Source organism: Mycobacterium lehmannii (genome assembly GCF_002245535.1).
Taxonomy (GTDB): Bacteria; Actinomycetota; Actinomycetes; order Mycobacteriales; family Mycobacteriaceae; genus Mycobacterium; species Mycobacterium lehmannii.
Window position 1 is genome coordinate 56,142 of sequence record NZ_NKCN01000001.1, and the last position, 56,822, is coordinate 112,963.

A 56,822-nucleotide genomic window follows, 5' to 3' on the forward strand; every position below is an offset into this window, starting at 1 on the left:
CGTCACGCACCGGAGCCGAGACACTGGCCACACCCGGCTCGCGTTCGGCGGCGCTCTGCGCCCAGCCGCGCTTGCGTACCTCGGCCAGAGTGCGATCGGTGAACTTGGCGTTCGGGAGGACGGCCTGCTGGGTGGCCGCGTCGGCATACGCCAGCAGGACCTTGGCGCCCGAGCCCGCCGTCATCGGGAGCGTGCTGCCGACCGGCACGGTATCCCGCAGCCCGGCAGGCGGTTCCAGCGCCGCGATGCAGATCCGCGAGGTGCCTTCGAGGCGGTAGAGCTGCACGCTCTCGCCGGTGATCTCGCGCAACCGGGGCAGCACGACCGCTCCTGCGGCCACGAGCGGATCGTTGACCTGTCCGGCCAACTCGGTCAGGCCGGGACCGAGCCGCCAGCGGCCGTCGCCGTTGCGTGCCAGCAAGCGGTGGGTTTCCAAACCCGCGGCAAGGCGATGCGCTGTGGCACGCGGCAAGCCCGTGCGCTCGCACAGTTCGGCCAGCCCGCAGGGCGAATCGGCGACCGCGTGCAGCACACCCACGGCTTTGTCCAATACGCCGATGCCGCTATCCTGTCTCACAAGGAGATACTAACGTCCCAGATTGTGAGATAGTCAAGATGTCCACCGATGTTCCCAGTGCCGCCCGCGGCCGCGGTGACACACCGCGCACGTTGGCCGAAAAGGTGTGGGCCGACCACGTCGTTGTCGAAGGTGGCGGCGAGGGCGCTGCGCGCGAACCCGACCTGATCTACATCGACCTCCATCTCGTCCACGAAGTGACAAGCCCGCAAGCATTCGACGGGCTGCGGTTGGCGGGGCGTCCGGTACGCAGACCGGATCTGACCATCGCCACCGAGGACCACAACGTGCCGACGGTCGACATCGACAAGCCGATCGCCGACCCCGTGTCGCGCACACAAGTGGAGACCCTTCGGCGCAACTGCGAAGAGTTCGGTATCCGGCTTCATCCGATGGGTGATGCCGAGCAGGGCATCGTGCACATCATCGGACCGCAGCTCGGATTGACGCAGCCCGGGATGACCGTGGTCTGTGGCGACAGCCATACCTCCACGCACGGTGCGTTCGGCGCGCTGGCGATGGGAATCGGTACGTCGGAAGTCGAGCACGTACTCGCCACACAGACTCTTCCCTTGCGCCCGTTCAAGACCATGGCGGTCAACGTCGACGGTGAACTTCCCGACGGAGTGAGCGCCAAAGACATCATTCTCGCGGTGATCGCCAAGATCGGCACCGGCGGAGGACAAGGTCACGTCATCGAATACCGCGGCAGCGCCATCGAATCGCTGTCGATGGAGGGCCGGATGACGATCTGCAACATGAGCATCGAGGCGGGTGCGCGGGCCGGCATGGTGGCACCTGACGACACGACGTTCGAATTTCTGCGCGGGCGTCCGCACGCCCCACAGGGCCAGCAGTGGGACGAAGCAGTCGCCGCATGGCGCAACCTTCGCACCGACGAGGGTGCCGAATTCGACACCGAGGTCTACATCGACGCCTCGACCCTGAGCCCGTTCGTCACGTGGGGCACCAACCCGGGCCAGGGGGTGCCGCTGTCCGATTCGGTGCCCGACCCGGAATTGATGTTCGACGAGGGTCAGCGCCAAGCAGCCGAAAAGGCGTTGGCCTACATGGACCTTCGGCCCGGTACCGCGATGCGTGACATCACGGTCGACACCGTCTTCGTCGGTTCGTGCACCAACGGCCGCATCGAGGATCTGCGGGTGACCGCCGACGTGCTGCGTGGACGCAAGGTCGCTGACGGGGTGCGCATGCTGATCGTGCCCGGGTCCATGCGCGTGCGGATGCAGGCCGAATCCGAAGGGCTCGGAGAGATCTTCGCCGCTGCGGGAGCGGAGTGGCGTCAGGCGGGCTGCTCGATGTGTCTGGGCATGAATCCTGACCAGCTGTCACCGGGTCAACGTTGTGCGTCGACCTCTAACCGGAATTTCGAGGGCAGGCAAGGCAAGGGCGGCCGCACACATCTGGTGTCTCCCGCGGTCGCGGCGGCCACCGCGGTGCGTGGCACGTTGTCCTCGCCCGCAGACCTGACCGACTGATAGGAGCAGAACCCGTGCAGCCTTTCGATACCCACACCGGCATCGGCGTCCCCCTGCGTCGGTCGAATGTCGACACCGATCAGATCATCCCGGCGGTCTACCTGAAGCGAGTTACACGAACGGGTTTCGAGGACGGCTTGTTCGCCGCCTGGCGTAACGACCCGTCGTTCGTATTGAACTTGCCCCCGTTCGACAAAGGTTCGGTATTGGTCGCCGGCCCAGATTTCGGCACCGGTTCGTCACGCGAACATGCCGTGTGGGCGCTTATGGATTACGGCTTCCGGGTCGTCATCTCGTCCCGCTTCGCCGACATCTTTCGGGGCAATGCGGGCAAGGCCGGGCTCCTCGCGGCCGAAATTCCGCAAGATGATGTGGAAATTTTATGGAAGCTCATCGAGCAGCAGCCAGGCCTGGAAATCACTGTGAATCTTCAAGATCGAACCATCGCCGCAGGAACGGTCATGGTGCCGTTCAGAATTGACGACTATACGGCTTGGCGATTGCTCTCCGGACTCGACGATATAGGTCTTACGCTGCGCAAATGCGATGATATCGCGGCTTATGAATCGCGCAGGCCGGACTGGAAACCGCGGACTCTGCCGGCCAGATAACGGCCCCCGGTAAGCCGAAATCACCGTCACTGGACCCGGTTCTCCGGGCCCCCTCTGGAGGTCAAGGGGGGCAAGAAAGTTCGCTGGCTTCGCCTGAAACTGCGCGTGGCTCTTGGAAATCAATGGGGAATGGGTTTACCGTGTCCTCTAGTCGGTCCAAAGAGGACCACTGGTTTCCGGAGGTTATGCATGAACAAAGCAGAGCTCATCGACGTACTCACGGAGAAAATGGGCTCGGATCGTCGGTCGGCCACCGCAGCGGTGGAGAATGTCGTTGACACCATCGTGCGTGCGGTGCACAAGGGTGACAGCGTCACCATTACCGGCTTCGGCGTTTTCGAACAGCGCCGCCGCGCAGCACGCGTCGCGCGTAATCCGCGCACCGGCGAGACCGTCCGGGTGAAGCCCACCTCTGTGCCGGCATTCCGGCCCGGCGCTCAGTTCAAAGCCGTTGTCTCTGGGGCGCAGCGCCTCCCGGCGGAAGGACCAGCAGTGAAGAGAGGCGTTACGGCGGGGAGTGCCCGCAAGGCGGCCAAGAAGTCGCCGGCCAAGAAGAGTGCCGCCAAGAAGTCACCGGCCAAGAAGGCCGCGACGAAGCGGACGGCAGCCAAGAAGACCGCCGCCAAGAAGTCACCGGCCAAGAAGGCCGCGACGAAGCGGACGGCAGCCAAGAAGACCGCCGCCAAGAAGTCGCCGGCCAAGAAGTCGGCGGCCAAGAAGGCACCGGCCAAGAAGTCGGCCGCCAAGAAGGCACCGGCCAAGAAGTCGGCAGCCAAGAAGTCGGCCGCCAAGAAGGCACCGGCCAAGCGCGGGCGCAAGTAAGTTCAACCGGACACGCCGTGGGTCTGCGCGACCCACGGCGTGTTCGCGTTTCACGCCCACCAAAACATCTACGGCTCAATCTTTCCGAGCGGGAGTCCGCCGGAATTTGCATTCAACGTGTGGGCGTCATTTCACGGCCAGCGGGCTGCCCATGTGGTCCGCCGCAATCAACCGACCATTGTGAAGCGACATCACCCAGGTGCTGCCCTTGCGATTGCGCGACTTGTCGGGCCGCACGCCGTCGCGCTCGCACCACCATTCGATGAGGTCCGGAATGACCTTGCCCTGAGTGCAGATCACCGGGGTGCCAGCGGTGTCGGCGATCTCGAGGAAGCGCTGCCGGGCGGCCTTGCGGTTCTCCGCGTAAGCCTCCTCGGTCAGCAGCCCGTCACTTCGGATCGATGTCCCGAGTTCTTGTGCCAGTGGTTCCAATGTCGATACACAGCGCACTCGGTCCGCCGCGAACAGCCGGTCGGCACCGAAGGCGAGCAGCATCGCGACCAGTGACTCCGCCTGCGCGCGACCGTTCTTGTCCAAGGGCCGTTTGCGGTCGTCGCCCTTGAACCGGGACTTGCTGCCCGCGGTGGCGTGGCGGACGATCAGCACGGTCTTGGTGTCGGCCGGATACTTCGCGAAGCGGCGCAGCACCTTTCGGTCGTGCGGATAATCGAGCTGTTTGATCGCCGCCGGGACGGGTAGCCATTTGAGTTCGTCGACCTCGTCATTCGGGCGGAACTCCCCGCGGACCATGCGCGCCGCCCAGTAGCGCACCTTCTTCTTACCGCCCTCGACGGGATAGCTGACCGAACTGAGTCGCCGGCCCAGATATGCGGTGTACCCGGTTTCTTCGCATACCTCGCGGACGGCGGTCACCGGCTCGGTCTCGCCGGGGTCCACCTTGCCCTTGGGCAGCGACCAGTCGTCGTACCGAGGGCGGTGAATCAGCGCGACTTCCGGCGCATCGGGATTTCCGTGGGGCCGCCACAGCACCGCCCCGGCGGCCAGGATCGTCTCCGCATCGGAGCCGGTCTCGGATGTCCGCTTCGGCACCTCAACTCCTGCAGATCATTCTGGGCACTCGCGGCCCACGACGACAGTGCTGAAAGTCCCTGACGTTGAGGAGGCCCGTCATGGTTGCCGGTGGCGTTCCATCAACGAGACCTGGTGGTCGCGGACCGTGTGGCCCTCCTGCGGTGACGCCGTCCACTTACCGTCGACGCCCAACTCCCAACACCGGGTCGAGGGATCCATCGCCGATTCGAAGATGTCGTGCAGTTGCGCCTTGAGCCGCGGATCCTTGACTTCGGCCATCACTTCGACGCGCCGGTCCAGATTGCGGTGCATCATGTCGGCGCTGCCGATCCAGAACTCGTCGATCGCGCGGAAGTGAATGATCCGCGAGTGTTCGAGGAATCGGCCGAGGATCGAGCGGACGGCGATGTTGTCCGAATATCCAGGGGCATGGGGTCGTAGCGCGCAGATACCCCGGACCACCACCTCGACCCGCACACCGGCCTGCGACGCGCGGTACAGCGCATCGATGACCTGCTCGTCCACCAACGCGTTGGCTTTCAGCCTGATCCGCCCCTCGGCACCGTCGCGGGTGGCGACGATCTCCCGTTCGATGCGCTCGATGATGCCCCGGCGGACCCCCTGAGGGGCGACGAGAAGGTTGCGGTAGGAGTCCTTGCGCGAGTAGCCCGTCAGCGAGTTGAACAGATCGGTGAGATCCGCGCCGATGTCGGGCGCGGCCGTCAGCAGCCCGATGTCCTCATACAGCCGCGCGGTTTTGGGGTTGTAGTTGCCGGTGCCGATGTGGCAGTAGCGCCGGATCAGCGAGCCCTCCCTGCGCACCACCAGACACGTCTTGCAGTGAGTCTTGAGTCCGATGAGCCCGTACACGACGTGCACGCCCGCACGCTCGAGCGCACGTGCCCACTTGATGTTGGCCTGCTCGTCGAACCGGGCCTTGATCTCGACGAGCGCGACGACCTGCTTACCCGCAGCCGCAGCGTCGATGAGCGCGTTGACGATTGGCGAGTCGCCGGAGGTGCGGTACAGGGTCTGCTTGATCGCCAACACGTTGGGGTCTGCCGCGGCCTGTTCGATGAACCGCTGCACGGTGGTGGAGAAGGAGTCGTACGGGTGGTGCACCAGCACGTCGCCGTCGCGCAGCGTCGAGAAGATGCTCTTGGGAGTCTCGCGCTCGCCGAACGCCGGTGGGGTGGCAGGCACGAACGGCCGGTCTTTGAGTGCAGGGCGATCGAGGCCGTAGATCTGCCACAGCGAGGACAAATCGAGCAACCCGGGCACCTCGATGACATCTCCCGGCGCGACGTCGAGTTCGCGCAACAGCAACTCGAGCATGCTCTCGGTCATGTCGTCGGAGACTTCCAACCGGACCGGGGAACCGAATCGGCGCCGCGCAAGTTCCCGTTCGAGGGCCTGCAGCAGGTCCTCGTCGCGGTCCTCCTCGACCTCAAAATCGGCGTTGCGCGTGATGCGGAACGCGTGGTGCTCGACGATCTCCAGCCCGGGGAACAGGACATGAAGGAACGCCGCGATCAGTTCCTCCATCGGCAGGAAGCGAACGATGCTGGCATCGCTTTCGCGGGCGGCCAGTTCGACGAACCGTTCTACGTTGTCGGGCACTTTGACTCGGGCGAAGTGCTGCCCACCGTCGTCGGGATGTTTGACGGTGATCGCCAAGTTCAGGCTCAGGCCACTCACGAAAGGGAACGGGTGGGCCGGATCGACGGCGAGCGGCGTCAGCACCGGGAATACCTGCTCGTGGAAGTACGTGGACAACCGTGCGCGTTCGGCCTCGTCGAGTTCGGCCCACGTGACGATCACGATGCCTTCGTCGGCCAACGCGGGGCGCACCGAATCGAGGAACACGTGCGCGTGCCGGTCGGCGAGGTGCTGGGTTCGCTCGTTGATCCGACGCAACTGTTCACGTGGTGAGAGCCCGTCGGCGGAGCGCACCGACAGCCCCATTTCGTCGCGGCGTTTCAGTCCGGCGACGCGGACCATGTAGAACTCATCGAGATTCGAGGCGAAGATCGCAAGGAACTTCGCCCGTTCCAGCAGCGGTAGCGAGGTATCGGCGGCCAATGCCAGTACCCGGGAGTTGAAGTCGAGCCAACTGAGCTCGCGGTTCAGGTAGCGGTCTTCGGGCAGCGCGTTCTCGACGGTGGGGGCGGTCGCCGCGGGAGGGGCTTCGGGCGCCGAGTTACCGGAGTCCGACGGCAACGTTCGGATGCTCGGCGACGGCGGTTCGCCGTCGCTGTCGCGAACCTCGATCCCGGCTTTCGTCATGCCTGCGATGATCCCCTATCCAACGGTCTTCGTGCCAGCGCGCAGTTGAACGGTTCATCTCGGATCGGTGATGGCCGCCGTCGTCGCCGCGCCGACGCCGAGCCCACGCGCCACCAGCAGGTCGTCGGGTGTGTCGATGTCGCAGCGCAGTCCCGGCCACGCACCGGTGAGCTCGAGCGCGCCGGAACGCCGGTGGCGTTGAGCGGAGTCGGCGCCGAATTGCGGGTTCAAGGCGACCCCGAACGCGAACAACGCCGACGTACCGGTGCCGTGGCGGTCGCCGACGAAGCTGCGTGGGTGTTTTCGGGACGCTGCGACGGCCGCGGTCAGCTCATGGGCCTGCAATGCGGGCAGATCACCTTGCAACACAGCGACGTTCGGTGTCTCATGACGGACTTCGGCTTCGGCGGCGGCGATCGCGTTGTTCAGCGGGTCGGGGTGGTTGTCGGGGGTCGGGTCGGTGAGCACCCGCGCGCCGAGTCGACCCGCGGCCTCGGCGGCGACTTCGTCCGGTGTGACCACCGTGACCGAGCCGATGGCCGAAACCGCCGACGCGGCGGTGATCGTATCGATCAGCATCGCCAGTACGACCTTCTCGCGGGTGGTTGCGGAAAAGACGGGGGCCAACCGGGTCTTGGCCGCGGCCAGGCGCTTTACGGCGATCACCAATGCGATCTCGGCATCCGGTGACCCGCTCATGTGCGTCATCCTGCCAGCAGTCCGGTGGGGGTTACGCTGAAGGCGTGGTCGAGGCGGCGGTGATGGGGGCCGGTGCGTGGGGGAGCGCACTGGCGAAGGTCCTTGCCGATGCGGGCAACGAGGTGACGCTGTGGGCACGTCACCAAGAAGTCGCCGACGAGATCAACGACACCCGTCGCAACACCGGATATCTCGGTGACATCGAACTGCCCAAGACCATCAGGGCGACCAGCGATGCGGCCGAGGCGCTGAACGGCGCATGCACGGTGCTGTTCGCGGTGCCCGCACAGACACTTCGGGCCAATCTCGAACGGTGGTCGGGGCTGATCGACGACGAAGTGACGTTGGTGAGCCTGGCCAAGGGCATCGAACTCGACACGCTCATGCGCATGAGCCAGGTGATCATCCAGGTGACCGGTGCCGACCCGGCACGCGTGGCGGTGGTCTCCGGTCCGAACCTCGCCAGCGAGATCGCCGATGAGCAACCGGCGGCCACCGTGGTCGCCTGCAGTGACTCCGGAAGGGCCGTCGCATTGCAACGGGCGCTTTCGACGGCGTACTTCCGGCCTTACACCAATGCCGATGTCATCGGCGCCGAAGTCGGGGGTGCGTGCAAGAACGTCATCGCGCTCGCGTCCGGTATGGCGGCCGGGGTCGGGCTGGGGGAGAACACCGCCGCGGCGATCATCACCCGTGGGCTGGCCGAGATCATGCGGTTGGGAATCGCGTTGGGCGCCAAGCCCGCGACCCTCGCGGGCTTGGCCGGGGTCGGTGACCTCGTCGCGACGTGCACATCCGGGCAGTCGCGTAACCGCACGTTCGGGCTGCGCCTGGGCCAGGGCGGCACAATGGAATCGGCGATGCTCGCCACCGGTGGCCACGTCGCCGAAGGTGTCGCGTCGTGCCAATCGGTGCTGGCGCTGGCCGAGAGCTACGACGTCGAGATGCCGCTGACCGACGCCGTATTCCGGGTCTGCCACAGGGGTCTGTCGGTCGACGAGGCCGTCGTCCTGTTGCTCGGACGCAGCACGAAACCGGAGTGACCGGTGGACGGTCAGTACGGCGACTCCACTCGCAGCGTCAAATCCGTTGCCTCAGAAGCTGTTCCGGGGCAGGCCGTGGCGCCGTCACCGGTTCCGGCGTCCACCTTCCACCTGTCGTCCGATCCGTCGGACGTGCCGGACTCCTATGGGCGGAGCTCGAATCCGACCTGGCGCCACCTCGAGTCGGCGCTCGCGCAACTGGAGGGCGCCCCGTCCGCGCTGGCCTTCGGATCGGGGATGGCCGCGATCACGTCCGTCCTGCGGGTGCTCGCCAAGCCGGGACATAAGCTTGTCGTGCCCGCCGACGGCTACTATCAGGTCCGCCGGTACGCGTCCGAATACCTTGCCGAGCAAGGGGTTATGGTGGTCCAGGCCGCCACCGAAGAGATGTGTGCGGCATCGGCGGACGCGGACGTCGTGCTGGCCGAGAGCCCGGCCAATCCGGGCCTGGATGTGGTGGATCTGCACCGGCTCGCGCTGCAGTGCCGTAGCCGAGGCGCCACGCTCGTCGTCGACAACACCACCGCCACCCCCTTCGGTCAGCAACCGCTTTCGCTGGGCGCCGACGTGGTCGTCGCGAGTGCGACCAAGGCGTTGTCGGGCCACAGCGATCTGCTCGCCGGTTATGTCGCGAGCGCGCACACCGACCTGATGGCCGAGGTGGAGCGCGAACGACTCCACTCCGGTGCCATCCTCGGCGCCTTCGAAGCGTGGCTGCTGATGCGCAGCTTGGGCACCGCCGGCCTGCGCTTCGAACGGCAGTGCCACAACGCGGCGGCGCTCGCGGTGGCGCTGCACGCCCACCCCGCCGTCCGCGCCGTGCGCTATCCCGGTCTGCCCGATGATCCGTCGCACCGCATTGCGTGCGCGCAGATGAAACGGTTCGGCGGCCTGATCGCCGTGGAGTTGGCCGACGCTGAGGCTGTGCACAGCCTCGTCGAGCGCAGCGTGCTGCTGATCGCATCGACCAGTTTCGGCGGAATCCACACGTCGGTGGATCGCCGCGCCCGCTGGGGCGACGACGTCAGCGACGGGTTCGCGCGCATCTCGCTGGGGATCGAGGACACCGACGACCTGATCGCCGACATCGAGCAGGCGCTGGGCTGACACCGCCACCGGGGCATCGCCGGACGACCGGCCGCCGAAGCGGGCGGTAGCCTCTCTAGGTTGTGACTGCCCGCCATGAGTCCGGAGCCGCCCGGCCGGCGACATCGGACAGGAGCACCGGACGCGTCCGGGTTGCCGTCGTCTACGGCGGACGCAGCTCCGAGCACGCGATCTCCTGCGTATCCGCAGGCAGCATCCTGCGCAACCTCGATCCGCAGCGGTTCGAAGTCGTCGCCGTCGGCATCACCCCGGAAGGGGCCTGGATGTTGACCGACGCGCAGCCGGACAGTCTTGCGATCACCGACGGCCGACTTCCGGAGGTGACCGCCGCGTCGGGTACCGAATTGGCCCTGGCTGCCGATCCGGGCCGCGGCGGCCAACTGCTGTCGCTGGGTCAGGGGGCGGGGGAGATGCTGGCGGCGGTCGACGTGGTCTTCCCGGTTCTGCACGGTCCGTACGGCGAAGACGGCACGATTCAGGGGCTGCTCGAGTTGGCGGGGGTGCCCTATGTCGGAGCGGGTGTCCTGGCCAGTGCCGTGGGCATGGACAAGGAGTTCACCAAGAAGCTGCTGGGTGCCGCGGGCCTGCCGATCGGCGATCACGAAGTGCTGCGGCCCCGCCAGGACACCTTGGCTTTCGAGGCTCGCGAGCGGCTCGGCCTGCCCGTCTTCGTGAAGCCGGCGCGCGGGGGGTCGTCGATCGGCGTCAGCCGGGTTACGGCGTGGGATCAGCTGCCGTCGGCGATTGAACAGGCCCGCCGCCACGATCCGAAGGTGATCGTCGAAGCCGCGGTGCCCGGGCGCGAACTCGAGTGCGGCGTGCTCGAATTCCCCGACGGCCGGATCGAGGCAAGCGCGCTCGGCGAGATCCGGGTCGCAGGCGTACGCGGCCGCGAGGACGGCTTCTACGACTTCGCGACGAAATACCTCGAGGACGCCGCCGAACTGGATGTCCCCGCCAAAGTCGACGACGACGTTGCCGAGGCGGTGCGACGGCTCTCGATTCAGGCCTTCAACGCGATCGACTGTCAGGGGCTGGCCCGCGTCGACTTCTTCCTCACCGATGACGGGCCCGTGATCAACGAGCTCAACACCATGCCGGGGTTCACCACCATCTCGATGTACCCGCAGATGTGGGCGGCCAGCGGCGTCGACTACCCGACCCTGCTGGCCACGATGGTCGAAACCGCACTCAAACGCGGCACCGGTCTGCGCTGACGGGCGCTACCTGCGGCCCCAGCGCAGCATCAACGCACCGGCGCGGGAGCGACGGGCTTGGCCGGAAGCGCATCGGCGATGACCGTGGACAGCAGCTGAATCGGCGTCGGGCCGGTGCCCTGCGGCAGGGTCAGGGCGACGTACACGCCGCGGTCGACGGCGTACCACGTGCTGCGCGCCTGTTCGGCGCCCGCGTCATCGACGCCGGCCTCACCCACCCGGAACCACTGCACGTCGTCCACCACCTGCACCGGCGCACCGACGACGAATTCCGTGGGCCGTTCCACCCCGCAGCGCAGCACGATCGGTTCGCCCTGACCTGCGGCCCGCCACGCTGCCGCACCGGCGGGCGCGGGATCGGCCAACGGTGCGCGGGCGTGATCGCCGAGTTTGTCCGGCAGTCGGGCGATCAGGTCGGCGCATTCGGCGCTCGTGGCCTGCGGGGCGGGCACCGGCACCAACGGCACCGCCTGTTGCTCCTCGGGGTTCTGGCGCAGCGCGGCGATCACCAGAACCGCCACGACCGCCGCCACCGCCACTACCAGCGCGGCGATCAGCAGCGCCCGCGGCGGCCCGTCACCGGTCTGTGAAGCCACGGTCCAACTCTAGAGAGGCGCCCCGTTGGCGATCGGACAGGTCAGCGTGCGGGTGATACCGGTTACCTGTTGAACATTGGGAACCACGGTGGCTTTCAGATCGGCCAAGGTGTCGGCGCCCACGCGCACGACCACGTCGTACGGTCCCGTCACGTACTCGGCGGACACCACCCCGGGAAGCGCGGCGAGTTGTTTGGCGACGACCTCGGCGCGGCCCACCTCGGTCTGAATCAGCATGAAAGCCTCCACCACCCGCTGTTCCTCCCCATCGCTGCATAGACTCCACGCCGCAGGCGCTTAACGTACCGCAGGTGCGGCCGGTGTTCAGGCCGGCACGGAATGGACAAGGTGCGGCCGCGACGGGAGGTGACATGGCGTACGACGCCGAAACCCTGGCGCAAGTGGGCGAGTTCGCGGTGATCCGCCGCTTGGTGGCCGGGCGCCGCCAACCGGACGCCGTCGCGCTGGGGCCCGGTGACGACGCCGCGGTGCTGTTCGCGCCCGACGGTAAGACGGTCGTGAGCACCGACATGCTGGTGGCCGAGCGTCACTTTCGGTTGGACTGGTCGACCCCGCATGACGTGGGGCGCAAGGCGATCGCGCAGAACGCCGCCGACATCGAGGCGATGGGCGCACGCGCGACCGCCTTCGTCGTCGCATTCGGGGCGCCCTCGGATACGCCGGCCGCCCAGGCGCTGCAGCTTGCCGACGGCATGTGGCGCGAGGCCGAGTCGATGGGCGCGGGCATCGTCGGCGGTGACCTCGTCAGCGCGCCGCGGTGGGTGATCTCGGTGACGGCGCTCGGTGATCTCGACGGCCGCGAGCCGGTGCGCCGCGGCGGGGCACGACCCGGCGACGTGGTGGCCATCGCCGGTGACATCGGTTGCTCAGCCGCCGGATTCGAATTGTGGCGCAATGATATTCGACGATTCGACGAATTGCGTAGCTGCCATGTCGCGCCGCGGCCCCCTTATGGACAGGGCCGCATCGCCGCCGAAAACGGCGCGACCGCGATGACCGACGTGTCCGACGGACTGCTGGCCGACCTAGGCCACATCGCCGAGGCGTCCGGCGTGGGCATCGACCTGTCCACTGCGGCATTGACCGCGGACCGCGACGTGCTCGCCGGCGCGGCCGAAGCGGTCGGCGCCGACGCGTGGGCGTGGATCCTCGGCGGTGGCGAGGACCATGCGCTGGTCGCGACGTTCCCGGGAGCGCCACCGTCCGGGTGGAGGGAGATCGGTCGCGTGCAGGAGGGCCCGGAGCGAGTGTCGGTCGACGGCGCGGCCTGGCAGGGGAATGCCGGGTGGCAGTCGTTCGACTAGTTAGGGTGTCGACTCGTGACCGTGTACGCCATCGCCCAGCTGAGGTTCACGGACCGTGCGGCCTATGACCGCTACCAAGCCCGTTTCATGGAGGTCTTCAACCGGTATTCGGGGACGCTGCTCGCGGCGGATGACTCTCCGCAGATTCTGGAGGGCGAGTCGGACCGCGAGAAGGTCGTGTTGATGTCGTTTCCCGATGAGCCTTCGTTTCGGGACTGGGCGAACTCGACCGAGTATCAGGAGATCTCGAAGGACCGCCGGGCCGGCGCTGATTCGGTGGTGTTGCTGATCGAGGGCTTGGCATGACGGCGCGGCCGCTGCACGAGCTCGTCGAGCAGGGCTGGGCCACGGCTCTGGAACCGGTCGCGGGTCAGGTCGCGCAGATGGGCGAGTTTCTCCGCGCCGAACTGGCCACCGGAAACGGATATCTGCCCGCGGGTCAGAACGTGTTGCGCGCGTTCACCTTTCCGATGGACAGGGTGCGGGTACTGATCGTCGGACAGGACCCATACCCGACGCCCGGTCACGCCGTCGGCCTCAGTTTCTCGGTGGCGCCCGAGGTGCGGCCGCTGCCGCGCAGCCTGGAGAACATCTTCAAGGAGTATGGAAGCGACCTCGGCCACCCCGCCCCGTCCACCGGCGACCTGACGCCATGGGCCGAACGCGGGGTGATGCTGCTCAACAGGGTGCTCACCGTTCGACCGGGCACACCTGCGTCGCACCGCGGTAAGGGCTGGGAAGCGGTGACCGAGTGCGCGATTCGCGCGCTGGTCGCGCGCCGGCAGCCGTTGGTCGCGGTGCTATGGGGTCGCGACGCGTCGACGCTGAAACCGATGCTGGACGGCGCCGACTGCGTGGCGATCGAGTCTCCGCACCCGTCGCCGCTGTCGGCGTCGCGGGGCTTCTTCGGCTCGCGACCGTTCAGCCGCGCGAACGAACTGCTCGAGAAGATGGGCGCCGAGCAGATCGACTGGCGGCTGCCCTAGGGTTATCCGACTCCCGGAATCGGCGGCGGCGAGGGAATCGGCGGAGGAGACGGAATCGCCGGCGGTGACGGGACATCGGGCACCGGAACCTCGACGGTGCCGTTCCCTTCGGTGGTGGTGGCCGGCGATTCCGGCGACGCCGGGGTGGTCTCCGGCGCGCTCGTCTCCACCGTCACTTCCACCGACGTGGTCGGCGATGTCGTCGACGTAGTAGTGGTGGTGGTCTCGTCGCCGGCGGAATCACCGCCGCCGCACGCGGTCAACAAGGCCAGCGCACATCCGGACGCCAGCGCGGTCAGGGTGGATCTTGTAGCTGCACGAGAGGTCATGCAGCACGGCTACCCGGTCTCTTGTAGCGGCAATCGCGGCGTGTCAGCCGCGCGAGACCTTTCCGGCCTTGATGCACGACGTGCACACGTTCATGCGCTGCTTGTTGCCGCCGGGGCGGGCGGCGCGCACGGTCTGGATGTTGGGATCCCAGCGACGGCTGGTCCGGCGATGGGAGTGCGAGACCGACTTGCCGAAGCCGGGTCCCTTCCCGCAGATATCGCACACGGCAGCCATATGCAGAACTCCTCAGATCAGTACGTGGGGTCCGGGTCGCGGCACCGCGACCGGCGCGGCTCGACCCGACAACCTGACCAGGATACCGGCAGCCGCGGCGAACGCCAAAAACACCGCCCCGCGCTGCGCGCGAGCCTGGCCCAGCCTACCGACCGGCGAGAACGTTGTGCCGAGGCTGTCAGGTCCAATCGCTAGGCTGACCGCACGGCGGGGTGCGTGGAGCGTCACATTTCTGCGGAGGTTAGGCATGTCGGCTCGACTGCTCGATGCCCCCATGCTGCAGAAGTGGTCGCACACCGCGGTCGGTGACCTCATCACCCATGCCGACGAGATCAACCGACTCAACGTGTTCCCGGTCGCCGACGCCGACACCGGCACGAACCTGCTGTTCACCATGCGTTCGGCGTGGGCGCAAGCCGATGCGCTGGCCGGCGCCTTCGACGTCGCCGAAGTCGCGGCGGCGCTGGCACGCGGCGCCGTCCACGGGGCGCGGGGCAACTCGGGCGTGATCCTGTCCCAGATACTGCGCGCGCTGGCCGAGGTAACCGCAGAAGCGTCGGCCGATCTGCACCGTGGTCTCGACCGGGTGGACGGGCCGCTGTTCGCCGCGGCGCTGCACCACGCCGTGGTGTTGGTGATCCGGGCGATGGGCGAGGCCGTGCCGGGCACCATCGTCACAGTGCTCCAGGCCGCGGCCGAGGCCGCCGAGCAGGCCTCGACCGATGGCGCCGAGCTGCCCGAGGTCGTGTGCGGGGCCGCAGACGCGGCAGCGCAGTCGCTGGAGAAGACCACCGGCCAACTCGACGTGCTGGCCCGCGCCGGCGTGGTCGACGCCGGAGGGCGCGGCCTGCTGGTACTGCTGGACGCGATGAGCACCACGCTGACCGGCAGTGCTCCGCGCAGGACGGAGTACATTCCGGCGCCGCCACCGCATACCGACAACGGTGCCAACCGCGTCGTCGCGGCTCCGCAGTTCGAGGTGATGTACCTGCTCAGCGGCTGCGATCCGGCAGGGGTGGAGAAACTGCGCAACGACCTCGACGGGCTGGGCGACTCGGTGGCCATCGCCGCCCCGTCGGACGGCAGCGGCCATTACTCGGTGCATGTGCACGCCGACGACGCCGGTGCCGCCGTCGAGGCCGGACTCGCGGTGGGCACCACAAGCCGCATCCAGATCACCGCTCTCAGCGGCACCCCCGATGCCCGCCCGGTGAGGGCGTGGTCGCACGGACGGACGGTGCTCGCCGTCGTCGACGGGACGGGGGCCGAAGAGTTGTTCGCGGCCGAGGGCGCCCACGTGCTGCGGCTCGAGGGCGACGCGCCGGTCAGCGCCAAGCGACTGCTGCACGCACTGGTCAACGCCGACGCGGGCCAGGCGATGATCCTGCCGAACGGATATGTCGCGGCCGAGGAACTGGTCGCCGGGTGCACAGCCGCGATGGGCTGGGGCCTCGACGTGGTGCCGGTACCCACGGCGTCCATGGTTCAAGGGCTGGCGGCGCTGGCGGTCCACGACGACGCCCGCCAGGCCGTCGACGACGGCTACACCATGGCCAGGGCTGCCGCGGGCGCGCGGCACGGGTCGGTGCGGATCGCTACCGAGGAAGCCCTCACCTGGGCGGGGATGTGCAAGCCGGGCGACGGTCTCGGCATCTCCGGCGACGAAGTGCTGATCGTCGGCGACGATCTGGCCGCGGCGGGAGCGGGGCTGATCGACCTGTTGCTGGCCGCCGGCGGTGAACTCGTCACGGTCCTCACCGGCGCCGGGGTCGACGAGGGTGTCGCCGGCGCGCTCTCCGAGCACGTGCACGACCGGCATCCCGGCGTCGAACTGGTGACCTACCACACCGGCCACCGCGGCGACGCCTTGCTGATCGGGGTGGAATAGCCGTGGCGACCCTGTCCGACCGTCTCGACTTTGTGCTCGGCAAGAAGGCCGCGGGCCCGCTCGCCGAGCACTTCGGCATCCACACGGTCAACGATCTGCTGCGTCACTATCCCCGCAAGTACAGCGACGAGATGACGACGGTCGGCGAGGGTGAGGAACTCGAGGAGGGCGTTCACGTCACGTTCGTCGACGTCATCACCAAAGCCGAGCTGAGGCGGACGAACCGGCAGCCCCAGCGCGAATATCTCGTCGTCACCCTCGGGCACCGGAAGCCGAAGGTGACCGCGACGTTCTTCAACGTCAAGTACCTCAAGAAGCAGTTGGTCGAGGGTGCAAAGGTGATGCTGTCGGGGGAGGTCGGCTACTTCAACGGCGTCATGCAGCTGACCCATCCGGCGTTCCTGGTGTTGCACGAGACCGGCGGCGTGCGAGGATCCAAGTCGCTCAAGGCGATCGCCGAGGCCTCGGGGGCCACCGGCGAGGACCTGCTGGCCGCCTTCGAACGCGACTTCTTTCCGATCTACCCGGCCAACAAGAAGGTGCAGACCTGGGAGATCTACGCCTGCGTGCGTCAGGTGCTCGACGTGCTGGACCCGATCACCGAACCGCTACCGAAAGCCTTTCTGCGACAACACGGTCTGATCACCGAAGACCAGGCGCTCCGCGCGATCCACACCGCACAGAGATCGGCCGAACGCGACGCCGCGGTCGCGCGGCTGACGTACGACGAGGCCATCGGCCTGCAATGGGCGTTGGTCAACCGACGCCACGGTGACCTGAGTGAGTCGGGTCCGGTCGCGCAGCGCCGCGACGACGGGCTCGTTGCCGCCATGTGCGAACAGTTGCCGTTCGAATTGACCGACGGCCAGAAGGAAGTGCTCGACGTCGTCTCGGGCGAGCTGGAGAGCACCCGACCGATGAACCGCATGCTGCAGGGTGAGGTCGGTTCGGGCAAGACGATCGTCTCGGTGCTGGCGATGTTGCAGATGGTCGACGCCGGCTATCAGTGCGCGCTGCTCGCACCCACGGAAGTCCTTGCCGCACAACATGCCCGCTCAATCGGCGCCGTTCTCGGCCCGTTGGCCCTGGCGGGTCAACTCGGTGGCATGGACGGTGCCACCCGCATCGCGCTGTTGACCGGATCGATGACAGCGCAACAGAAACGCGCGGTACGCGACGAGGTCGCCGGCGGTGCGGCGGGCATCGTCATCGGCACCCACGCCCTTTTGCAGGACGCCGTCGAGTTCCACCGCCTCGGCATGGTGGTCGTCGACGAGCAGCACCGGTTCGGCGTGGAGCAACGGGATCGGTTGCGCAGCAAGGCCCCTGCGGGTATCACGCCTCATCTGTTGGTGATGACGGCCACGCCGATACCGCGTACTGTCGCGCTGACTCATTACGGTGACCTGGAGACCTCGACACTGCGCGAGCTGCCGCGTGGCAGACAACCGATCACCACAAACACCGTCTTTCTCAGCGAGCACCCACGCTGGCTGGACCGTGTGTGGCAGCGCATCACCGAAGAGGTGAGCCAGGGCAGGCAGGCGTACGTGGTGGCCTCGCGGATCGACGAGAACGACAAGTCGGCCAAGGACAAGGAGGGCGGTCCGCCGCCGATCACGGTGGTCGAGTTGTTCGCGCGGCTGAGCCGAGGCCCGCTGGCCGGGCTGCGGCTCGGGCTCATGCACGGCAGGTTGCCCTCCGACGAGAAGGACGCCGTGATGGCCGCGTTCCGCGCCGGCGAGATCGACGTGCTGGTGTGCACGACGGTCATCGAAGTCGGCGTCGACGTGCCGAATGCGACGGTGATGGTGGTGATGGACGCCGACCGGTTCGGCATCAGCCAGCTGCACCAGTTGCGCGGGCGCATCGGGCGCGGACAGCATCCGAGCCTATGCCTGCTCGTCACCAAGCTCCCGCAGGGGTCCAAGGCCGGCGCCCGGCTGACCGCCGTCGCATCGACATTGGACGGGTTCAAGCTCGCCGACCTCGACCTCTACGAGCGGCAGGAGGGAGATGTGTTGGGGTTCAACCAATCCGGGCGCGCGATCACGCTCCGGTTCCTGTCGCTGCAGGAGCATCTCGACATCATCGTGACGGCCCGCGAGTTCTGCGCACGGCTGTACGAGAACGATCCGGACAACCCGGGTATGGCGGCGCTGGCGGCCCCGTTCGTCGAAACCGACCGCGTCGAGTTCCTGGACAAGGCATGAAGCGCAAATATCTGCTGTGGCTGACCGCGATCGTCGTACTCGCGGTCATCGTCGCCGCGCAGGCGGTCAACTCGGCGGGGGACCGGGCACAGTTCATCGCGCGCGCCGACATCCCGACCGTGGCGCCCGGTGTCGACGTGCTCGCGGGCATTCCCGTCATACCGCTGCGGGTCCGCGGATACGACTACCGCAGAGCGGCTTTCGGGGACAGCTGGACCGACGACAACTCGGCCCCTGGCGGACGCAACGGCTGCGACACCCGCAACGACATCCTCAATCGCGACCTCGACGACAAAACGTTCGTGTCGATCAAGCGCTGCCCCGACGCCGTCGCGACGGGCACACTGCACGACCCGTACACCAACGCGGTCGTCGCCTTCACCCGCGGCGAGAAGACCGGCGCTGCGGTGCAGATCGACCACATCGTCCCGTTGGCGCTGGCGTGGGATCTGGGGGCGCGCAACTGGCCGGAAGACCTGCGCGTCCGGTTCGCCAACGATCCGGCGAATCTCATCGCGGTGGCCGGAAACGCCAACCAGGAAAAGGGTGACCAGGAGCCAGCGACGTGGATGCCTTCGAATGCGGCGTTTCACTGCCAGTACTCGATGCAGTTCATCGCGGTGCTGCGCGGATACCGGCTGCCGATCGACGCGCCGTCGGCCACCGCGTTGCGCGAGGCCGCCGCCACCTGCCCGACGGGTTGAGTTCCTCTAAGGCCTACGTGCCGGTGTAGGTTTCCGGGTCCGGGCGGAACCGCCTGCCCTCGTCGAGCCCGTTGAGCGAGCCCATTTCGTCGTCGGTGAGCTCGAAGTCGAACACCTCGAGGTTCGAGGTGATCCGCTCCGCCTTCGACGACCGGGCGATGACCGCGTTGCCCAACTGAATGCTCCACCGGATCAACACCTGCGCGGGCGTCTTGCCGTGCGCCTGTGCCACCGACGTGACCGCCTCGTTCTCGAGCAGCTGCCCGACGCCCAGCGGTCCGTACGCCTGGGTGAGGATGCCGTAGCCGGCGTTGACCTCACGCAACTCCGCCTGGTTGAGCAGCGGGTGCAGCTCGATCTGGTTGACCGCCGGGGTGAAGAACGACAGGTCGATGACGTCCGACAGGTGCTCGGCGTGGAAGTTGGCGACGCCGATCGACTTGGTGTCGCCGACCTCCTTGCGCTTCATCAACCCGCCCCAGCTGTCGACGTACTTGCCCTGCTCGCCGGCGGGCCAGTGGATCAGGTAGAGGTCGACGTAGTCGAGCCCGAGCCTGCCGAGGCTGGCCTTGAGCGCGTCCTGCGACGACTGGAAGCCCAGGTCGGGGGTGGCGAGCTTGGTGGTGACGAAGATCTCGTCGCGCGGCACCCCGGACGACTTGATGGCCCGACCGACCGCTTCCTCGTTGCCGTAGGCCGCGGCGGTGTCGATCAGCCGGTACCCGGCGGACAGCGCCGCCAGCACCGCCTGCTCGGTCTCGGACTCCGACAGCTCGCCGACGCCGAGACCGAACACCGGCATCGTGTGGTCGTCGTTGAGCGTGACGGTCGGAGCCGCAGCCGCATTGCCCGGCGATTCGGTCATTTCACCTACCCCGTGAATTCGAATGTTCGCGGATCGGGGCCCAACCGAGTGCCGTCGCCGAGCGTCGAGACGGACGCCATGTCCTGCTCGCTCAACTCGAAATCGAACACGTCGAAGTTGCTCACGATTCTCTCGGGGGTCACCGACTTCGGGATGACTATATTGCCGAGCTGCATATGCCACCTAATCAACACCTGGGCCGGCGTCTTGCCGTGCGCTTCGGCGACCGAGACCACGGTGTCGTTCGACAGCAGTGAACCCTGGCCGAGCGGACTCCAGGCCTCGGTCGCGATGCCCATCTGGGCATGCACCTCGCGCAGCTCCTCCTGCTGCAGCAGCGGATGCAGTTCGATCTGATTGACCGCGGGCACGATCCCGGTGGCGTCGACGAGTTCCCGCAGGTGTTCGGGCTCGAAGTTGCTCACCCCGATCGACCGGATGCGGCCTTGCTCGCGCAGGTGGGCGAAGGCCTTGAAGGTGTCGACGAACGCGCCCTTGGCCGGCAACGGCCAGTGGATGAGGTAGAGATCGAGGTAGTCGAGCCCCAGCCTGCCCATGCTCTTGTCGAAGGCACTCAGCGTGCTGTCGTAACCTTGCTCGGAATTCCACAGCTTGGTGGTGACGAAGACCTGATCGCGCGGCAGCCCCGATTTCTCGAGCGCTCGGCCGACCTCGCGTTCGTTCTGGTACGCGGCTGCGGTGTCGATGTGGCGGTAACCCGCTTCGAGCGCGGTCGCGACCGCGCGTTCGGTGTCCTCCGGAGGGGTCTGCCAAACTCCGAGTCCAACCTGCGGAATCGAATTACCGTCGTTCAACGTGATCGAGGGAGATGCCATGACCCAAAGTCTGCCAGCTCATGACCGGTGGCGGCCGAACCGTAAAGAGACGCTGATCAACACCGCGGCGGGCGTCACCCTTCGCGCGTTGCCGAGGATCCCCGGGGCCGTCAAGCGCCTCATGCTCGGACGCCGCACCGTCAGCATCGACGGCAACACGCTGGACACGACGCTGCAGTTGATGCTCGCCGGACAAAAGCTCACGGGCATCGACGGTCTGGTCAACGCTGACGGCGTAGCCGCCGCCCGCGGACAACTCGAAACGCTGGCCGCGGGTTTCAAGCAGAACATTCCCGTCGCGTCGGTGACCGATCTCTCGATCCCAGGACCCGCCGGAGACATCCGCGCACGCCATTACCGGCCCGTCGACGACGAGGGAGCCCTACTGGTCTTCTTCCACGGCGGTGGACAGGTCATCGGCAGCATCGACTCCCACGACGACCTGTGCCGCGAGATCTGCCACCGCGGACAGATGCACGTGCTGTCGGTCGACTACCGCCTGGCCCCCGAGCACCCCGCGCCTGCGGGCACCGACGACGCCCACGCCGCGTTCCGGTGGGCGTGCGAGCACGCCGCCGAACTGGGCGCCGACCCCGAGCGCGTCGCCGTGGGTGGTGACAGCGCCGGCGGCAACCAGGCCACACTCGTCGCGCACCGCGCCCGCGGCGAGGGGCCGCAGCCGGCCCTGCAGTTCCTGCTCTATCCGGTCGTCAACTACCGCGACACGACCAGGTCGCAGGCGCTGTTCTCCGAGGGCTACTTCCTCACCCGCGACGACATCGACTGGTTCCGCGAGAAATACCTCAGCGGCGGAGTCGATTCCGGTGACCCACGGGTCTCGCCGCTGCTGGCCGACGATCTGTCCGGCCTGGCGCCGGCGCTGATCGTCACCGCCGGTTTCGACCCGCTGCGCGATGAAGGCAGGCAGTACGCCGAGGCCATGCGGGCCGTCGGCGTCCGCGTCGACCACCGGGAGTTCGGATCGTTGATCCACGGCTTTGCGAACTTCTTCCCGTTCGGCGGTGACAGCGCCACCGCGATGGCCGAGGTGATCTCGGCGCTGCGGGCGCATCTGGCCCGCGGCTGACAGGGCGGCGAAATCGCGCCGGTACTCTTACCTGCGTGGCCACGAAACGCAAGAAGACCCCGAGCTACGACCTGAAGGCGGCCGACCGCAAGCGGAACCGGGCTGTGCAAATCGGCCTGACCGCCATCGTCGTGATCTTCGCCGTCGCGTTGGTGCTCTACATCGTGATGACCAAAGAGGACAAACCCGGTGAGGGCGAGACCAGGGCGGTCCGCGTGGCGTCGAGCAACGTGATCACCCAGGAGGGCACGTCCGAGCCCAAAGCGGTGGTGTCGCTCTACGAGGACTTCCTGTGCCCGGCGTGCGGGAACTTCGAGAAGCAGTTCGGCCCGACGATCAACCGACTGATCGACAGCGGTGCTGCGGCCGTGGACTACAACATGGTGTCCATCCTCGACCGGGCGGGCCAGGGTTACTCGACCCGCGCCGCCAACGCCGGCTACTGCGTGGCCGACGCGGACACCGAAGCCTTCCGGCGTTTCCACGCCGCCTTGTTCGCGCAACAGCCGCCCGAGGGTGTGGGCCCCTTCCCCGACAATGCCCGGCTGATCGAGATCGCCCGCCAAGCGGGCGTGACCGGTGAGGTGCCGGCCTGCATCAACGGTGGACGCTACAACGACATGGTCAAGGGTTTGGCCAAAGCGAGCGGGGTCAACTCGACGCCGACCATCCGGATCAACGGTGAGGATTATTCGCCGTCGACGCCCGACGCACTGATCGCCGAGATCGAGAAGATCGTCGGCGAGGTGCCCGCACTGGACGCCGGTGCACCGCCGCCCAACGCCGATCCGACCCAGCCGGCGAGGCCGTGACGCTCGCCGCTCCCGGTGCCGTCCAGCCGTCCGAACCCGCGGCTCATGAGCCGACGGGTCTGTCGGTGGGTCGTCCGAGCGCGGTGTGGATCCTCATCGCGGGTGTGCTGGGGCTGGCCGCCGCGGTCGCGCTGACCGTCGAGAAGGTCGAGCTGCTGATCGATCCGGAGTACACCCCGTCGTGCAGCTTCAATCCAGTCCTGTCCTGCGGTTCGGTGATGATCACGCCGCAGGCGTCCGCGTTCGGATTCCCGAACTCCTTGATCGGCATCATCTCGTTCACGATCGTGGTGGTGACCGGTGTGCTCGCGCTCGCGAGGGTCGCGTTGCCGCGCTGGTACTGGGCCGGTCTGGCCACGGGCACGCTGCTGGGCGCTGCGTTCGTGCACTGGCTCATCTATCAGAGCCTCTACCGCATCGGCGCGCTGTGCCCGTACTGCATGGTGGTGTGGGCGGTCACCATCCCGCTGTTGGTGGTCGTTGCGGCCGTCGCTCTGCAGCCCCAACACGGGAGCACCGTCGCGCGGGTGCTGCACACCTGGCGGTGGTCTCTGGTCACGTTGTGGTTCACCGGCCTGTTACTGCTGATCCTCGTGCGCTTCTGGAGCTACTGGTCCACGTTGGTCTGATCCGCCCGGAGGATAAAGTACGTGCGTGATTGCCCATGATCTCTAAAGTGCTGGTCGCCAATCGTGGCGAAATCGCGATCCGTGCTTTCCGGGCCGCCTACGAGATGGGGATCGACACCGTCGCGGTGTATCCCCATGAGGATCGCAACAGCATTCACCGGCTGAAGGCCGACGAGTCCTACCAGATCGGCGAGACCGGCCATCCCGTGCGCGCGTACCTGTCGGTCGAGGAGATCATCCGGGTCGCCAAGCATGCCGGAGCCGACGCGGTTTATCCGGGATACGGCTTCCTGTCGGAGAATCCGGCGCTGGCGGCGGCCTGCGCGGAGGCCGGCATCACGTTCGTCGGGCCCAGCGCCGAGGTGCTCGAGCTGACGGGGAACAAGTCGCGGGCGATCGAGGCGGCCCGCTCGGCGGGCCTGCCGGTGCTCAACTCGTCGGCCCCGTCGGCGTCGGCCGAGGAGTTGATGGCCGCCGCGGAGCGCCTGGAGTTCCCGTTGTTCGTCAAAGCCGTGTCCGGTGGCGGCGGCCGGGGCATGCGGCGGGTCACCGACATCGACGCGCTGGCCGACGCGATCGATGCCGCGTCGCGCGAGGCCGAATCGGCATTCGGCGACCCGACGCTGTATCTCGAACAGGCCGTGCTCAATCCCCGCCACATCGAGGTGCAGATCCTGGCCGACACCCACGGCAACGTGATGCACCTGTTCGAACGGGACTGCAGCGTGCAGCGCAGGCACCAGAAGGTCATCGAGCTCGCACCCGCCCCGAATCTGTCCGACGAACTGCGGCAACGGATTTGCGACGATGCGGTCGCGTTCGCCCGGCAGATCGGATACACGTTCGCCGGCACCGTCGAGTTCCTGCTCGACGAGCGCGGGCATTACGTGTTCATCGAGTGCAATCCGCGCATCCAAGTCGAGCACACCGTCACCGAGGAGATCACCGATGTGGATCTGGTGTCCAGCCAGTTGCGCATCGCCGACGGCGAGACCCTCGACAGCCTCGGCTTGAGCCAGGAGGCGCTGCCGGCCCCGCGCGGTTTCGCGCTGCAGTGCCGGATCACCACCGAGGACCCCGCCAACGGATTTCGTCCCGATACCGGCCGTATCACCGGATATCGCACCCCGGGGGGCGCGGGCATCCGGTTGGACGGCGGCACCCATCTCGGTGCGGAGATCAGCGCGCATTTCGACTCGATGCTGGTGAAGCTGACGTGCCGGGGACGCGACTTCGGCGCCGCGGTGGCGCGGGCGCGCCGCGCGCTGGCCGAGTTCCGCATCCGCGGGGTGTCGACGAATATCCCGTTCCTGCAAGCGGTGGTCAACGATCCGGATTTCCGGGCCGGACGCATCAACACGTCGTTCATCGACGAGCGCCCGTATCTGCTGACCGCAAGAACACCTGCCGACCGCGGTACCAAGATCCTCAACTACCTGGCCGACGTGACGGTCAACCAGCCGCACGGCCCGCGAACCGCATCGGTGTACCCGCAGGACAAGCTGCCCGACATCGATCTTGAAGCGCCGCCGCCTGACGGCAGCAAGCAACGGCTGACCGAACTCGGCCCCGAGGGGTTCGCGCGCTGGCTGCGCGACTCCCAACCGTTGGCCGTCACCGATACGACGTTCCGTGATGCCCATCAGTCGCTGCTGGCCACCCGGGTACGCACCACGGGGCTGTCGATGGTGGCGCCCTACGTCGCGCGGATGACGCCGCAGTTGCTCTCGCTCGAATGCTGGGGTGGGGCGACTTACGATGTGGCGCTCCGGTTCTTGAAGGAAGATCCGTGGGAGCGGCTGGCCGCACTGCGCGAAGCGGTCCCCAACATCTGCCTGCAGATGCTGCTGCGCGGCCGTAATACCGTGGGTTACACCCCGTATCCGGAGACCGTCACCCACGCCTTCGTCGCCGAGGCCACGGCCACGGGCATCGACATCTACCGCATCTTCGACGCGCTCAACAATGTCGATTCCATGCGTCCGGCCATCGACGCGGTCCGCGAAACCGGCACGGCGGTGGCCGAAGTCGCGATGAGCTACACCGGGGACCTGTCCGACCCCGCGGAGAACCTCTACACGCTGGACTACTACCTGAAGCTCGCCGAGCAGATCGTCGACGCGGGTGCCCATGTGCTGGCGATCAAGGACATGGCCGGGCTCCTGCGCCCTCCCGCCGCGCACACGTTGATCAGCGCGCTGCGCACCCGGTTCGATCTGCCCGTGCATGTGCACACCCACGACACCCCGGGCGGTCAGTTGGCGACCTACCTGGCGGCGTGGCAGGCGGGTGCGAGTGCGGTCGACGGTGCGGCGGCGCCGCTGGCAGGTACCACCAGCCAACCGGCGTTGAGCTCGATCGTGGCCGCGGCCGCACACACCGAGTACGACACCGGGCTGTCGTTGGAGGCGGTGTGCGACCTCGAACCGTACTGGGAGGCGCTGCGAAAGGTGTACGCGCCGTTCGAAAGTGGTTTACCGGCGCCGACGGGGCGGGTGTATCACCATGAGATCCCCGGGGGTCAGCTGTCGAACCTGCGTCAGCAGGCCATCGCGCTCGGGTTCGGCGACCGCTTCGAGGAGATCGAGGCCAACTACGCCGCCGCCGACAGGGTGCTCGGCCGGCTGGTGAAGGTGACTCCGTCGTCGAAGGTGGTGGGTGACCTCGCGCTCGCGCTGCTGGGGGCGGGCATCAGCGCCGACGAGTTCGCCTCGGACCCATCGCGATTCGACATTCCCGATTCGGTGATCGGATTCTTTCGCGGCGAACTCGGCGACCCGCCAGGCGGATGGCCCGAACCGCTGCGCACGAAGGCGCTTGCCGGCCGGGCGCCGGCCAAGGCGCAGGAGGAACTCAGCGAGGAGGACGAAGCGGTGCTCGCCCAGGCGGGCCCGAAGCGCCAAGCCGCGCTGAACCGCCTGCTGTTTCCCGGGCCGACAAAGGAACTCGAGGCGCACCGCGAACAGTACGGGGACACGTCGAGCCTGTCGGCGAACCAGTTCTTCTACGGGTTGCGCAGCGACGAGGAGCATCGCGTCCGGTTGGAGCGCGGCGTCGAACTGCTGATCGGGCTCGAGGCGATCTCCGATCCCGACGAACGGGGCATGCGCACCGTGATGTGCATCCTCAACGGCCAATTGCGTCCGGTCCTGGTGCGTGACCGCAACATCGCCAGCGACATCCCGACCGCAGAGAAAGCCGACAAGTCCAATCCCGACCACATCGCCGCGCCCTTCGCCGGGGTGGTCAGCGTCGGCGTCGCCGTCGACGACGAGGTGCAGGCCGGTCAGACGATCGCCACGATCGAGGCCATGAAGATGGAGGCGGCCATCACCGCACCCAAGGCAGGCAAGGTGAACCGGGTCGCGGTCTCGGAGACGGCGCAGGTCGAAGGCGGCGATCTGCTGGTGGTGGTCAGCTGACCCGCATCATCGCCGGCGCGCTGGGCGGTCGACGAATCACCGTGCCCCAGAATAGGTCTGGGGGAGGGACCCGTCCCACCACCGACCGGGTACGGGAAGCGATGTTCAACGTGCTGGCCGCGCGCATCGACTTCGGCGGGATCGCGGTGCTCGACCTGTACGCCGGGTCGGGTGCGCTCGGGCTCGAGGCGCTCTCGCGCGGTGCCGTGGAGGCGACGTTCGTCGAGACCGACCGGCGCGCCGCAGGAATCATCGCCGACAACATCGCCGCACTCGGCGTCACCGGGGCGAGCGTGCGGCGCGGCGCCGTCGCCGAGGTTCTGGCCGCCGGCAGCCCGCGACCCGTCGACCTCGTCCTCGCCGATCCGCCGTACGACATCACCGCCGGAGAAGTCGAATCGACGCTGGCGCTGCTCACCGAACGGGGTTGGGCCGGACCGGGAACCGTCGTCGTGGTGGAACGCGCGGCGAGCGGACCGCCGCTCACGTGGCCGCCGGGCTGGCGGGTATGGCCGTCGCGTACCTACGGCGACACCCGCCTGGAGCTTGCCGAAGCACAAGAGCGGCCCTGCTAGCGTCTTCGCTCATGAGCGGCGCGGTATGCCCCGGATCCTTCGACCCGGTCCATCTCGGGCACGTCGACGTCTTCGAGCGCGCGGCCGCGCAGTTCGACGAGGTAATCGTCGCTGTTCTGGTCAACCCCAACAAAAAGGGCATGTTCACGCTCGACGAGCGCATCGCGATGATCGAGGAGTCCACCGAGCACCTGCCGAACCTGCGCGTCGAATCGGGTCAGGGCCTGGTGGTCGACTTCGCCCGGCAGCGCGGCGTGACGGCGATCGTCAAGGGTCTGCGCGGTGGTGCCGACTTCGAATACGAACTGCAGATGGCGCAGATGAACAAGCACATCGCCGGCGTCGACACGTTCTTCGTGGCCGCGATACCGCGGTACTCGTTCGTGTCGTCGTCGTTGGCCAAGGAGGTCGCGTCGATGGGTGGCGACGTCTCCGAACTGCTTCCCGCCGCGGTGAACACCCGCCTGCAGGCCAAGCTGAGCCAGGGTTAGTCCGCTCCAGCAGGGGTAATCAGGTGGAGGCGCACAGCCCATTCGCGCCCACACCACTACCGAAATGCAGGAGGTTTCTGCCATGGCTGAAACGTTTGTCCAGAACACCGACGACGTCGTGAAATTTCTCACCGACCAACACAACCTGATCAAGGACCTGTTCGAAGAAGTGCTGGGCGCGTCGGAAACCGAGGCGCGCGAGAAGGCGTTTGCCGATCTGCGTCAGCTGCTGGCCGTGCATGAGACTGCCGAGGAGATGGTGGTCCACCCGCGCGCCCGCAAGGAGGTCGCCGACGGTGAGGCCATCGTCGACGCACGCCTCAAGGAAGAGCACGAGGCCAAGGAGTTCCTGTCGCGGCTCGAGAAGATGGACATCGGGTCGCAGGAGTTCATCGACGAACTGAAGAAGTTCCGTGAGGACGTCGTCGAGCACGCCCAACTCGAGGAGCGCGAGGAGTTCAGCCACCTGCAGAAGAACCTCGACGGCGATGACCTCAAGCGGATGGCGGGCGCCGTGCAGGCTGCCGAGGCGATCGCCCCGACCCATCCGCATGCGGGTGTCGAGTCGGCCAAGGCCAATTTCGCGCTCGGACCGTTCGCTTCGATGCTCGACCGCGCCCGCGACCTCATCGGCGCGGCGGTGAAGTAGGGGAATCTCGGCCGTCCTGGTCGCCGAATCTGAACTTGTGTTCGAGAAATCGCCGATTTCGCGCGAAGAAGTTCAGATTCGAGGAAGACTCACGCCCGCCCACGGGCGCCACTGGAGGATGCCGCCCGGGCGGGTTTTGGCCTCGGTCTCGGGCGGTTGACATAATGCGGGCAGCAATTCAGCCGGGAGTTGCGGCCTGGGGAGTGGAGAGACTCAGCAATCCATGAATTTCCGACGTCCGGGGCGACACACCGGGCGGGAAGCTGAGTCACAGGGGTAACACCAGGCACACTAGTAACTGTCAACTACGCCTGGAGGGTGTTGCCGTGTACCGAGTCTTTGAGGCGCTCGACGAACTGAGCGCGATTGTGGAAGAAGCCCGCGGCGTGCCGATGACGGCAGGCTGCGTCGTGCCCCGCGGCGATGTCCTCGAACTGATCGACGACATCAAGGACGCGATTCCCGGTGAGCTCGACGATGCCCAGGACGTCCTCGATGCCCGCGACGGGATGCTGCGCGAGGCCAAGGACCACTCCGACTCGATGGTGTCCACGGCCACCGCCGAGGCGGATTCCGTCCTGAACCACGCCCGCGCGGAAGCGGACCGGCTGCTCGCCGACGCGAAGGCCCAGGCCGATCGGATGGTGGCCGAGGCTCGCCAGCACAGCGAGCGGATGGTCGGCGAGGCCCGCGAGGAGGCCACCCGTGTCGCCGCCACCGCCAAGCGCGAGTACGAGGCCAGCACCGGGCGGGCCAAGACCGAAGCAGACCGGCTCATCGAGAGCGGCAACCTGGCCTACGAGAAGGCTGTGCAAGAGGGCATCAAGGAGCAGCAGCGGCTGGTGTCACAGACCGAGATCGTCGCGACCGCGACCGCCGAGGCGACCCGGTTGATCGATTCGGCGCACGCCGAGGCCGACCGGTTGCGCGGCGAGTGCGACATCTACGTCGACAGCAAGCTCGCGGAGTTCGAGGACTTCCTCAACGGCACGCTGCGCTCCGTCGGTCGAGGTCGTCACCAACTTCGCACCGCCGCGGGCACGCACGACTACGCGGCCCGCTGAGCGCCGAGGGCCGCCAAGAATCCTCGCCGTAAACTCGGTACTTATGGCGACGCATGCCAAAGCGGCGGCGCATCGCGCGTCACAATCGCCGCTCGTGATCAACATCTCCCGGCTCGGTAGGCGACCCGGGTCGATGATGTCTGTCTCCGAAACGGTGCCCAGCCCGTCGCGCATCGGCCTCGACCTGATCGCCATCGACGAAGGCGCACCCCTGGAGCTCGACCTGCGTGTCGAGTCGGTGTCGGAGGGAGTCCTGGTCTCCGGGACGGTGTCCGCGCCCACGACGGGCGACTGCGCGCGATGCCTGACGCCGGTCACCGGCGACGTCGAGATCTACCTCACCGAACTGTTCGCCTATCCCGACAGCGCCACCGACGAGACGACCGAAGCCGACGAGGTCGGTCGCGTGGTGGATGACACCGTCGACCTGGAGCAGCCGATCATCGACGCCGTCGGGCTGGTGCTGCCCTTCGCGCCGCTGTGCGGTCCGGACTGCGCGGGCCTGTGCCCGGACTGCGGCGTGGCCTTGGCCACCGCCGAACCCGGTCACCGCCACGAGCGGATCGACCCGCGCTGGGCGAAGCTGGCCGGCATGTTCGACACTGTCGGCGGAGCCGACGATCCCACTGAGGACACGCGTGAGTGAGCGCGCCGCGCTGCTGGCGGCGCTGGGTGTCGATCTGCCCGACGAACTGCTCACCATGGCGCTCACCCATCGCAGCTATTCCTACGAGAACGGCGGCCTGCCGACCAACGAGCGATTGGAGTTCCTCGGCGACGCCGTGCTCGGGCTGACCATCACCGAGGAGCTCTACCACCGGCACCCCGACCGGTCCGAGGGCGATCTGGCCAAGCTGCGCGCCAGCATCGTCAACACGCAGGCGCTCGCCGACGTCGGTCGTCAGCTGTCCGATGGCGGGCTCGGTGCCTACTTGCTGCTCGGCAAGGGTGAGCTGAACTCCGGCGGCGCCGACAAGGCCAGCATCTTGGCCGACGGCGTCGAATCCCTGTTGGGTGCAATTTATTTGGAGCACGGCAACGCGGTCGTGCGCGAGGTGATCCTGCGGCTGTTCGCCGACCTGCTGGACACCGCGCCCACGTTGGGCGCCGGGCTGGACTGGAAGAGCAGTCTGCAGGAGCTGACCGCCTCGCGCGGTCTTGGCGCGCCCACCTATCTCGTCACCTCAACGGGTCCGGACCACGACAAAGAGTTCACCGCGACGGTCATGGTGACCGACACCGAATACGGCAGGGGCGTCGGGCGCACCAAGAAGGAGGCCGAACTCAAGGCGGCCGCGGCGGCGTGGAACGCGCTGACCGCCGAGGTAGATGCCTGAGCTTCCCGAGGTCGAGGTCGTCCGCCGCGGACTGGACGCGCACGTCGTCGACAGGACCATCACGGCTGTGCGCGTACATCATCCGCGCGCGGTACGGCGCCACGAGGCGGGACCCGCGGATCTGACCGCGCGCCTGCTCGACAGCACGATCACCGGGACCGGGCGGCGAGGTAAGTACCTGTGGCTGACGCTGGACGACGGCTCCGCGCTGGTCGTGCATCTCGGCATGAGCGGGCAGATGTTGCTGGGCGCGCCTCCGAGCGAGAACCACTTGCGCATCGCGGCGCTGCTGGATGACGGCACCGCGCTGAGCTTCGTCGACCAGCGCACGTTCGGCGGCTGGATGCTCACCGACATGGTCACCGTGGACGGGACCGACGTCCCGTTTCCCGTCGCGCACCTCGCGCGTGACCCGCTCGATCCGCACTTCAACCGCGACGGCGTGGTGAAAGTGTTGCGTGGCAAGCACTCCGAGATCAAACGTCAGCTGCTCGACCAGACCGTCGTCTCGGGCATCGGCAACATCTACGCCGACGAGGCGCTGTGGCGGGCCAAGGTCAACGGCGCCCGGTTGGCGTCGTCTCTGAGCAGGCCGAAGCTGGGCGAACTGCTCGACGCGGCCGCCGAGGTGATGGAGGAGGCGCTCGCCCAAGGCGGGACGTCGTTCGACTCGCTGTATGTCAACGTCAACGGCGAGTCGGGTTACTTCGACCGCTCGCTGGACGCCTATGGGCGCGAAGGTGAGCCCTGCCGACGCTGTGGGGCCATCATGCGGCGGGAGAAGTTCATGAACCGCTCGTCGTTCTACTGTCCGCGTTGCCAGCCCAGGCCACGGGTGCGGCGAACCGCGCCGAGAGCGACGTAATGGTCGATTGCGCGCGCGGTTTTCCGCCAATTCGTCGGTCTGGGCGAAGATGGGGCCATGACCGAACTTTGGGTTGAGCGGACGGGAGCGCGGCGCTACACCGGACGCAACTCCCGCGGCGCGGAGGTGCTCGTCGGCAACGAGGACATCGACGGCGTCTTCACGCCTGGCGAGCTGATGAAGATCGCGCTCGCCGCCTGCAGCGGGATGGCCAGCGACGTGCCCCTGCAGCGGCGCCTCGGCGAGCAGTACCGCACCACGATCCGCGTCTCCGGGGCGGCCGACCGCGAGCAGGAGCGCTATCCGCTGCTCGACGAGCGAATGGAACTCGACCTGTCCGGGCTCTCCGAGCAGGAGCGGGCGCGGGTGCTCACGGTCGTCGAGCGCGCCATCGACCAGGTCTGCACCGTCGGCCGCACCCTCAAGGCTGGGGCCAAAGTGACGTTTGAGGTAGATGATGCGGGAGTTAGCTGAGGTACGCCTGACAGCTTGGGTGCACGGGCACGTTCAGGGTGTCGGCTTCCGGTGGTGGACGCGCGCCCGAGCACTGGAACTGGGGCTGACCGGATTCGCGGCCAACAAGCCCGACGGCCGGGTTCAGGTGGTCGCCCAGGGGCCACGCGAGTCCTGTCAGCGGCTACTTGACCTGCTGCAAAGCGGAGAAACGCCGGGGCGGGTCGACAACGTCGCCTCCGACTTCACAGAACCTCGCGACTCGCTACAAGGGTTCACCGAGCGATAGCCGCTGCGGCGGTAGTGTGGCACGTCGTGCACCTCAAGAGTCTGACCCTGAAGGGCTTCAAGTCGTTTGCTTCGCCGACGACTCTGCGCTTCGAGCCAGGCATCACGTGCGTGGTCGGGCCCAACGGTTCGGGTAAGTCCAATGTCGTCGACGCGCTCACCTGGGTGATGGGTGAGCAGGGGGCCAAGACGTTGCGCGGCGGCAAGATGGAGGACGTCATCTTCGCCGGCACGTCGTCGCGCCCGCCGCTGGGCCGCGCCGAGGTGACGGTGACCATCGACAACTCCGACAACTCGCTGCCGATCGAGTACTCCGAGGTGTCGATCACCCGGCGGATGTTCCGCGACGGCGGCAGCGAGTACGAGATCAACGGCAGCAGTTGCCGGTTGATGGACGTGCAGGAACTGCTGTCCGACTCCGGCATCGGGCGCGAGATGCACGTCATCGTCGGTCAGGGCAAGCTCTCCGAGATCCTCGAGTCGCGCCCCGAGGACCGGCGCGCGTTCATCGAGGAGGCCGCCGGCGTCCTCAAGCACCGCAAGCGCAAGGAAAAAGCGGTCCGCAAGCTCGACGCGATGTCGGCAAACCTGAACCGGCTGACCGACCTCACCACCGAACTGCGCCGTCAGCTCAAACCGCTCGGGCGTCAAGCCGAGATGGCCCGGCGCGCACAAACCATCCAGGCCGATCTGCGCGACGCTCGGCTGCGGCTAGCCGCCGATGACCTCGTCACCCGCCGCGCCGAGTTCGACAACACCAACCAGGCCGAGACCACGCTGCGGCGCGAACACGACGAGATCGCCACGCGGCTCGAGGCCAAGACCGCCGAGCTGGCCGCGCACGAGGCGGCGGTGGTCAGCCTCAGCGAACGCGCGGACGCGGCGCAGCAGAGGTGGTTCGCGCTGTCCGCTCTCGCCGAACGCGTCAGCGCGACGGTGCGCATCGCGAGCGAGCGCGCACAGCATCTCGACACCGAGCCCGAGGCGTCGACGGGTCCGGATCCCGACACCCTGGAAGCCCAGGCCGACGAGGTCGCCGAACAGGAGCGCCGGCTGCTCGGCGAGCTGACCGAGTCGCGCGGCAAGCTCGAGGCGGCCCGCGCCGAACTCGCCGAACGCGAGCGCATCGCCGCCGAGGCCGAGCGTGCACACATGGCCGCCGCCCGCGCCGAGGCCGACCGACGCGAGGGTCTGGCGCGGCTGGCCGGTCAGGTCGACACCATGCGCACTCGCGTGGAATCGATCGACGAGACCGTCGCCCGCCTGACCGGCACCATCGACGAGGCCGCCACCCGCGCGCAACAGACCCAGGCCGAGTTCGAGACCGTGCAGAGTCGCGTCGGCGAACTCGACGCCGGTGAGGTCGGTCTCGACGATCACCACGACCGTACGGTCGCCGCGCTGCGGCTCGCCGATGAACGCGTCGCCGAACTGCAGGCCGCCGAACGTGGCGCCGAACGTCAGGTGGCCTCGCTGCGCGCGCGTATCGAGGCCCTCTCGGTGGGTCTCGATCGCAAGGACGGCGCGGCCTGGCTACAGAAGAACCGTGGTGGGGCAGGGCTTCTCGGCTCGGTCGCCAACCTGTTGAAGGTGCGCAACGGCTACGAGGTGGCCGTCGCGACCGTGCTGGGTGCCGCGGCCGACGCGGTGGCCGCCGAGAGCCCGGGCGCCGCTCGTGCAGCGGTCGCGGCGCTCAAGGAGTCCGACGGCGGCCGGGCGGCGATCGTGCTGAGCGACTGGCCGAATCGTGAGGTGCCGCAGGCACAGTCGTTGCCCGACGGCGCGGTGCGCGCGGTTGATCTGGTCGAGGCGCCACAGCGTCTGCAGGGCGCGGTCCGGGCCATGCTCGCCGACGTCGTGGTGGTCTCGGACCTGGCCGCTGCACTGGACGCGGTCGCGGCGCATCCGACGCTGCGGGCGGTCACCACCGACGGCGATCTCGTGGGTCCGGGCTGGGTCAGCGGCGGATCCGATCGCAAACCCAGCACGCTCGAGATCGCATCGGAGGTCGACAAGGCCCGCGCCGAGCTCGCCGAGGCCGAAAAGCAGGTCGACGAGCTGTCGGCGGCGCTGTCCGGTGCGCTCGCCGAACAGGCCAGCCGTCAGGATGCCGCCGAGCAGGCGCTGGCCGCGCTCAACGAATCCGACGCGGCGATCTCGGCGATCTACGAGCAGTTGGGTCGGCTCGGTCAGGACGCCCGTTCGGCCGACGACGAATGGCAGCGGCTGATCCAGCAGCGAAATGAGCTGGAAACCAATCGGTCCCGCACCGTCGACGAACTCACCGAGCTCGAGCAGAGGCTGCACAACGCACAGCAGGAGCCGACGTTCGAAGCCGAGCCCGTCAACCGGCAAGAGACGACGGCAGCGGCAGAGGCGGCCCGCACCGCCGAGGTGGAGGCCCGGTTGACGGTGCGCACCGCCGAAGAGCGCGCCAATGCCGTTCGCGGAAAGGCTGATTCACTGCGTCGGGCCGCCGCGGCCGAACGCGAGGCAAGGCTGCGCGCGATGCGTGCCCGCGAAGCTCGTCGACATGCGGCGGCCGTGGCGGGCGCGGTCGCGGAATCGGGTCGCGTTGTCGCGCAACGGCTCAGCGCCGTCGTGGCGGTGGCCTCACGCGCCCGCGACGAGGTCGCCGCCGAACGACAGCACCGCGCCGCCACGCTGGCAGCGACGCGCGACGAGGTCAACGAGCTCACCGCCAAGGTCAACGGCCTCACCGAGGCGCTGCACAAGGACGAGGTCGCCAAGGCGCAGGCCGCGCTGCGGATCGAGCAGCTCGAGGAGCAGGTGCTCGAGCAGTTCGGCATGGCAACCGCCGACCTGATCGGCGAATACGGGCCGGACGTGCCGCTACCACCAACGGAATTGGAGATGGCCGAGTTCGAGCAGGCGCGCGAGCGTGGCGAGCAGGTCACCGCGCCCGCACCGATGCCGTTCGACCGCGCGACGCAGGAACGGCGCGCCAAGAAGGCTGAGCGAGAGCTCAACGAACTGGGCCGGGTCAACCCGCTGGCGCTCGAGGAGTTCGCCGCGCTCGAGGAGCGGTACAACTTCCTGTCCACCCAACTGGAGGACGTCAAGGGTGCCCGCAAGGACCTCCTCGACGTGATCGAGGACGTGGACGCACGCATCCTTCAGGTGTTCACCGAGGCGTACGCCGACGTGGAACGCGAATTCACCCAGGTGTTTTCGACGCTGTTCCCCGGCGGCGAAGGCAGGCTGCTGCTGACGAACCCCAACGACATGCTGACCACCGGCATCGAGGTCGAGGCGCGCCCGCCCGGCAAGAAGATCAAGCGTTTGTCGCTGCTGTCCGGCGGTGAGAAATCGCTGACCGCGGTCGCGATGCTCGTCGCGATCTTCCGCGCGAGGCCGTCGCCGTTCTATGTGATGGACGAGGTCGAGGCGGCGCTCGACGATGTGAACCTGCGCCGACTGATCAGTTTGTTCGAGCAGCTGCGCGAGCGCTCCCAGCTGATCGTGATCACCCACCAGAAGCCGACGATGGAGGTCGCCGACGCCCTGTACGGCGTCACCATGCGCGACGACGGCATCACCGCGGTCATCAGCCAGCGCATGCGCGGGCAGGAACTGGTCGGCGCGGCCAACTGAGCCGCGGTTTGTGCACCGTCTGGCGCGCTGAGCGCAACAAGCGGTGCACAGATCGAGGCCCGAGGGGGCGCGGGGGGCGTCGGCGCGACTCAGCTTGAGACAATGGCGCCGTGACTGATGTTGGCTCGATGTGGTTGTGGATCGCGATCGCGGTCATCGCCGTTTTGTTGGTCGCCGCGCTCGTCGTCGGGCTGGTGCGGTATCGACGGCGGCGCATCCGGTTGTCGTCGACGGAGGCGGCCACGCCGATCGACCGTTCCGGGGGCTATACCGCCTCCTCAGGGATCACGTTCTCGCAATCCGCGCCGACCGCGCCCCCCGAGCGGATCGACACCACAGGCCTGCCCGCCGTCGGTGACGACGCCACCATTCCGCGCGACGCACCCAAGCGCCCGATCGCCGACGTGCAACTCCCCGAGCCGCCGGTTCAGGAGCGTCCCGCACCCGCACCTGCCGAGGCGGCGCCCGCGCCCGCCGAACCGGCGCCCGCGCCCGCGCCCGCCGAACCGGCGCCCGTCCTCGACGAGCCGGCCCCCGTCGTCGAGCAGGACGCACCGGTCCTCGACGAGATCGCACCGACAGAAGGGCGGCTCGAGCGGCTGCGGGGCAGGCTCGCCAAGTCTCAGAACACTCTCGGACGCAGCATGTTGGGGCTGCTCGGCGGAGGCGACCTGGATGACGAGTCGTGGGAGGAAGTCGAAGACACGCTGCTGATCGCCGACCTCGGGCCCGTCGTGACGGAGTCGGTGGTCGCCGCGCTGCGCGCCCGAATGGCCAGCAGCCGGGTCCGCAACGAGGCCGACGCCCGCGCCGTGCTGCGCGAGGTCCTCATCGAGGCGCTGCAGCCCGACCTCGACCGCTCGATCAGGGCGCTGCCGCATGCGGATAAGCCTTCGGTGCTGCTGGTCGTCGGGGTGAACGGAACCGGTAAGACGACCACCGTCGGCAAGCTGGCCCGCGTCCTGGTCGCCGACGGTCGCCGCGTCGTGCTCGGTGCGGCCGACACCTTCCGCGCCGCCGCGGCCGATCAGTTGCAGTCGTGGGCGTCGCGCGTGGGGGCGCAAGTGGTGCGCGGCCCGGAGGGCGCCGACCCCGCCTCGGTGGCCTTTGACGCCGTCGACGAGGGCATCAAGGAGGGCGCCGACGTCATCGTCATCGACACCGCCGGGCGCCTGCACACCAAGACCGGGCTGATGGATGAACTCGGCAAGGTCAAGCGGGTGGTCAGCAAGCGCGCCGAGGTCGACGAGGTCCTTCTGGTGCTCGATGCCACGATCGGCCAGAACGGTCTGCCGCAAGCCAGGGTCTTCGCCGAGGTCGTCGACATCACCGGCGTGGTGCTGACGAAGCTCGACGGCACGGCCAAGGGCGGAATCGTCTTTCGTGTCCAGCAGGAATTGGGCGTTCCGGTCAAGCTCGTCGGACTCGGCGAGGGGGCCGACGATCTCGCCCCGTTCGAGCCCGGCGCATTCGTCGACGCGCTTCTCGGATAGTCCGATGCGCCAGGCAGAGCCGCGCGTCGCGGCGGAACCGGCGTGGAAACACGAGCGTAACGCTTCTGGCGTGTCCGTTCACTTCGTGGAAACGGAACAGAATCACCGGTGAAACGCGGACAAAAGAGTCTCTTCGGGAGGCCGATCCGATCGGCGCACTTCCCAAGGAGGTTCACACAAAGTGGTTTCAGCCTTACCCCTTGCCCTACCCGATGATGCGTTCGCGCCGTTCGGCCCCGACGGGTTGAGCTCCGGCGACACCGCATGGGTGCTCACCGCCGCGGCGCTGGTTCTGCTCATGACGCCCGGTCTCGCGTTCTTCTACGGTGGGCTGTCACGCCAGAAGTCGGTTCTGAACATGATGATGATGTCGTTCGGGACCATGGGCGTCGTGAGCGTCATCTACGTGCTGTGGGGCTACTCGATGTCGTTCGCGTCGGCGCACACCGGAAACAGCGACATCGCGGGCATCTTCGACAACCCGTTCTCGCTGTTCGGGCTGAGCCCGCTGCTGGAGACCAAGGAAGTGGACGGAATATCGCTGTACGTTCTCGGCGGATTCGGTTCGGTGCCCGCGATCGTCTGGGCGGGCTTCCAGCTGACCTTCGCGGTCATCACCGTCGCCCTGATCAGCGGCGCGGTGGCCGAGCGCATGAAGTTCGGCACGTGGCTGGTGTTCGGCGGGATCTGGGTGACGTTGGTGTATTTCCCACTGGCCCATATGGTTTGGGGTGGCGGCTTGTTGTCCGGAGCCGAGAACGGTATTGCGGCCAAGCTTTTCGGCGTCAGTGAGGAGGGCACCGCGAACGTATCCCCGATCGACTTCGCCGGCGGCACGGTCGTGCACATCAACGCCGGCATGGCCGCACTGGTGCTTGCGCTGCTGCTCGGTAAGCGGACCGGCTTCGGCAAGGTCGCCTATCGGCCGCACAACATTCCGTTCGTGATGCTGGGCGCGGCCATCCTGTGGTTCGGCTGGTTCGGCTTCAACGTCGGGTCCGAGGGCGCGGCCGACATGCTCGCCGGCCAGGTCTGGGTCAACACCACTGCTGCGACCGCCGCCGCGATGCTGGGCTGGCTGCTGGTGGAGCGGCTCCGCGACGGCCACGCAACCAGCGTCGGTGCCGCCTCGGGCGTCGTGGCCGGCCTCGTGGCCATCACACCGGCCTGCGGTTCGCTGTCGCCGATCGGGTCCTTGATCCTGGGCGTGATCGCGGGCGCGCTGTCGGCGCTGGCGGTCGGACTGAAGTACAAGTTCGGCTACGACGATTCGCTCGACGTGGTCGGCGTGCACCTGGTAGCGGGCCTGTGGGGAACGGTGGGCATCGGCTTCCTGGCGCTGGAGACCGGCCTGTTCTACGGCGGTGGATTCCAGCAGCTCGTCGTGCAGGTCGTCATCGCTTTGGTGGCGGTTATCTTCACCGGCATCATGACCGCGATCATTGCCTTTATCGTTAAGCCGTTGGGTTGGCGCGTTACCGCGGAGGACGAGGACACCGGCATTGATGCCACCGAACATGCTGAAACCGCTTACGAGCTCGTCTGATCGGCAACAATTTCCTCGGAAGGGATCCACTAAATGAAGCTGATTACAGCGATCGTCAAGCCATTCACACTCGAGGATGTCAAAACCGGGCTGGAGCAGACGGGCATCCTCGGGATGACCGTCAGCGAGGTTCAGGGCTACGGGCGCCAGAAGGGTCACACCGAGGTTTACCGCGGTGCTGAGTACTCCGTGGATTTCGTGCCGAAGGTTCGCGTCGAGGTTGTCGTCGAGGACTCCGCCGTCGACAAGGTGGTCGATGTCATCGTCCAGGCCGCACGGACCGGGAAGATCGGCGACGGCAAGGTGTGGGTGAGCCCCGTCGACACCGTGGTCCGGGTACGCACCGGGGAACGGGGAGCCGACGCCCTCTGAGCCGCTTGTAGAACTGAGAGTTCGTCTCCGTCCGATCACACACCGTGAGCAGTCTTACAGGGGGAGAGGACGAGATGAGTGAGATGAACCCCGAACCAGCTGCCGACGAGCGCATGGAGCAACGAATCGCCGCCGGTGCCCCTCAATGGGTGGCGCCGGCGGCGGGCTCGTCTCGTCCCGCGACGGACCTCTGCGCCGCGATCAAGCAGCTGTTGACAGACGGTGCGCGCCAGCTGGATTCGGCCGCCCTGCGACATGCACTGCAAGACCTGCACGAGTTCTGGCTGACCACCAAGGCCACCGAGATCGGCATCACGCCCACCAGCGGCTTCGCCATCGTCGCGACCGGTGGCCTGGGCCGGGGTGAGTTCGTGCCACACTCCGATCTGGATCTGATGCTGTTGCACGACAACATGCCGGACGACGTGGTCGGCCAGGTGGCCGAACTGCTGTGGTATCCCTTGTGGGACGCCAACATTCGCCTCGACCACAGTGTGCGGACCGTGCCCGAGGCGTTGAAGGTTGCCGGTGAGGACATCTCGGCGGGGTTGGCGATGCTGGAAGCGAGGCATATCGCCGGTGACGCCGACCTGTCCGCGCTGCTGATCGGGGGAGCCCGTCGGCAGTGGCGTACCGGAATCGCTTCGCGCTTCGACGAACTCGTCGAGCACACCCGGGCGCGCTGGCAGCGCAGCGGAGAGATCGCGCACCGCGCCGAGCCCGACCTCAAATGTGGTCGTGGCGGGCTGCGTGACGTGCAGCTGCTCAACGCGCTGGCGATCGCGCAACTGGCCGACGGGTATCCCAACAACACGTTGGCGTCGCCGCTCGGGTCGTTGGGGCAGGCTCATCTGGCGTTGCTCAACGTACGGACCGAACTGCACAGGGTGGCCGGCCGCGGCCGCGACCTGCTGTTGGCCCAACACGCCGACGAGATCGGCGCGGCTCTGCACATCGGTGACCGCTTCGATCTGGCCCGGATGCTGTCCGATGCCGCGCGCACCATCAGCTTCTACGTCGACGCCGGTATCCGCACTGCAGGTAACGCGCTTCCCCGCCGTGGATTTGCGGCATTGCGCCGTCCCCCTCGTCGCCCTCTCGACGAGGGGGTCATCGAGTTCGCAGGCGAGGTCATCCTCGCGCGCGACGCCCGTCCCCAACGCGATCCCGGCCTGATCCTGCGGGTGGCCGCAGCGTCGGCGACGACGGGGCTGCCGATGGCGGCCTCGACGCTGTCCCGGCTGGCCGCAGCGGCCCCCGAACTCCGCACACCCTGGCCGCATCAGGCGCTCAAGGATCTGCTCGTCATGCTGGCCGCGGGGCCGTCGGCGGTCGACACGATCGAGGCGCTGGACCGCACCGGCCTGTGGGGGCGCCTGTTTCCCGAGTGGGGTGCGGTGCGTGACCTTCCTCCGCGCGATGTGGTGCACATCTGGACGGTCGACCGACATCTCGTCGAAACCGTCGCGCGGGCAAGCGCTTTCACTACACGAGTGGCCCGTCCGGACCTTCTGATGCTCGGTGCGCTGTGCCATGACATCGGCAAGGGACGCGGCGGCGACCACAGCGTCATCGGTGCGGAGCTGGCCACCCAGATCGGCACCCGGCTGGGGATGTGGCCCTCGGATGTCGAGATCCTGTCGAAGGTCGTCCGCCACCATTTGCTGCTTCCGCACACCGCGACACGGCGCGACCTCCAGGATCCCAACACGATTGCGTCGGTGGTCGACGCTCTCGACGGCGATCCCGTCCTGCTGGAGTTGCTCCACGTCCTCGCCGAGGCCGACTCGCTGGCGACCGGACCCGGCGTCTGGGGCGACTGGAAGGCCTCGCTCCTCGGCGATCTCGTGCACCGCTGCCGGATGGTGATGGCTGGAGAACCACTACCGCAGCCGGATCCCATTGATCCGCGGTATCTTTCGCTCGCTGGACAGGTGGGTGTTCACCTGGACCTGACACCGGGGGACGGCCCGCAGATCTTCAATGTGACGGTCATCGCGCCCGACCGGCGCGGCCTGCTGTCGAAGGCGGCGGGCGTGCTCGCGCTGAACTCGTTGCGCGTCCATTCGGCCTCGGTGAACGGTCACGAGGGCTCGGCGATCAACACGTTCGTCGTCTCCCCGCATTTCGGCTCGCCCCCGGCGGCCGAGGTCCTGCGCCAGCAGTTCATCCTCGCGCTCGACGGTGAACTCGACGTGCAGGAGGCACTGGATCGCCGCGAACGTGAGGTCGCGCAGCACGCCACGTCGCGCGCCGGCGAGGTCCCTGCCGCCGTCCCCATCAATCACGTCACCGCCCCGCCACGCATCCTGTGGTCCGAGGGTGCGAGATCGGGCGAACTGGTCGTTCAGATCCGCAGCACCGACCGCGCGGGCCTGCTGGCCCGGCTGACCGCCGTGTTCGAGCGCGACGGCATCGACATCGCGTGGGCGAAGGTGACGACGATGGGTTCCTCGGTGGTCGACCTGTTCGGCATCACCGCAGACAAGGACATCTGCGACGTGATCGAACGCGACCTGTACGCGGTGCTGCCTGCGCCCCCGGCCCGCAAACCGGTGTCCGAAGCGAGCTGATCACTGCCGTTTACGCCGCGCACGCCCTGCTCGGGCGCGCCGCTGGCGGCTCCCATTAGGCTGGACGTCGTGTTTGAATCCCTGTCCGACCGGTTGACCGGGGCCCTGCAGGGCCTGCGCGGCAAAGGGCGGCTGACCGACGCCGATATCGATGCAACGACCCGCGAGATCCGGCTGGCGTTGCTGGAAGCCGACGTGTCGCTGCCCGTCGTGCGCGCCTTCGTCAACCGCATCAAGGAGCGCGCCCGGGGCGCCGAGGTGTCCAGCGCGCTCAACCCGGCCCAGCAAGTCGTCAAGATCGTCAACGAGGAATTGATCGGCATCCTCGGCGGTGAGACCCGCCCGCTGGCGTTCGCCAAGACGCCGCCGACGGTGATCATGCTGGCCGGCCTACAGGGTTCCGGTAAGACCACCCTGGCCGGCAAGCTCGCGAGATGGCTTCGCGTTCAGGGCCATACACCGCTGCTGGTGGCGTGCGACCTGCAGCGCCCCGGTGCGGTGAACCAGCTGCAGATCGTCGGCCAGCGCGCCGACGTCGCGGTGTTCGCACCCCATCCCGGTGTGTCGGCGGACGGTGCGGCCGATGCGGCGCCGGGTGATCCGGTCGCGGTCGCGGCCGCGGGCCTGGCCGAGGCCAAGGCCAAGCACTTCGACGTGGTCATCGTCGACACCGCCGGCCGCCTCGGCATCGACGACGAGCTGATGAGCCAGGCCGCCGCGATCAGGCAGGCCGTCGACCCGGACGAAGTGATCTTCGTGCTGGACGCGATGATCGGCCAGGACGCGGTGACCACCGCCGAGGCGTTCCGCGAGGGCGTCGGCTTCACCGGCGTGGTGTTGACCAAGCTCGACGGTGACGCACGCGGCGGTGCTGCGCTCTCGGTCCGCGAGATCACCGGTGTGCCGATCCTGTTCGCCTCCAGCGGTGAGAAGCTCGAGGACTTCGACGTCTTCCACCCCGACCGGATGGCCAGCCGCATCCTCGGTATGGGCGATGTGCTGTCGCTGATCGAGCAGGCCGAGCAGGTCTTCGACGCCCAGAAGGCCGAAGAGGCAGCGGCCAAGATCGGCAGTGGCGAACTGACGCTGGAGGACTTCCTCGAGCAGATGCTGGCGATCCGCAAGATGGGCCCGATCGGCAACCTGCTCGGCATGCTCCCCGGCGCGGGTCAGATGAAGGACGCGCTGGCCTCCGTCGACGACAAACAGCTCGACCGGCTGCAAGCGATCATCCGCGGTATGACGCCCGAGGAGCGTGCCGATCCGAAGATCATCAACGGGTCGCGCAGGCTGCGCATCGCCAACGGGTCGGGTGTGACGGTCGGCGAGGTCAACCAGCTCGTCGAGCGGTTCTTCGAGGCCCGCAAGATGATGTCGCAGATGGCAGGCCAGATGGGAATGCCATTCGGCCGCAAGAATTCTCGCAAGAACACCAAGAACAAGAAGAAGAGCGGAAAGAACAAGAAGTCAGGCAGGGGCCCGACTCCGCCCAAGGTGCGCAACCCCCTCGGCGCCGCGATGCCGGGCATGCCCGCCGGCTTCCCGGACCTGTCCGATATGCCCAAGGGTCTCGACGAGCTCCCGCCCGGACTGGCCGACATCGATCTGTCCAAGCTGAAGTTCCCGGGCCAGAAGTAGCGTGAAGCGCCCCGTTCTTCATGTCCGCGGCGTCGGACTGCCCGATGAGCAACCGGTGGAGTGGTGGATCGACGGGGGTGCGCTCAGCGCCGAACCGGTCAGCGGCGCGGAGACGGTGTTCGACGGCGGGTGGATACTGCCGGGGCTCGTCGACGCCCACTGTCACGTGGGTCTCGGCGATCACGGCCCGCTCGACAATCTCGACGACTGCATTGCGCAGGCGGAGGTCGAACGCGATGTCGGTGCGCTGCTGCTGCGCGACGCGGGTTCGCCGATCGACACCCGCAGCCTCGCCGACCACGACGATCTGCCGGAGATCATTCGGGCGGGCCGCCACCTCGCCAGGCCCAAGCGTTATCAGCGCGGGTTCGCCATCGAATTGGACGACGAATCCGCGCTGCCCGCGGCGGTGGCCGAACAGGCGCGGTTCGGTGACGGATGGGTCAAGCTCGTTGGCGACTGGATCGACCGCGAGGTCGGCGACCTGGCGCCGTTGTGGTCCGACGACGTGCTCAAGGCCGCGATCGATGCCGCGCACGCCAACGGCGCGCGCGTCACCGCGCACGTGTTCAGCGAGGACGCGCTGCCGGGGTTGATCAAGGCGGGGATCGACTGCATCGAGCACGGGACGGGCCTGACCGACGACACCGTCGACCTGATGGTCGAGTACGGCACCGCGCTGGTGCCGACGCTGATCAACGTCGCGAACTTCCCCGGTATCGCCGACGGTGCCGCGAAATACCCGTCGTACGCCAAGCACATGCGGGACCTGCACGAGAAGTGCTATCCGCGCATCGCCGCCGCCAGGGAGGCCGGGGTGCCGATCTATGCGGGCACCGACGCAGGCAGCATGGTCGCCCACGGCCGCATCGCCGACGAGATCGACGCGCTCACCGGTATCGGGATGACGCCGACCGAAGCATTGGGCGCGGCGTGCTGGTCCGCCCGCGAGTGGCTCGGCAGGCCCGGCATGGAGCACGGCGCACCCGCCGACCTGGTGTGTTACGCCGACGATCCGCGCAAGGGCGCGGCCGTCGTCAACCGCCCGGATCTGGTGATCCTGCGCGGCCGCACCTTCCCGTGAGCCCGCGAGCGCCCGTCCCCGCGAGCGACCGTCCCCGCGGGCAACCGTGTCTGTACACGACACACCGGGGTAATCGGTACATTTGCGGACGCTCGTGGTCCACGAAAGTCCGTGTAGCGCTCAAGAATCGCGGCGTGTCGTGCGCGAACACGGTCGCTCGCGCGGGGTTCAGGGCTGGGCGAAGCCCCAGTCGAACAGTTTGATCGCCTGACCGTAGAGGTCGCCGGTGCCGTACAACTGCGCGACCACCAACCGGCGGTTGCCGCGTTGGGCGGCGGCGGCGAAGGTATTACGAGCCAGGTTGGTGTAGCCGGTCTTGCCGACGAGCGTGCCCGGATACCGCTTGAGCAGCTGGTTCTGGTTCGTGATCGTCTTAGGACCGTTGTCGGTCGGGAACAACGACGACGGCTGGCGCACGATCGCGGCGAACACCGGATACCGCAGCGCATGGCGATAGATCTGCGCGAGGTCGCTGGCGGTGGTGAACGACTCCATGCCCGGACCGTCCAGCCCCGACGGCGACGACGCACGCGTGCTGCGCGCGCCCAGCGACTGCGCCTTGGCATTCATTTTCGCCACCGCGACGCGGTAACCACCGAGGCCGTCGGCGAGAACGTTGGCGGCCTCGTTACCAGAAACCAACATCAGCCCGTCGAGCAGTTGGCGCACCGTGTAGGCGCGCCCGGCTTTGACTCCGGCGCAGGAGCATTCGACGTCGGCGGCCGCCGGCCTGGCCGCGATCACCGCGTTGAGCGGGAGGTGGTCGAGTACCACCATCGCGAGCAGCGCCTTGATGGTGCTTGCGGGCGCATGCGGCTCATAGGGATTGCGCGAAGCCAGGATTCGGCCGGAATCGACGTCAGCGAGCACCCAGGCCTGCGCTGGCCCGTCGGGCAGAGCGACGGCGCCCGCCGGTTCGCCTCGCGGCTGGGACGATGCGGGCGCGGCGACGCCGATGGCCAGTGTCATTGCGCAAGTCAGCGCAATGGCCAACGCAGCCAACATGCTTCGCATGGTCGCCGAGCGTATCGGCGGGGTTCCCCGTCCCGGTCTCGGATGTGTTGCGATTCAGCAACTCATCCGGTGATCACAGCGCGCCGATAGTGGCGCCCGGACTCAGCGCGAAACCCCAGTCGAACAAGCTGGAGGCCTGATCCCAGTAGGTCGGCTGACCGGGCTTGTCCATGCCGTACATCAATGCGACGACCAACCGGCGACCGTTGCGTTGCGCAGCGCCGACGAAGGTCTTCTGGGCGCGGTCGGTGAACCCCGTCTTCCCTCCGAGCATGCCCGGATAGCGCTCGAGCAGTACGTCCTGGTTGACCAGGACCTTGTCACCGTCCTTGGTCGGGAATACGGCCGTCGGCGCAGCGGTGATCGAGGCGAACACCGGGTTCGCCATCGCGGCGCGGAAGATGACCGCCAGATCGTGCGGCGACGACCACATGTCGATGCCGGGGCCGTCGAGGCCCGACGGCGACGCCGCGTTGGTGCCGTGGGCACCGAGCAGGGCGGCCTTGGCGTTCATCTTCGTCACGGCGACGTCATAACCACCGAGCATGGTGGCCAGTGTGTTGGCCGCGTCGTTGCCTGAGACCAGCAGAATCGCCTCCAGCAGTTGCCGTGTTGTGTAGACCATGCCGGGCGTCACGCCCGCACAGTTGCACTCCACGCGGGTGTCGGCCTCGTTGGCGACCACGGTGGCATCGAGTGGCAGTTCGTCGAGCACCGTCAGCGCCAGCAGCACCTTGATCGTGCTGGCCGGCGCGTACTGGCCGTACTCGTCACGCCCGGCCAGCACCGCACCGGTGTCCATATCGGCGAGCACCCATGCCCGGGCCGGGCCCTCGGGTATCGGTACCGAACCCGACGGTTGGCTCACGCCGACGGGCGCCGCGGTCGCGACGGAGGTCCCGAAGGCCACCAGGCACAACACAGTGGTCAAGCAGATCAAGAGCTTCCGCATGGGCAGGCAGCCTAGTCGTGTTCAATCGACGCATGTTGAGCCTCGAGGAGATTTCCGACCGCTTCGAAATACAGCAGCTGTTGATCGACTACTCGACGGCCATCGACCAGAAGCGATTCGACGACCTCGACCGGGTTTTCACCCAGGACGCCTACATCGACTACCGCGTCACCGGCGGCATCGACGGCCGCTTTCCTGAAGTCAAGACGTGGCTCAAGGACGTGCTGCCGAACTTCCCGGCGTACTACCACATGCTGGGCAACGTCGATATCCGCATCACCGGCGACACCGGCTCATCGCGTGCGATCTGCTTCAACCCGATGGTGATGGGCGGCGAGGGTCAGATCTACTTCGTGGGAATCTGGTACGTCGACGAGTTCGTGCGCACCGCCGACGGCTGGCGCATGAGCAAGCGGGTCGAGGAGAAGTGCTTCGACAAACTCGTCTGAGCGCGTAAGCGCCCTTAACGGGCTGATCGCCCTCACCTGGTGCGTGGGATCAACCCGTCAACGCGCTCGCGGCGCGGATTTTTGCCGGTCGCGGCTGTTCTGGCACAATGGGCGGCTGTCTGCCGCGGGACCCGTTCGAGCGATCTCGCCGGGCGCTCCTGCGGCGGTCACACATGCAAGGCAAAACCGGGCCGAGGCAACCCGCCTCGATCGCTGAATTGCCAGCGTGGCAATCACAGGAGAAGACGTACCACCATGGCTGTAAAGATCAAGCTCGCGCGGCTCGGCAAGATCCGCAACCCCCAGTACCGCATCACCGTCGCCGACGCGCGGACCCGCCGTCAGGGTCGCTCCATCGAGGTGATCGGCCGCTACCACCCGAAGGAAGACCCCAGCCTCATCGAGATCAACTCGGAGCGGGCCCAGTACTGGCTCAGCGTCGGCGCGCAGCCGACCGAACCGGTGCTCGCGCTGCTGAAGATCACCGGTGACTGGCAGAAGTACAAGGGTCTGCCCGGTGCGGAAGGCACGCTGAAGGTCAAGGAGCCCAAGCCCAGCAAGCTGGATCTGTTCAACGCGGCGCTCGCGGAGGCCGAGGGCGGTCCGAGTACCGAGGCCACGCAGCCCAAGAAGAAGAAGGCACCCGCAGCCAAAAAGGCAGCCGACAAGGCCGCTGACGAGTCGGACCAGAAGGCGGTCGAGGCCGAGGCTCAAGCCGATCGGGCGCCCGCCAAGGACCAGTCCGAGCCTTCGGCTGAAGGCGAGGACGCCACCGTCGCCGGCGCCACCGAAAGCTGAGTCAGGCCGTGAGTTCTGTCGTCGTCGACGCGGTCGAACACCTGGTACGCGGAATCGTCGACAACCCCGACGACGTCCGCGTCGACATGGTGACCAGCCGGCGTGGACGCACCGTCGAGGTTCACGTGCACCCCGATGACCTGGGCAAGGTGATCGGTCGCGGTGGGCGCACCGCGACCGCGCTGCGCACACTGGTCGCCGGTATCGGCGGTCGCGGTATCCGCGTCGACGTGGTGGACACCGACCAGTAATCGGTCATCATGGACCTCGTTGTCGGGCGCGTGGCCAAAGCGCACGGCATCACCGGTGAAGTGGTGGTGGACGTCCGCACCGACGATCCCGACGCGCGGTTCGCAGCCGGGACGTCGCTGCGCGGCCGACCCGCCAAGGGCGGTCCCGAGCGCGAGTACACGATCGAGTCGGTCCGTGAACACGGCGGTCGTCTGCTGGTCCGATTCGATGGCATCGCCGACCGCACCGCCGCCGACGCGCTGCGCGGAATCCTGTTCCTCGTCGACTCGCAGGAACTGCCGCCGATCGAGGACCCCGACGAGTACTACGACCATCAGCTCGAGGGCCTGCGGGTGCGGACGACGGACGGCGACGACGTCGGCACCGTCACCGAGGTGCTGCATACGGCCGCCGGTGAGCTGCTCGCGGTCCGCGACGACGAACGCGAGGTTCTGGTGCCGTTCGTCAGCGCGATCGTGACGTCGGTGTCGTTGGCCGACGACGTCATCGAAATCGACCCGCCGGACGGCCTGCTGGAGATCTGAGCCATGCGAATTGACGTTGTGACGATCTTCCCGGCCTACCTCCAACCTCTACGACAGTCGTTGCCGGGCAAGGCTATTGAATCCGGCATCGTGCGACTGGAGGTACACGATCTGCGCCGCTGGACGCATGACGTACACCGCTCGGTCGACGACGCGCCTTACGGCGGGGGACCGGGGATGGTGATGAAGGCGCCGGTGTGGGGCGCGGCGCTCGACGAGATCTGTTCGGAGCAAACGCTTCTGGTGGTGCCGACGCCTGCGGGACGACTGTTCCGGCAGGCCGACGCCAGCGCCTGGGCAACCGAGGAGCACCTGGTGTTCGCGTGTGGACGCTACGAGGGAATCGACCAGCGCGTCGTCGAGGACGCGACACGCCGCATGCGCGTCGAGGAGGTGTCGATCGGCGACTATGTGCTGCCCGGCGGCGAGTCGGCGGCACTGGTGATGATCGAAGCCGTCGTGCGGTTGCTGCCCGACGTGCTCGGGAATCCGCAGTCACATCAACAGGATTCACATTCCGAAGGCATCCTCGAGGGTCCGAGCTACACCCGGCCGCCCAGCTGGCGGGGCCTCGACGTGCCCGAGGTCCTGCTCTCCGGCGACCACGCAAAGGTCGCCGCATGGCGTCGCGAACAAGGGTTGGAGCGCACCCGCGAGCGTCGACCCGACCTGCTGGACTGAGCGCCTCAGGTGACGACTTCCACAACTCCGTTGAGATCCATGATGCCGAGTTCGACGATGAGGGCAGGCTGACGCCGGGCGGCCTCGTCCCGGAATGCCCGCAACGCCCCCGACAGCATCTCGGTCTCGTACGCCTTGTCGGTCAGCACCCGGTCGCCGTAGGCCACTGCCGCTGCGCCGCAGTCGCGGTGTGCCATACCGATCAACCGTGTCAGCCAGTGCAGGTCCACTGAGATCGCGAGGTTCTCCCAGAATGTCTCGTGCCAGCCGGCGAACGCCGGGGCCACCGCGCCGACCGGCCCGCCTGCGAAGGCGAACTGGCTGTAGTTGTTCTGCCACCCGCGGCCGGACATGTACTTCCACGTTTCGGTGGTGAACCGAGGGTCGATGCACTTCATCAGCATCGCCTCATAGCCCTGATCGAGCTGACCCACTGCTTGCGGCGCGGTGGCCATGGCGGCGGCACTCAGCCCGAATGCACCGAGTGCGGCCCGGCGCGAGATGGTCGGCAGGTGTCCAGCTGGAGTCATCAACGCAGCGTGCCGGATTCTCGCGGCGCGAAGTGCCCTTTTCGCGGTTCTCGGCCGGCTTTCGACGAACTTGCTACCCGGAAACTAGATCCGGCCGCCGGGGAACATGGTCTTGACCGCCTGCGTCATCGTGTCGCGTGCGGTGGCATCGTCAGCGGGCTGCATCGATGCGATCGCCATGACGAATCGACGATCGGTGCCGATCGCCCCGGTGGACCAGTGCACCCAGTTGCCGCCGTTCCAGCAACAGAACCAGCCCTGCTTGACTGCCACGCGCTCCTCGTAGAGCCCGTCGGGGATGCCGAACCGCTGCGGGTAGACACCGCCGGGCATGGTGCCGTCGGGCGCCGTCGGAGTGGACCTGGCCAGGTTCGACACGATGACGTCGGTCTTGTCGGGGGGTAAGCCGCCGCCGCCCGAGAGCAGCTCTGAGTAGTACCGCACCAAATCTCCCGTGGTGCTCAAGGTGTTGAACCAGCGGCCGTTGTACGGCGTGCTGGTCGCGCCCAGGCCATACCGCGTGGTGACCCGCGAAACGATCTCGCTACCGCCGCCGCGATTCCAGAAGATCTCGGCCGCGCTGTCATCGGATGACCTCAGCATCGCATCCAACGCCTTACGGTCCTCGGGCGTGATTTTGGTCTTCCCCTGCGATTCCTGCAGCAGCAGGTCGTCGGCGATGAACAGCTTGACCACCGACGCGATCGGCATCGCTTCGTTGTTGCCGTTGGACACGAAAGTTTCGGTATTGCGGTCGAGCACGGCGACCGAGAGGTCGGCACCGGCCTCGGCGGCCTGCTCGGTGGCTTGACGCGTGCGGGCGTCGAGCCCGCCGAAGGAGGCGGCGGGTTCGTCGGGTGCGGCCTCGGGCAGGCGTGCGGAGCCGCCCTGCGGCGCGATCACGGTCGATGCCGTCTCGTGCCCCTGCGTCTCGTACCCAGCGACGACCACGATCGCAGCGGCGACGATTGCGATCGTCTTGACCAGCAAAGACGGCCGCGGTTGCATGACCCTCCTCGAATGGCCCGGATGCGAAACTCGGGGCCCGCCGCGTTGCTTCGACCCTGGTGTCAACCCTAATCACTGGCTACCCGGGGTGCCTACTTAGGTAACCTCGCGAAGCGCGGACCGACGGACCCGGCGCGATTTCGCTGGATCAGGTCTCATCTGGCACAATTGAGCAGTTGTCTGTGCAGGACCCGGGAACGGCTCGTTCCGCCCGCTGCGAGATACACCCCGATTCGCCCGATCAGATCGGCTCGGCAGGCCATGTCACGGCGTCCACGTGACTGCAGCGCCCGCAGCCGCCAACCGCAAGGAAGTGTCACCGATGAACACGCTGGACTTCGTCGATCAGACATCACTGCGCGACGACATCCCGGACTTCGGTCCCGGCGACACCGTCAACGTGCACGTCAAGGTCATCGAGGGCTCCAAGGAGCGCATCCAGGTCTTCAAGGGTGTGGTCCTGCGTCGCCAGGGCGGCGGTGTCCGGGAGACCTTCACCGTGCGCAAGGAGAGCTACGGCGTCGGCGTCGAGCGGACCTTCCCGGTGCATTCGCCCAACATCGACCACATCGACGTCGTGACCCGCGGCGACGTACGTCGCGCCAAGCTGTACTACCTGCGTGAGCTGCGCGGTAAGAAAGCCAAGATCAAGGAAAAGCGCTGACATCCCGGTCGGCCGTCGGCGCCGGGGCTTGATCCTTGGAGCGCGAGCAGCGCGGGGCCGAGCACGGCGCTGGCTACCCTGATGCGGTGACCGGTTCCTCAGAGCCCGACGAATCATCAGCCGAGCACCGGCCCGAGACCGCCGAGCCGGATGGCGAGACGGAAAAGCCCAAGAAAAAGGGCGGTGCGCTCCGAGAATTCGCGATCCTCATCTCGATCGCGCTCGTCATCTACTACGTCGTGCTCACGTTCGTCGCCCGGCCGTATCTGATTCCGTCGGAGTCGATGGAACCGACCCTGCACGGCTGCCCGGGCTGCACCGGCGACCGGATCATGGTCGACAAGCTGACCTACCGGTTCTCGTCACCCGAGCCCGGCGACGTCGTCGTGTTCAAGGGCCCGCCCAACTGGAACATCAACTACCGGTCGATCCGCTCGGACAACACCGCGATCCGATGGGTGCAGAACGCGCTCTCGGTCGTCGGTTTCGTCCCGCCCGACGAGAACGACCTCGTCAAGCGGATCATCGCGGTGGGCGGCCAGACTGTGGAATGCCGAGCGGCGACCGGGTTGACCGTCGACGGCAAGCGCCTCGACGAGCCGTACCTGGACCCCGAGACCATGCAGGCCGACCCGGCCATCTATCCATGCCTAGGGAATGAGTTCGGGCCGGTCGAAGTGCCTGAAGGCCGGTTGTGGGTGATGGGGGACAACCGCACCCACTCGGCTGATTCCCGCGCGCACTGCACCAACACCCCGGCCGACGCCCAGAAGGGTCTGCTGTGCACGGGCGACCCGACGGCGGGCACCGTCCCGGTGGACAATGTCATCGGAAAGGCGCGGTTCATCGCGTGGCCCCCCTCCCGTTGGGGTGGTGTGGGCAGCGAGAACCCGCAGACGTAAACGCCAGACGCACTAGGAGAGCTGTTCTTGCCGGCGACATGGCCTCCGCGCACTGTGATCCGGAAATCCTCGGGGCTGCGCACCCTGGAATCTGCGCTGTATCGCAGCGGCCTCGGGCCGGTGGCCGGCGTCGACGAGGTCGGCCGCGGTGCGTGTGCGGGCCCCCTTGTCGTCGCCGCCTGTGTCCTCGGCCCGAATCGGTTGGAGAGCCTCTCGGCGCTCGACGATTCGAAGAAGCTGAACGAAAAGGAGCGCGAGCGGCTTTTCCCCTTGATTCGGCGCTACGCCCTGGCTTACCACGTCGTGTTCATCCCCTCGCATGAGGTGGATCGCCGCGGCGTGCACGTGGCCAACATCGAGGGCATGCGCCGCGCGGTCGCGGGCCTGTCCGTGCGACCGGGCTATGTTCTGTCCGACGGTTTCCGCGTCCCCGGGCTGCCTGCGCCGTCGCTTCCGGTGGTCGGCGGCGATGCGGCGGCGGCGTGTATCGCGGCGGCCAGCGTGCTGGCCAAGGTCAGCCGGGACCGTCTGATGGTGAAGATGGAGACCGAACACCCTGGGTACGGCTTCGCCCTTCACAAGGGCTACAGCACGCCTGCGCACAGCGCAGCGCTGGCCGAGCTGGGGCCCTGTAGCCAGCACCGGCACTCGTTCATCAATGTCCGCCGGGTGGCCACGGCTGGCGGAATCAGAGTGGTGACCGAACTGGTTGACTCCCGCCACGTGGGTCCACCGGAGCAATGTGACGAAGCGGGGTAGGGGACAATGGGAGCCAACAAGGGGGCAGCGACCAAGATGAAGGACAGCTGAGCGATGAGTGCCGAAGATCTCGAGAAATATGAAACCGAGATGGAGCTCTCGCTCTACCGCGAATACAAGGACATCGTCGGCCAGTTCAGTTACGTGGTGGAGACCGAGCGGAGGTTCTACCTCGCCAACAGCGTCGAACTGGTTCCGCGCAACTCCGACGGAGAGGTCTATTTCGAGCTGCGGTTGGCCGACGCCTGGGTGTGGGACATGTACCGGCCCGCCCGCTTCGTCAAACAGGTCCGCGTGATCACCTTCAAAGACGTCAATATCGAAGAGGTCGAAAAGCCCGAATTGCGGCTCCCGGAATAGGCAGACCGCCTCGGTCGCGCCGCGTCTACCAACTGACGCTTGCGACAGTAAGTAGTCGCCCGAAATACCAACACGTTTCGCACCGAATCGCAGCCGCCGGACCTTCCAAGACTGCCCGTCTCTATTCTTCTAGAAATTGCCATTCGACATCGCAGCGCTCCGGCACACGGCACGATTGAGTCGCATCGCCGACGACGCGTTGTATCCGTCGACTCGACATTGCGCTAAATGGTGCCCGCGGTGGGCCTAATCATTGTTCCATGCAAGCCCGACGGTCGGCCTACCTGACAATCTGGTCACGTACGTCACGAGCGCGAGACAGATAACACCGAAGTGTCCCATTTCTGCCTGTTGAAGTGCAGTGAACTGTGTGTCATTCTTGTGCAGCAAACAATAGTTGTTTCTGCGACTATCTGAAAGAGGATCTGCGACTAAGAAAATCTGCTTGATAAAGGGGGCGATTGACCCAAAGATATGTTCCGGCGTAAAGTCCTGCACCGTCCTCGATCGCACACTGGGGGGAAAGCGGGCTTGTCATACCGATCGGCGGGGTGCGGTGCGGGGCACCTCGGGCATGAGCGCGGGAGCGATCGGTGAAGCGCTATCTGCTGCGCCCGCTCGTCGGATTGGCGTCGATCGCCGGACTCGTGGCGGTGTTCGCTTTGGCGGCGAGTCTATTTCGCGGCGACTTCGCCGATACCGTTCCGGTGACCGTGATCTCGCAGCGCGCCGGCCTAGTGATGAATCCCGATGCCAAGGTCGAAATCCGTGGCGTCCAGGTGGGACGGGTAGAGGCGATCGAAGCACTGCCCAGCGGTGAGGCGGCACTGCACCTGGCGATGGATCCTTCGCGGCTCGATGCGATTCCGGCCAACGCGCTCGTCGACATCGCGTCGCCAACGGTGTTCGGCGCCAAACAAGTCCAATTCGTCTTTCCCGAAGTCCCGTCACCCCAATCGCTGCGCGCCGGTCAGGTGATCGAGGCCCGGCACGTGATGGTCGAGGTGAACACCGTCTTCGAGCAGCTGACCTCGGTGCTGTCCACGATCGAACCGGCGAAACTGAATGCCACGCTCGGTGCGATCGCCCAAGCCGTATCCGGTCGTGGACACAAGTTCGGCAAGATGCTTTCCGACCTCGACTCCTACCTCGCGACGCTCGAGCCCAGCCTACCGGCGCTCAACCGCGATCTGGAACTGGCTCCCGGAATGCTTCGCGCATACGCAGACGCGTCAGGGGATCTCGTGTCGATCGCCGACAACGCGGCGACCATCAGCGATTCCATCGTCGACAAACAAGACGATCTCGATGCGGCGCTCGTCAGCGTGATCGGGCTCGCCGATGTCGGCAACGAGGTGATCGCGCAGAACCGTCAGGCGCTGACCGACGTCGTGCGGCTGTTGGTCCCGACCACTTCCCTCACCAACGAGTACAACCAGGCGTTGTGGTGTGCGCTGGCCGGCATAGTCGAGTCAGCGCATTTCCCACCATTGAAAGCGCCGGGCGTCGAGGTGCTGGCCGGCTTCCTGTGGGCGCAGGAGCGGTATCGCTATCCCCTGGATCTGCCCAAGGCAGGCGCCGAGGGCGGTCCACAGTGCACCGGGCTGCCGAAGCTGCCGTTCGAGACCGCCGCACCGTATGTGGTGGCAGACACCGGTACCAATCCGTGGCGACGCACCTATCCGGGCATTGTCCTCAATGCCGACATCATCAAGCAGATCATGTTCCCCGACACCGAAACCGCTGGGCCGCCCCGTAATACAGCACAGATCGGAATGCCCGGATGAGGCGTTCGCTGCGGCCGACCGTGGTCAAGTTCGGGCTTTTCGCGCTCGTGATGACGTTGCTTACCGCATCGCTGTTCTTCATCTTCGGTCAATACCAAACCGGCAGCACCAAGGATTACACGGCGGTGTTCGCCGACGCCTCCCGGCTGAAGACCGGAGAGTCCGTGCGGGTGGCCGGGATGCGGGTCGGCACGGTCAACGGCGTCAAGTTACGTCCCGACAAAACCGTGCTGGTCAGCTTCGACGCCGATCCGAATGTCCGCATGACCACGGGCACGCGAGCCGCGGTCCGGTACCTGAACCTGGTCGGCGACCGATACCTGGAGCTGATCGAGGGGCCCGACGGAACACCGATGCCACCCGACTCGCAGATCCCGGTGGAGCGGACCCAGGGCGCCCTTGATCTCGACCTCCTTCTCGGCGGCCTCAAACCCGTTATCCGGGGACTCAATCCGGAGGATGTGAACGCCTTGTCGGCGTCGCTGATCCAGATCTTCCAGGGGCAGGGCGGCACCCTGCAGTCGCTGCTGAACAACACCTCCGGATTCACCACAGCCCTTGCCGAGCACAACCAGACGATCCAGGCGCTGATCGACAATCTGCGAACCCTGCTTACGACCCTGAATCGCGAGGGGGACAAGTTCTCGGGCACGATCGACCGCCTGGAGAAGCTCGTCACGGAGCTTGCGGCTGAACGCGACCCGATCGGCACAGCGATCGAGTCGCTGAACAACGGCTCGGCGTCCTTGGCCGACCTCCTCAGCGATGCGCGCACGCCGCTGGCGGGCACCATCGATGAGCTTGCCCGATTGGCGCCCAACCTCGACTTCCAGAAGGACCGGATCGACACAAGCCTGCAGAAGGCTCCCGAGAACTACCGGAAACTGGTCCGCACCGGGTCGTACGGGAGCTTCTTCAACTACTACATCTGCGAACTCAAGTGGCGGGTAACAGACCTGCAGGGCCGCACCGCCGTCTTCCCCTGGCTCAAACAGGAAAACGGGAGGTGCGCCGAGCCCTGATGCTGAAATACCGTGGCAGACAACTCATCCGCGCCGGAATCCTCGGCGTGGTGCTGATCGTCCTCGTCATCGCCGTCGGACTCGCTCCGGAACGACTGGTGTCATGGGCGACCGCGGTGCGGTATCAGGCGCAGTTCACCGACGCCGGCGGGCTGGCGGCGGGCAACGACGTCACTATCTCGGGGATCAAGGTGGGGACCGTCTCCGGCGTTGCGCTCCAGGGGCGCAACGCGCTGGTGACGATGGTGGTCGACGGC

General features: G+C 67.2%; 58 protein-coding genes (2 of these 58 cut by a window edge). 44 read left to right on the forward strand and 14 right to left on the reverse strand.

The annotated features are described in order from the left end of the window. Positions 1–577 carry the 5' portion of an IclR family transcriptional regulator gene (locus CEX87_RS00295; protein ID WP_094285553.1) on the reverse strand. Its footprint begins 125 nt before the window's first position, so 577 of the gene's 702 nt are visible here — the first part of the coding sequence; its start codon is at positions 575–577; the stop codon falls past the left edge of the window. A gap of 38 nt (positions 578–615) precedes the next feature. Between CEX87_RS00295 and leuC the strand changes: the two genes are divergently transcribed. The 3 genes from leuC to CEX87_RS00310 all read left to right on the forward strand — a co-directional run bounded on the left by leuC (position 616) and on the right by CEX87_RS00310 (position 3,509). Continuing rightward, positions 616–2,076 (forward strand): 3-isopropylmalate dehydratase large subunit, encoded by a 1,461-nt coding sequence (gene leuC, locus CEX87_RS00300; RefSeq protein ID WP_094285555.1) that lies wholly within the window; start codon positions 616–618, stop codon positions 2,074–2,076. A 14-nt stretch (positions 2,077–2,090) separates the two neighbouring features. Then, on the forward strand, positions 2,091–2,687 hold the full coding sequence (gene leuD, locus CEX87_RS00305) for a 3-isopropylmalate dehydratase small subunit (protein ID WP_064398581.1): 597 nt from the start codon (positions 2,091–2,093) through the stop codon (positions 2,685–2,687). Between the two features lie 189 nt (positions 2,688–2,876). Further along, complete coding sequence (locus CEX87_RS00310) at positions 2,877–3,509, forward strand: HU family DNA-binding protein (protein ID WP_064398584.1); 633 nt, start codon at positions 2,877–2,879, stop codon at positions 3,507–3,509. Between the two features lie 126 nt (positions 3,510–3,635). Here CEX87_RS00310 and mutT1 read toward each other — a convergent pair whose 3' ends face one another. From mutT1 to cofC, 3 genes are all read right to left on the reverse strand, one after another. After that, the gene (mutT1, locus tag CEX87_RS00315) at positions 3,636–4,559 is read right to left on the reverse strand and encodes an 8-oxo-(d)GTP phosphatase MutT1 (RefSeq protein ID WP_094285557.1); all 924 of its coding nucleotides are present in this window, start codon (positions 4,557–4,559) and stop codon (positions 3,636–3,638) included. A 78-nt stretch (positions 4,560–4,637) separates the two neighbouring features. Continuing rightward, positions 4,638–6,827 (reverse strand): RNA degradosome polyphosphate kinase, encoded by a 2,190-nt coding sequence (locus CEX87_RS00320; protein ID WP_064398588.1) that lies wholly within the window; start codon positions 6,825–6,827, stop codon positions 4,638–4,640. 54 nt (positions 6,828–6,881) lie between these two features. Then, complete coding sequence (cofC, locus tag CEX87_RS00325; protein ID WP_064426117.1) at positions 6,882–7,526, reverse strand: 2-phospho-L-lactate guanylyltransferase; 645 nt, start codon at positions 7,524–7,526, stop codon at positions 6,882–6,884. Between the two features lie 62 nt (positions 7,527–7,588). Between cofC and CEX87_RS00330 the strand changes: the two genes are divergently transcribed. The 3 genes from CEX87_RS00330 to CEX87_RS00340 all read left to right on the forward strand — a co-directional run bounded on the left by CEX87_RS00330 (position 7,589) and on the right by CEX87_RS00340 (position 10,893). Further along, entirely contained in the window at positions 7,589–8,569 is a 981-nt protein-coding gene (locus tag CEX87_RS00330; RefSeq protein WP_094285791.1) for an NAD(P)H-dependent glycerol-3-phosphate dehydrogenase, read from the forward strand. Positions 8,570–8,572: 3 nt separating this feature from the next. Further along, a complete protein-coding gene (locus CEX87_RS00335) occupies positions 8,573–9,676 on the forward strand; it encodes a cystathionine gamma-lyase (protein WP_064416851.1) in 1,104 nt (367 codons plus the stop codon). Positions 9,677–9,738: 62 nt separating this feature from the next. After that, complete coding sequence (locus CEX87_RS00340) at positions 9,739–10,893, forward strand: D-alanine--D-alanine ligase family protein (protein WP_064398592.1); 1,155 nt, start codon at positions 9,739–9,741, stop codon at positions 10,891–10,893. 29 nt (positions 10,894–10,922) lie between these two features. Here the strand turns inward: CEX87_RS00340 and CEX87_RS00345 are convergent, their stop codons facing one another. Next, the gene (locus CEX87_RS00345) at positions 10,923–11,489 is read right to left on the reverse strand and encodes a DUF3515 domain-containing protein (protein ID WP_064428373.1); all 567 of its coding nucleotides are present in this window, start codon (positions 11,487–11,489) and stop codon (positions 10,923–10,925) included. Positions 11,490–11,498: 9 nt separating this feature from the next. After that, entirely contained in the window at positions 11,499–11,741 is a 243-nt protein-coding gene (locus CEX87_RS00350; protein WP_064398868.1) for an Lrp/AsnC family transcriptional regulator, read from the reverse strand. A 119-nt stretch (positions 11,742–11,860) separates the two neighbouring features. Here CEX87_RS00350 and CEX87_RS00355 point away from each other — a divergent pair, with 119 nt between their 5' ends. Genes CEX87_RS00355 through CEX87_RS00365 form a run of 3 tightly spaced genes read left to right on the forward strand, consistent with a single transcriptional unit; the run spans position 11,861 to position 13,800 of the window. Beyond that, positions 11,861–12,814, forward strand: a complete 954-nt coding sequence (locus tag CEX87_RS00355) for a thiamine-phosphate kinase (RefSeq protein WP_064428372.1) — start codon at positions 11,861–11,863, stop codon at positions 12,812–12,814. Between the two features lie 15 nt (positions 12,815–12,829). Further along, the gene (locus tag CEX87_RS00360; protein ID WP_064416854.1) at positions 12,830–13,120 is read left to right on the forward strand and encodes a DUF1330 domain-containing protein; all 291 of its coding nucleotides are present in this window, start codon (positions 12,830–12,832) and stop codon (positions 13,118–13,120) included. Continuing rightward, complete coding sequence (locus tag CEX87_RS00365) at positions 13,117–13,800, forward strand: uracil-DNA glycosylase (RefSeq protein ID WP_094285559.1); 684 nt, start codon at positions 13,117–13,119, stop codon at positions 13,798–13,800. Before CEX87_RS00360 ends, CEX87_RS00365 begins: the two co-directional genes overlap by 4 nt. Positions 13,801–13,802: 2 nt before the next feature. Here the strand turns inward: CEX87_RS00365 and CEX87_RS27045 are convergent, their stop codons facing one another. Continuing rightward, the gene (locus CEX87_RS27045) at positions 13,803–14,129 is read right to left on the reverse strand and encodes a hypothetical protein (RefSeq protein WP_133147104.1); all 327 of its coding nucleotides are present in this window, start codon (positions 14,127–14,129) and stop codon (positions 13,803–13,805) included. A 43-nt stretch (positions 14,130–14,172) separates the two neighbouring features. Next, on the reverse strand, positions 14,173–14,364 hold the full coding sequence (rpmB, locus tag CEX87_RS00375) for a 50S ribosomal protein L28 (RefSeq protein WP_064398602.1): 192 nt from the start codon (positions 14,362–14,364) through the stop codon (positions 14,173–14,175). A 247-nt stretch (positions 14,365–14,611) separates the two neighbouring features. Here rpmB and CEX87_RS00380 point away from each other — a divergent pair, with 247 nt between their 5' ends. From CEX87_RS00380 to CEX87_RS00390, 3 genes are read left to right on the forward strand one after another with little or no spacing between them, the layout of a single operon-like run. Next, positions 14,612–16,252, forward strand: a complete 1,641-nt coding sequence (locus CEX87_RS00380; protein WP_094285561.1) for a DAK2 domain-containing protein — start codon at positions 14,612–14,614, stop codon at positions 16,250–16,252. Between the two features lie 2 nt (positions 16,253–16,254). Further along, entirely contained in the window at positions 16,255–18,465 is a 2,211-nt protein-coding gene (recG, locus tag CEX87_RS00385) for an ATP-dependent DNA helicase RecG (RefSeq protein ID WP_094285563.1), read from the forward strand. Next, a complete protein-coding gene (locus CEX87_RS00390) occupies positions 18,462–19,169 on the forward strand; it encodes an HNH endonuclease family protein (RefSeq protein ID WP_094285565.1) in 708 nt (235 codons plus the stop codon). The genes recG and CEX87_RS00390 overlap by 4 nt, the downstream gene beginning before the upstream one ends. Positions 19,170–19,182: 13 nt before the next feature. Here the strand turns inward: CEX87_RS00390 and CEX87_RS00395 are convergent, their stop codons facing one another. Next, the gene (locus tag CEX87_RS00395; RefSeq protein ID WP_094285567.1) at positions 19,183–20,034 is read right to left on the reverse strand and encodes an aldo/keto reductase; all 852 of its coding nucleotides are present in this window, start codon (positions 20,032–20,034) and stop codon (positions 19,183–19,185) included. 5 nt (positions 20,035–20,039) lie between these two features. After that, a complete protein-coding gene (locus CEX87_RS00400) occupies positions 20,040–20,870 on the reverse strand; it encodes an aldo/keto reductase (RefSeq protein WP_064398611.1) in 831 nt (276 codons plus the stop codon). Here CEX87_RS00400 and CEX87_RS00405 point away from each other — a divergent pair. From CEX87_RS00405 to CEX87_RS00500, 20 genes are all read left to right on the forward strand, one after another. Then, positions 20,869–21,957, forward strand: coding sequence for an alpha/beta hydrolase (locus CEX87_RS00405; RefSeq protein ID WP_094285569.1), 1,089 nt, complete (start codon positions 20,869–20,871; stop codon positions 21,955–21,957). The two genes, CEX87_RS00400 and CEX87_RS00405, sit on opposite strands and share 2 nt — an antisense overlap. 35 nt (positions 21,958–21,992) lie before the next feature. Then, positions 21,993–22,769, forward strand: coding sequence for a DsbA family protein (locus CEX87_RS00410; RefSeq protein ID WP_064398617.1), 777 nt, complete (start codon positions 21,993–21,995; stop codon positions 22,767–22,769). Then, positions 22,766–23,398, forward strand: coding sequence for a vitamin K epoxide reductase family protein (locus tag CEX87_RS00415; RefSeq protein ID WP_094285570.1), 633 nt, complete (start codon positions 22,766–22,768; stop codon positions 23,396–23,398). Before CEX87_RS00410 ends, CEX87_RS00415 begins: the two co-directional genes overlap by 4 nt. A 35-nt stretch (positions 23,399–23,433) precedes the next feature. Further along, positions 23,434–26,820, forward strand: coding sequence for a pyruvate carboxylase (locus tag CEX87_RS00420; RefSeq protein WP_064398620.1), 3,387 nt, complete (start codon positions 23,434–23,436; stop codon positions 26,818–26,820). Then, positions 26,817–27,395, forward strand: a complete 579-nt coding sequence (rsmD, locus tag CEX87_RS00425; RefSeq protein ID WP_094285572.1) for a 16S rRNA (guanine(966)-N(2))-methyltransferase RsmD — start codon at positions 26,817–26,819, stop codon at positions 27,393–27,395. Before CEX87_RS00420 ends, rsmD begins: the two co-directional genes overlap by 4 nt. Positions 27,396–27,406: 11 nt before the next feature. After that, the gene (gene coaD, locus CEX87_RS00430; protein ID WP_064398624.1) at positions 27,407–27,886 is read left to right on the forward strand and encodes a pantetheine-phosphate adenylyltransferase; all 480 of its coding nucleotides are present in this window, start codon (positions 27,407–27,409) and stop codon (positions 27,884–27,886) included. Positions 27,887–27,968: 82 nt separating this feature from the next. Beyond that, positions 27,969–28,535: a hemerythrin domain-containing protein gene (locus CEX87_RS00435; protein WP_064428363.1), complete on the forward strand. Its 567-nt coding sequence runs from the start codon at positions 27,969–27,971 to the stop codon at positions 28,533–28,535. Between the two features lie 326 nt (positions 28,536–28,861). Beyond that, a complete protein-coding gene (gene sepIVA / locus CEX87_RS00440) occupies positions 28,862–29,599 on the forward strand; it encodes a cell division protein SepIVA (protein WP_064398631.1) in 738 nt (245 codons plus the stop codon). 43 nt (positions 29,600–29,642) lie between these two features. After that, the gene (locus tag CEX87_RS00445; protein WP_094285574.1) at positions 29,643–30,245 is read left to right on the forward strand and encodes a YceD family protein; all 603 of its coding nucleotides are present in this window, start codon (positions 29,643–29,645) and stop codon (positions 30,243–30,245) included. After that, positions 30,238–30,936 (forward strand): ribonuclease III, encoded by a 699-nt coding sequence (gene rnc / locus CEX87_RS00450; protein WP_064398636.1) that lies wholly within the window; start codon positions 30,238–30,240, stop codon positions 30,934–30,936. Before CEX87_RS00445 ends, rnc begins: the two co-directional genes overlap by 8 nt. Next, on the forward strand, positions 30,929–31,801 hold the full coding sequence (gene mutM, locus CEX87_RS00455; protein ID WP_094285576.1) for a bifunctional DNA-formamidopyrimidine glycosylase/DNA-(apurinic or apyrimidinic site) lyase: 873 nt from the start codon (positions 30,929–30,931) through the stop codon (positions 31,799–31,801). Before rnc ends, mutM begins: the two co-directional genes overlap by 8 nt. 57 nt (positions 31,802–31,858) lie before the next feature. Beyond that, complete coding sequence (locus CEX87_RS00460) at positions 31,859–32,275, forward strand: OsmC family protein (protein ID WP_064398640.1); 417 nt, start codon at positions 31,859–31,861, stop codon at positions 32,273–32,275. After that, positions 32,259–32,543, forward strand: coding sequence for an acylphosphatase (locus CEX87_RS00465; RefSeq protein ID WP_094285792.1), 285 nt, complete (start codon positions 32,259–32,261; stop codon positions 32,541–32,543). The genes CEX87_RS00460 and CEX87_RS00465 overlap by 17 nt, the downstream gene beginning before the upstream one ends. 26 nt (positions 32,544–32,569) lie before the next feature. After that, positions 32,570–36,157 carry a chromosome segregation protein SMC gene (gene smc / locus CEX87_RS00470; protein WP_165593319.1) on the forward strand — a complete coding sequence of 1,196 codons (3,588 nt, stop codon included), beginning with the start codon at positions 32,570–32,572 and terminating at the stop codon, positions 36,155–36,157. Positions 36,158–36,285: 128 nt separating this feature from the next. Next, positions 36,286–37,650, forward strand: a complete 1,365-nt coding sequence (gene ftsY / locus CEX87_RS00475; RefSeq protein WP_174523628.1) for a signal recognition particle-docking protein FtsY — start codon at positions 36,286–36,288, stop codon at positions 37,648–37,650. 181 nt (positions 37,651–37,831) lie between these two features. Next, positions 37,832–39,196, forward strand: a complete 1,365-nt coding sequence (locus CEX87_RS00480) for an ammonium transporter (RefSeq protein WP_064398645.1) — start codon at positions 37,832–37,834, stop codon at positions 39,194–39,196. Between the two features lie 33 nt (positions 39,197–39,229). Then, entirely contained in the window at positions 39,230–39,568 is a 339-nt protein-coding gene (locus CEX87_RS00485) for a P-II family nitrogen regulator (protein WP_018600748.1), read from the forward strand. A 74-nt stretch (positions 39,569–39,642) separates the two neighbouring features. After that, on the forward strand, positions 39,643–42,141 hold the full coding sequence (locus tag CEX87_RS00490; protein ID WP_233151197.1) for a [protein-PII] uridylyltransferase: 2,499 nt from the start codon (positions 39,643–39,645) through the stop codon (positions 42,139–42,141). A gap of 69 nt (positions 42,142–42,210) precedes the next feature. Beyond that, positions 42,211–43,779 carry a signal recognition particle protein gene (gene ffh / locus CEX87_RS00495; RefSeq protein ID WP_064416869.1) on the forward strand — a complete coding sequence of 523 codons (1,569 nt, stop codon included), beginning with the start codon at positions 42,211–42,213 and terminating at the stop codon, positions 43,777–43,779. A gap of 1 nt (position 43,780) precedes the next feature. Beyond that, the gene (locus tag CEX87_RS00500; protein ID WP_066809353.1) at positions 43,781–44,863 is read left to right on the forward strand and encodes a metal-dependent hydrolase family protein; all 1,083 of its coding nucleotides are present in this window, start codon (positions 43,781–43,783) and stop codon (positions 44,861–44,863) included. A 168-nt stretch (positions 44,864–45,031) separates the two neighbouring features. Here CEX87_RS00500 and CEX87_RS00505 read toward each other — a convergent pair whose 3' ends face one another. Further along, the gene (locus CEX87_RS00505; RefSeq protein ID WP_094285577.1) at positions 45,032–45,877 is read right to left on the reverse strand and encodes a D-alanyl-D-alanine carboxypeptidase family protein; all 846 of its coding nucleotides are present in this window, start codon (positions 45,875–45,877) and stop codon (positions 45,032–45,034) included. 73 nt (positions 45,878–45,950) lie between these two features. Beyond that, positions 45,951–46,829 carry a D-alanyl-D-alanine carboxypeptidase family protein gene (locus CEX87_RS00510; RefSeq protein ID WP_094285579.1) on the reverse strand — a complete coding sequence of 293 codons (879 nt, stop codon included), beginning with the start codon at positions 46,827–46,829 and terminating at the stop codon, positions 45,951–45,953. Positions 46,830–46,861: 32 nt separating this feature from the next. Here CEX87_RS00510 and CEX87_RS00515 point away from each other — a divergent pair, with 32 nt between their 5' ends. From CEX87_RS00515 to trmD, 5 genes are all read left to right on the forward strand, one after another. After that, complete coding sequence (locus CEX87_RS00515; protein WP_064398657.1) at positions 46,862–47,278, forward strand: nuclear transport factor 2 family protein; 417 nt, start codon at positions 46,862–46,864, stop codon at positions 47,276–47,278. A 255-nt stretch (positions 47,279–47,533) separates the two neighbouring features. Beyond that, a complete protein-coding gene (gene rpsP / locus CEX87_RS00520) occupies positions 47,534–48,076 on the forward strand; it encodes a 30S ribosomal protein S16 (RefSeq protein ID WP_094285581.1) in 543 nt (180 codons plus the stop codon). An 8-nt stretch (positions 48,077–48,084) separates the two neighbouring features. Beyond that, positions 48,085–48,327 carry an RNA-binding protein gene (locus CEX87_RS00525; protein ID WP_003881089.1) on the forward strand — a complete coding sequence of 81 codons (243 nt, stop codon included), beginning with the start codon at positions 48,085–48,087 and terminating at the stop codon, positions 48,325–48,327. Positions 48,328–48,336: 9 nt separating this feature from the next. Further along, positions 48,337–48,852 carry a ribosome maturation factor RimM gene (gene rimM / locus CEX87_RS00530; RefSeq protein ID WP_064398660.1) on the forward strand — a complete coding sequence of 172 codons (516 nt, stop codon included), beginning with the start codon at positions 48,337–48,339 and terminating at the stop codon, positions 48,850–48,852. Positions 48,853–48,855: 3 nt separating this feature from the next. Then, positions 48,856–49,533, forward strand: coding sequence for a tRNA (guanosine(37)-N1)-methyltransferase TrmD (gene trmD / locus CEX87_RS00535; RefSeq protein WP_094285583.1), 678 nt, complete (start codon positions 48,856–48,858; stop codon positions 49,531–49,533). 5 nt (positions 49,534–49,538) lie between these two features. Here trmD and CEX87_RS00540 read toward each other — a convergent pair whose 3' ends face one another. Further along, positions 49,539–50,063, reverse strand: a complete 525-nt coding sequence (locus CEX87_RS00540) for a hypothetical protein (RefSeq protein ID WP_064416876.1) — start codon at positions 50,061–50,063, stop codon at positions 49,539–49,541. Positions 50,064–50,147: 84 nt separating this feature from the next. Beyond that, positions 50,148–51,071 carry a serine hydrolase gene (locus CEX87_RS00545; RefSeq protein WP_064416877.1) on the reverse strand — a complete coding sequence of 308 codons (924 nt, stop codon included), beginning with the start codon at positions 51,069–51,071 and terminating at the stop codon, positions 50,148–50,150. A 322-nt stretch (positions 51,072–51,393) separates the two neighbouring features. Between CEX87_RS00545 and rplS the strand changes: the two genes are divergently transcribed. From rplS to CEX87_RS00580, 7 genes are all read left to right on the forward strand, one after another. After that, positions 51,394–51,735, forward strand: coding sequence for a 50S ribosomal protein L19 (gene rplS / locus CEX87_RS00550; protein WP_064351209.1), 342 nt, complete (start codon positions 51,394–51,396; stop codon positions 51,733–51,735). Between the two features lie 86 nt (positions 51,736–51,821). Continuing rightward, the gene (lepB, locus tag CEX87_RS00555) at positions 51,822–52,637 is read left to right on the forward strand and encodes a signal peptidase I (protein WP_064398871.1); all 816 of its coding nucleotides are present in this window, start codon (positions 51,822–51,824) and stop codon (positions 52,635–52,637) included. A 27-nt stretch (positions 52,638–52,664) separates the two neighbouring features. Then, positions 52,665–53,396, forward strand: coding sequence for a ribonuclease HII (locus CEX87_RS00560; protein ID WP_064398668.1), 732 nt, complete (start codon positions 52,665–52,667; stop codon positions 53,394–53,396). Between the two features lie 54 nt (positions 53,397–53,450). After that, positions 53,451–53,756 (forward strand): DUF2469 domain-containing protein, encoded by a 306-nt coding sequence (locus CEX87_RS00565; protein ID WP_064398671.1) that lies wholly within the window; start codon positions 53,451–53,453, stop codon positions 53,754–53,756. A 593-nt stretch (positions 53,757–54,349) separates the two neighbouring features. Then, the gene (locus tag CEX87_RS00570) at positions 54,350–55,543 is read left to right on the forward strand and encodes an MCE family protein (RefSeq protein WP_318254978.1); all 1,194 of its coding nucleotides are present in this window, start codon (positions 54,350–54,352) and stop codon (positions 55,541–55,543) included. Further along, entirely contained in the window at positions 55,540–56,565 is a 1,026-nt protein-coding gene (locus CEX87_RS00575; protein WP_064426102.1) for an MCE family protein, read from the forward strand. The genes CEX87_RS00570 and CEX87_RS00575 overlap by 4 nt, the downstream gene beginning before the upstream one ends. Next, on the forward strand, positions 56,565–56,822 hold the beginning of the coding sequence (locus CEX87_RS00580) for an MCE family protein (protein ID WP_064426156.1). Its footprint extends 843 nt past the window's final position; 258 of the gene's 1,101 nt are visible here — the first part of the coding sequence; it begins with the start codon at positions 56,565–56,567; its stop codon lies off the right edge, out of view. The genes CEX87_RS00575 and CEX87_RS00580 overlap by 1 nt, the downstream gene beginning before the upstream one ends.

Excerpts from the sequence above, each read along its gene's own strand:
- leuC (WP_094285555.1), top strand. The coding sequence starts at position 616 with ATGTCCACCGATGTTCCCAGTGCCGCCCGCGGCCGCGGTGACACACCG.
- CEX87_RS00310 (WP_064398584.1), top strand. The coding sequence starts at position 2,877 with ATGAACAAAGCAGAGCTCATCGACGTACTCACGGAGAAAATGGGCTCG.
- CEX87_RS00320 (WP_064398588.1), bottom strand. The coding sequence starts at position 6,827 with ATGACGAAAGCCGGGATCGAGGTTCGCGACAGCGACGGCGAACCGCCG.
- cofC (WP_064426117.1), bottom strand. The coding sequence starts at position 7,526 with ATGAGCGGGTCACCGGATGCCGAGATCGCATTGGTGATCGCCGTAAAG.
- CEX87_RS00330 (WP_094285791.1), top strand. The coding sequence starts at position 7,589 with ATGGGGGCCGGTGCGTGGGGGAGCGCACTGGCGAAGGTCCTTGCCGAT.
- CEX87_RS00355 (WP_064428372.1), top strand. The coding sequence starts at position 11,861 with ATGGCGTACGACGCCGAAACCCTGGCGCAAGTGGGCGAGTTCGCGGTG.
- CEX87_RS00365 (WP_094285559.1), top strand. The coding sequence starts at position 13,117 with ATGACGGCGCGGCCGCTGCACGAGCTCGTCGAGCAGGGCTGGGCCACG.
- CEX87_RS27045 (WP_133147104.1), bottom strand. The coding sequence starts at position 14,129 with ATGACCTCTCGTGCAGCTACAAGATCCACCCTGACCGCGCTGGCGTCC.
- rpmB (WP_064398602.1), bottom strand. The coding sequence starts at position 14,364 with ATGGCTGCCGTGTGCGATATCTGCGGGAAGGGACCCGGCTTCGGCAAG.
- CEX87_RS00380 (WP_094285561.1), top strand. The coding sequence starts at position 14,612 with ATGTCGGCTCGACTGCTCGATGCCCCCATGCTGCAGAAGTGGTCGCAC.
- CEX87_RS00390 (WP_094285565.1), top strand. The coding sequence starts at position 18,462 with ATGAAGCGCAAATATCTGCTGTGGCTGACCGCGATCGTCGTACTCGCG.
- CEX87_RS00395 (WP_094285567.1), bottom strand. The coding sequence starts at position 20,034 with ATGACCGAATCGCCGGGCAATGCGGCTGCGGCTCCGACCGTCACGCTC.
- CEX87_RS00405 (WP_094285569.1), top strand. The coding sequence starts at position 20,869 with ATGACCCAAAGTCTGCCAGCTCATGACCGGTGGCGGCCGAACCGTAAA.
- CEX87_RS00400 (WP_064398611.1), bottom strand. The coding sequence starts at position 20,870 with ATGGCATCTCCCTCGATCACGTTGAACGACGGTAATTCGATTCCGCAG.
- CEX87_RS00420 (WP_064398620.1), top strand. The coding sequence starts at position 23,434 with ATGATCTCTAAAGTGCTGGTCGCCAATCGTGGCGAAATCGCGATCCGT.
- coaD (WP_064398624.1), top strand. The coding sequence starts at position 27,407 with ATGAGCGGCGCGGTATGCCCCGGATCCTTCGACCCGGTCCATCTCGGG.
- CEX87_RS00435 (WP_064428363.1), top strand. The coding sequence starts at position 27,969 with ATGGCTGAAACGTTTGTCCAGAACACCGACGACGTCGTGAAATTTCTC.
- CEX87_RS00445 (WP_094285574.1), top strand. The coding sequence starts at position 29,643 with ATGGCGACGCATGCCAAAGCGGCGGCGCATCGCGCGTCACAATCGCCG.
- mutM (WP_094285576.1), top strand. The coding sequence starts at position 30,929 with ATGCCTGAGCTTCCCGAGGTCGAGGTCGTCCGCCGCGGACTGGACGCG.
- CEX87_RS00460 (WP_064398640.1), top strand. The coding sequence starts at position 31,859 with ATGACCGAACTTTGGGTTGAGCGGACGGGAGCGCGGCGCTACACCGGA.
- CEX87_RS00465 (WP_094285792.1), top strand. The coding sequence starts at position 32,259 with ATGCGGGAGTTAGCTGAGGTACGCCTGACAGCTTGGGTGCACGGGCAC.
- ftsY (WP_174523628.1), top strand. The coding sequence starts at position 36,286 with ATGTGGTTGTGGATCGCGATCGCGGTCATCGCCGTTTTGTTGGTCGCC.
- CEX87_RS00485 (WP_018600748.1), top strand. The coding sequence starts at position 39,230 with ATGAAGCTGATTACAGCGATCGTCAAGCCATTCACACTCGAGGATGTC.
- CEX87_RS00490 (WP_233151197.1), top strand. The coding sequence starts at position 39,643 with ATGAGTGAGATGAACCCCGAACCAGCTGCCGACGAGCGCATGGAGCAA.
- CEX87_RS00505 (WP_094285577.1), bottom strand. The coding sequence starts at position 45,877 with ATGCGAAGCATGTTGGCTGCGTTGGCCATTGCGCTGACTTGCGCAATG.
- CEX87_RS00510 (WP_094285579.1), bottom strand. The coding sequence starts at position 46,829 with ATGCGGAAGCTCTTGATCTGCTTGACCACTGTGTTGTGCCTGGTGGCC.
- CEX87_RS00515 (WP_064398657.1), top strand. The coding sequence starts at position 46,862 with ATGTTGAGCCTCGAGGAGATTTCCGACCGCTTCGAAATACAGCAGCTG.
- rpsP (WP_094285581.1), top strand. The coding sequence starts at position 47,534 with ATGGCTGTAAAGATCAAGCTCGCGCGGCTCGGCAAGATCCGCAACCCC.
- rimM (WP_064398660.1), top strand. The coding sequence starts at position 48,337 with ATGGACCTCGTTGTCGGGCGCGTGGCCAAAGCGCACGGCATCACCGGT.
- trmD (WP_094285583.1), top strand. The coding sequence starts at position 48,856 with ATGCGAATTGACGTTGTGACGATCTTCCCGGCCTACCTCCAACCTCTA.
- CEX87_RS00540 (WP_064416876.1), bottom strand. The coding sequence starts at position 50,063 with ATGACTCCAGCTGGACACCTGCCGACCATCTCGCGCCGGGCCGCACTC.
- CEX87_RS00545 (WP_064416877.1), bottom strand. The coding sequence starts at position 51,071 with ATGCAACCGCGGCCGTCTTTGCTGGTCAAGACGATCGCAATCGTCGCC.
- rplS (WP_064351209.1), top strand. The coding sequence starts at position 51,394 with ATGAACACGCTGGACTTCGTCGATCAGACATCACTGCGCGACGACATC.
- CEX87_RS00565 (WP_064398671.1), top strand. The coding sequence starts at position 53,451 with ATGAGTGCCGAAGATCTCGAGAAATATGAAACCGAGATGGAGCTCTCG.
- CEX87_RS00575 (WP_064426102.1), top strand. The coding sequence starts at position 55,540 with ATGAGGCGTTCGCTGCGGCCGACCGTGGTCAAGTTCGGGCTTTTCGCG.